Origin of the sequence: Kitasatospora sp. SUK 42, assembly GCF_015776785.2 — a bacterium.
Lineage (GTDB): Bacteria > Actinomycetota > Actinomycetes > Streptomycetales > Streptomycetaceae > Kitasatospora.
The window spans coordinates 2,026,701-2,083,963 of sequence record NZ_LFMD02000002.1 but is presented as its reverse complement, the minus strand read 5'-3'; the positions used below and the strand labels follow the sequence as shown (position 1 = coordinate 2,083,963).

The following is a 57,263-nucleotide window of genomic DNA, read 5'->3' as shown; positions in this document are numbered from 1 at the left end:
GGGCGGCCGTACCCGGATCACGGCCGGACGAGCACCCGCCAGTGGGCTGACGTCGCCCCGCGTCCGGTGCGGCTCGACCAGCTGGTGACCACCAAGGGCCAACTCGACCTGGAAACCCTGCTGGCCGAGGACTCGACCTTCTACGGGGACCTCTTCGCCCACGTGGTGAAGTGGCGCGGCGACCTCTACCTGGAGGACGGGCTGCACCGGGCCGTACGGGCCGCGTTGCAGCAGCGCCAGGTGCTGCACGCCCGTGTCCTCGAAATGGACTGACGGCCCCACCGCGGGCCAACCGGACCGCCCCCTCGCCACCCGGCGGAGGGCGGTCCGTGCGTACCCCGGTACCCCCTTTCGGGTACCGGGGTACGCCAGATGATGATCGTTTAGTACCTTCGCTCTCGTACGGCACTACGCTGCTGACTACGGCCGCCACCAGGGGATCCGCCCGCACCCGGGGGACACCCCTGCCCGGCCGCTCCGTCATCCCGACCCCGCCCTGGCACGAGGGGGAGACAAACCGTGAGCATGTTGACTCCCCAAGGCCTCAAGGGGAAGCAGTACCGCGTCACCGGCAACGCCTATCCGCGGCTGGGCCGGCCCCCGAAGAAGAGCCGCAAGGTGATCGCCGCGCTCGCGGGCCTGCTCGCCCTGGCGTTGATCGGCCTCGGCGGAGTGCAGTTGTACGACATCTTCCGCGGCAAGGACAAGAACTCCTCCGCGCAGGCCTGTGCGACCGCGTCCGGCAAGCCGCTGGCCGCCCCGTCGCCGGGCGCCCCCGAGGCCTCCGGCGCACCCGCCGCGGCCGCGGGCGACCCGCACGCGGTCCCGCAGGCCTCCGCCGTCACGGTGAACATCTACAACGCCACCACCAAGGCGGGCCTGGCCGGGCGGACCGCCGAGGAGTTCAAGAAGCGCGGCTTCACCATCGGCAAGGTCGGCAACGCCCCGGCCGAGCTGGACAAGAAGGTGCCCGGCACCGCCCAGGTGATCGCGGGCCCGTCCGGTGCCGGCGCCGGCACCCTGGTCAGCTCGCAGATCGCCGGGGCGACCGTCACCGCCGACGCCCGCACCGACGCCAGCGTGGACTTCGTGATCGGCGACAGCTACAACGCCCTGCTGGACGAGACCCAGGCGGCCGCCGCCCTCGCCCTGGCCACCAAGCCCACCCCCGCCCCGAGCACCACCGGCAGCTGCTGAGGCAGACCGACGACGCGGAGGAGCCCCCCGGCAGACGCAGTGCCGGGGGGCTCCCCTTCGTTCGGTCGTTCGGTTCTTCTCCCGGGAGGCTCAGCCCGCGGTGCCGTACAGCCGGTCGCCCGCGTCGCCGAGGCCGGGGACGATGTAGCCGTTCTCGTTGAGCCGCTCGTCCAGGGCCGCGGTGACCACGGTGACCGGCAGGCCGGCCAGCTCCCGCTGCACCACCTCGACGCCCTCCGGCGCGGCCAGCAGCACCACGGCGGTGACGTCGGTGGCACCGCGCTCGATCAGCATCTTGATCGCGGCGACCAGGGTGCCGCCGGTGGCCAGCATCGGGTCGAGCACGTAGACCTGGCGGCCGGAGAGGTCGTCGGGCATCCGGGTGGCGTAGGTGGAGGCCTCAAGGGTCTCCTCGTTGCGCACCATGCCGAGGAAACCGACCTCGGCGGTCGGCAGCAGGCGGGTCATCCCGTCCAGCATGCCGAGGCCGGCCCGCAGGATCGGGACGACCAGGGGGCGCGGATAGCTGAGCCGGGTACCGAGCGTGACCGCCACGGGCGTGGTGATCTCCACCTCGTCGGTGCGGACGTCCCTGGTGGCCTCGTAGGCGAGGAGGGTCACCAGCTCGTCGGTCAGGCGACGGAAGGTCGGCGAGTCGGTGCGCTCATCGCGCAGGGTGGAGAGCTTGTGGGCGACCAGGGGGTGGTCGACGACGTGGAGACGCATGTATCGAGGTTAGCCCGGTCCTGGACGCCCGTACGACACGCCGTGCCACGACCGCCCGCCGTCCGGGGTGATGTTTCGGTGACACGCCGTGACGCATCGCCGATGTCGGGACGCTAGCGCCTTCTGTGGTATCAATCCGCCCGTTCTGGGAATGTCACGTCTTATGACGAGCAACCCGAACGCCGGGGACGGCTCGGCGGAGGAGCCCGTCGGCGGGGCGCCCCTTCGCGCCGGTCCGCCGCAGGACCCTCCGGAGACCGAGGCGGAGCGCCGCAAGCGGCGGGCCGTCTTCCTCCGCGAACTCGCCGAGGCGCGCGAGCTGAGGGAGCGGGTCCAGCCCCGGCGGACCAAGGAGCGGCGGATGCGCGAAGCGATGCGCATGCGAACCTTCCGGATCTGACACGGATCCGACACGGATCCGGCTCCGCCCCGGCACCGGTCCGACGCCGCTCCGGAGCGACCCCGGAGCGCCCCCTGCGCACCCCCGGACGACCGAGGCGCGGCCCCCACGGGTGTTCGGAGCAAATTTCGACCGGCTTCGGACGGAACCGACGCCGTTCCGCCGTCCGCCGCTCGGGCCTTCCGACACGACCTGCGAAGACGCGCTGCCGAACACCCCCCGCGAGGGCGGGCTTTCTGTCACGATTCCGATGGGACGGTCCGAACAAGCGGACCGCCTCTGGCGCGGGGGCGGCCAGATTTTCGCGTCGCCCAAGCGCGCCGACAGCCGAGACCGATGATCTTGGGAGTGTCCCTGGTGGCGTACTTCGCTGCAGTGCTTGCTCGCACCGAGGACGGGTGGGATGTGAGCGAGACGGAGCTCGACGACGTCGAAACCCTGGCCGATCTGGCCGATCTGGCCCGCGACTCCGCCCAGGACGACGACAGCGTCCTGATCTTCATCGAACAGGAGGACTCCTGGTTCGCCATCGTCCGGGTGGACGGTGAGGACGACCCGCGGATCTTCGTGTCGGACGGTGCCGCGGCCGCCCGCAGCTCCTACGGCTCCGTCCTCACCGACGAGCTGGTAGACCAGGCCGGCGAGAGCGAGTTCGGCGACCTGGACCACCTCCTCGACGAGGACGAGGAGGCCGAGGACCAGGACGACGAGGACGCGGACGCCCGCGGCGGCGTCCCGGTCGGACCGCTGGGCGACGCCCACCTGCTCACCGAGTTCGGCCTGGCCGGCGACGAGCTGCTCGCCCTGAGCGGCGAGGGCGCGGTGCCGGGCGACGCCCTGGAGGAGATCGCCGAGGCGCTGGGCTGCGGAGAGGTCCTGGAGGCAGTCCGGTAGCGGGATCGGTCCGCACCGGTGTCCACCACCGGATGCCCGACACTGGATGCCATGCAACCCGCGTCCACCCCGCTGACCGTCCCGTACGTCCCGCCACTGCCCGCCCCCGTCCGCCCCGACCCGGTCCGCGACCGCTGGGCGGCGCCGATGCGCCTCGCCATCGCCGAGGCCGCCCTGGCGCCGGCCACCGGGGACGTACCGGTCGGGGCGCTCGTCCTGGGCCCGGACGGCGAGGTGCTCGGGCGCGGCCACAACGAGCGCGAGGCGGTCGGCGACCCGACCGCACACGCCGAGGTGGTCGCGATCCGGCAGGCGGCGGGAAAGCTCGGAGAGTGGCGGCTCAGCGGCTGCACGCTGGTCGTCACGCTGGAGCCCTGCACGATGTGCGCCGGCGCCATCGTGCTGTCCCGGATCGACCGGGTGGTCTACGGCGCCCTCGACGAGAAGGCCGGTGCGGCCGGCTCGCTCTTCGACGTGATGCGCGACCGCCGGCTCAACCACCGCCCCGAGGTGATCTGGGGCGTCCTCGCCGAGGAGTGCGGCGAGCAGCTGCGCGACTTCTTCGGGACCCACCGCTGAGGCCCCTCACCGGCCCCTCCGGGATACGGATTTCGTGACTGCGCCACCCGTCCGGTAGAGTTCCCCTCGGTAGCGTGTCCGAGCGGCCAAAGGAGCACGCCTCGAAAGCGTGTGTGGGGGCAACTCCACCGTGGGTTCGAATCCCACCGCTACCGCTCGAAAGCCCGAAGGCCCGTCCGATCCGGACGGGCCTTCGGCGTTTCCACGCACCCTCGAACGCGACACGCCCTCGAACACGACGCGCCCCGGAACGCGGAAAGGCTCCGCACTCCGGGCTGATGACCACCACTGCCCGGCTCGTACGGAGCCTGGAGGGGGGAGCGGTTCGGGGGGACTGACCGCTCCCCCTGCGGAGTCCCACAACCGGGGCCGCGTCGGGGGGATGCCGCGGCGCCCGGTCCCACAGCGGGGGCTCCGGATCCACGTACCGGGGATTCCTGCCAGATCCTCGGTACGTCATCCATCCTGCCGCCCCGGCCTCATCCGGGCACCCGGAGAAAGGCCCCACTCGCGGGGACCTTCGTCCCGCCGGACGAACGCGTCGCACACTTGATAGCCCGTCCGGTGGATAAGCTGCCCTTACCGGACCGCTCGGGGACCCTGATGACGGCGGCCCACAGCTGGGAGGAAGGTCACGATGGCGCAGGCGAAGAAGATCGGCATGGTCCTCCTGCTCATCTTCGTGCTCTATTCGATCGTCACGTCACCGTCCCGGTCCGCCCAGCTCGTCCAGCTGGGCTTCGAGGGCATCTCGAACGCGGCCAAGGCGGTGGGCACCTTCATGACCGGCCTGATCAAGTAGCGGACGCCCTGAAGGCGGCCCCGGGGCACCCGCTACGGTGGGCGGGACCCTCTACCCCCGTCCGCGAGGAGCGGCAATCGTGATCCGGCACCTGGTCCTGTTCAAGCTCAACGAAGGCGTCGCCAAGGACGAAGAGCGCGTGCTCGCCGGCGCCGAGGCGTTCGCCGGGCTCGGCGAGCAGATCCCCGAACTCCGTGAGTGGGAGTGCGGCTGGAACACCACCGAGCGGGACATCGCGTACGACTACGCGATCAACAGCCTGGTCGAGGACCGCGAGGCCCTGCAGGCCTACCTGACCCACCCGGCCCACCAGGCCGCGGCGGGCCACTGGCGCGAGTTCGCCACCTGGGTGATCGCCGACATCGAGGTCTGACACCCCGCGGCCCGTCCCCCGGACGGACCGTCCCGCCCCGCCCGGCCAGCCGGGCGGGGCTTCCTGGTCCGTCCCGGAACGACCCTTGCGGCGCCCCGCCGACACGGCCGGTGGAGATCGAACACTCCACCAACACACCTCCATCGGGTGCTTGCCCGACCTGCGCCCACCTTGTGATGCTATGACCGGTTTTGCCGGACATGGCCAGCAGGCCACGACACCCGATCCGCAGGGCCCGCCGTTGTCGACATTGGGAGGGGTGACGTGTCCGTGGACGAGGTGCTGGCTGCGATCATCAGCCCGGCCGGCGAGCTCCGCCCGGACGGGCTGCGCGGCCCCGGCGGCCGGCCCGTCGTGGACGTCCGGACGCTGACCCGGGTGCTGTTCGAGCGACTCGCCGAGCTGCCCCCGAACACTCCCGAGCGGGAGCGGGTCCGGGCCGCCCTGATCGAGGTGAACATCCCGCTGGTCCGCTACGCGGCCACCCGCTTCCGCAGCCGCAGCGAGCCGATGGAGGACGTCGTCCAGGTCGGCACCATCGGCCTGATCAACGCGATCGACCGCTTCGACCCCAGCCGCGGCGTCCAGTTCCCCACCTACGCGCTGCCGACCATCCTGGGCGAGATCAAGCGCTACTTCCGGGACAACGTCCGCACCATGCACGTCCCGCGCCGGCTCCAGGAGCTGTGGGTCCAGGTGAGCGGTGCGATGGAGGAGCTGACGGTGCTGCACGGGCGGGCGCCCAAGGTGCCCGAGATCGCCGCCAGCCTGCGGATCCCCGAGGAGGACGTCCGGGCCTGCCTGGACGCCGGACGGGCCTACAACGCCGCGTCCCTGGAGGCCGCGCAGGAGCACGAGGGCGGGCTCGCCCTGCTGGACCGGCTCGGCTACGAGGACTCCGCGCTGGCCGAGGTCGAACACCGTGACATGGTCCGCCACCTGCTGGTCCAACTCCCCGAGCGGGAGCGGCGGATCGTGATGCTGCGGTTCTTCGCCAACCTCACCCAGTCGCAGATCAGCACCGAGTTGGGGATGTCCCAGATGCACGTCTCCCGGCTGCTCTCACGGATCCTGACGAGGCTTCGGACCGGCAACTCCTGGGAAGAATGAGATTGCAGCGCGTTACCCCGAAGTGACAAGTTGCGACGTTCGGGTTTGCCGTGGACCGTGTTCCGGTATGGAGGGGGTTGGGCCCTCGCCGGGAACCTCCGTGCGTCGGCCCCCGTTCAGCTGTCAGTCACAAGGGGGTGGGTGCATGTCCGGAGAGCTGGGCACTGCGGAGATCCACGCTGGTCAAGCCAAGGGCACGGCGGTCGCCGAGGACCCGGTCCCGCACCAGCGGGCCGAGTCCCCCGAGCAGCCCGGGTCCGGGGCACCACCGGAGACGCCGCCCGGCTCCGGGCTGGACACCCGGACGCTCTCCCGCTCGCTGTTCCTGCGGCTGGCCGTGCTGGAGCCCGGCAGCGAGGAGCACACGTACGTCCGCGACACCCTGATCGAGCTCAACCTGCCGCTGGTCCGGTACGCCTCGGCGCGCTTCCGCAGCCGCAACGAACCGATGGAGGACATCGTCCAGGTCGGCACCATCGGCCTGATCAAGGCGATCGACCGCTTCGACCCTGAGCGCGGGGTGGAGTTCCCCACCTTCGCGATGCCCACCGTGGTCGGCGAGATCAAGCGCTTCTTCCGGGACACCAGCTGGTCGGTCCGGGTGCCGCGGCGGCTCCAGGAGCTGCGGCTGGCGCTCACCAAGGCCGGGGACGACCTGTCCCAGCGGCTGGACCGCTCCCCCACCGTCGCCGAACTGGCCACCTGCCTGGGCGTCAGCGAGGAGGACGTGGTCGAGGGCCTCGCGGTGGGCAACGCGTACACCGCCAGCTCGCTGGACTCCAGCCCCAGCGAGGAGGACAGCGAGGGTCCGCTGGCCGAGCGGCTCGGTTACGAGGACCTCGCCCTGGAGGGCGTGGAGTACCGGGAGTCGCTCAAGCCGCTGCTCGCCAAGCTGCCGCCGCGCGAGCGCCGGATCATCATGCTGCGGTTCTTCGGGAACCTCACCCAGTCGCAGATCGGCGAGGAGATCGGGATCTCCCAGATGCACGTCTCCCGGCTGCTCACCAGGACGCTGACCCAGCTCCGCGAGGGGCTGATCAGCGAGGGCTGAGCACCTGGTCCAGCCGGATCCGGCCAGGTTCGGCCGGGCTCAACCTCAGTCGCCGTCCAGGAGGTTGGCGCGCAGCCCGGTCAGCACGTCCTCGTCCAGCCCGAGCCCCTCCCGCCAGAACGCGTCGAAGCCGCCCCAGCCGGCCCGGACCTCCGCGAAGGCCGCGTCGAGGTAGCCGCGGTCGGCCCGGAACACCGGCAGGAGGAGCTCGGGCTCGCGCATCAGACCGCGGCTGCCGAAGTCGTCCAGCGCCCGGTCGACCACCGGGGCGGAGCGCGCGTTGGTGAGCAGGTAGTCGGCGGTCACGGTCTCGCGGCCGACACCCAGGGCGGTCAGCACGAGTGCGGCGGCCCAGCCGGTGCGGTCCTTGCCGGCCGAGCAGTGGAACAGCAGCGGCACGCCGCCCGGGACGGCCAGCAGGCGCAGCAGGGCGGCGAAGCGCTCGCGGGCCACTTCGTCGGTGACGAACCAGCGGTAGAGCCCGGTCATCATGGCGGCTGCCCGGCCGTCGCCGAGCAGGGCGCGCTGCTTGCGCGGGCTGCGGTCGGCCAGGGCCTGGTGCACCGTCGCGTGGATGTCGAAGTCCGCTGCCAGCAGCGGCAGGTGGTGCATGGCGACGTCGTCGGGCAGGCGGTCCCGGCCTGCTTCGCGGACCTCGTCCTCGCTGCGCAAGTCCACCACCCCGTGCAGGCCGAGCGCACCCAGCGGGCCGAGGTCCTCGGCGGTGACATGGTTCAGGCCATCACTGCGCAGGGCCACACCACCACGAATCACCCGTCCGTCGGCCGTCAGGTAGCCACCCAGATCACGAGCGTTGAGCGCGCCGCGCAGACCAAGACTGCGCCCGACCAGCCCGGTTTCATCCGACTTATCAGTAACAATCCGTACGTCCCCGATCCGATCGCCCCCGGTTCGCCGATCGGCCACCCTCGCACCCCCATTGCATATTCGGACTGTCACATGGCACAGCGGTGCCCGATATTGCATGAACCTGCCCGGTAGCGCGGCGAGATGTGCAAGAGTGTCATGCGCAACGACGACAGTGTAGGTGTCCTGCCCGCCTGCCCGATCGGATGCAGTCGGTAACCAGGTGTAGCACTCGGCTTCCGGTTTTTCATTTTCAATTCACTATTTGCATCGCCGGTCCGGTTACGGTCACAATCAGCGCCTCCATGGCTTCGCCATGAACGTTGGTAACAGGTTCGCTGCACTCTCGCCCTTTTGGTCACTGGCACCGCCGGCCCTCGACCAGGATGGGCCCGGGCAGCCTGCTGCCCGCGAACAGCTACACGGGCAGGCAGGCGCCGCGCAGCGCCGCGTCTGCACCAAGGGGAGGATCACCATGGGTCGAGCGACCCGAAGAGTCGCCGCCTGCGCGGCGGCAGTTCTGCTGGCCAGTGGCCTGCAGACCACCCTGGCCTACGGCGACACCACGCCGCCCAGGATCGACCTCACCGTCCTGGTCATCGACGACGGGGGACCGTCCGTCGCGGCGATCACGGCCGAGCTGAAGAGCCAGGGGACGCCGTACAAGGTCGTCAGCCTCAATGACACCAACCGCCCCGTCATCAACTCCGCTTTCCTGAGCGACACGGTGAACGGGCAGCCCCGGGGGAAGTACCAGGGCATCGTCCTGCCCAATGAAAACCCCTTCCCCAACAGCGCGGCCGAGATGGCCGCGATCGCCGGCTACGAGGCCGCTTTCAACGTCCGGCAGATCGACGCCTACACCTGGGCCAACCCGGCCGTGGGACTGAACTACGCCCAGAATCCGGGATTCGTCGGAACCCTCGACGGAATCCAGGCGGCCACCACCACGGCCGGAACTGCGGGGCCGTTCGGGTACCTCAAGGGAAACGTCCCCTTCGAGGACAACGACCCGACGGTCAGCGAGAGTTACGGCTACCTGGCGACCCCGCTCGCCACCCTGCCGACCGGCGCCTCCTTCGTCCCGATGGTCGACGCGGCGATACCCGGCTCGACCGCGCGCGGTTCGCTGGTCGGCGAGTACACCCACGACGGCCGCAAGGAACTGGTCGTCACCTTCGTCTACAACCAGTACCAGCAGCAGTACCGGCTGCTGGCCCGCGGCATGGTCGACTGGCTCACCCAGGGCGTCCACCTCGGTTACGACCGCAACTACTTCGCCACGCACGTGGACGACGTCTTCCTGGCCGACGACCGCTGGGACACCACCCTCAAGTGCACCCCCGGTGACGTCACCTGCCCGCCCGGCACCCCGGACACCGCCAACCCGATCCGGATGAGCGTCGACGACGCGAACCACCTCAAGCAGTGGCAGACCGCCAACAACTTCACGCTGGACATGGTGTTCAACGGAGGCGGCAGCGAGGACTGGAAGGCCGACCACCAGACCACGGTGGACCCGACGGCCAGCCAGATGATCACCGATCAGAACAGCTACCGCTGGGTCAACCACACCTACACCCACCCGTACCTGGGCTGCGTGCAGGACGTCACCGTGGTGCCGTGGCGCTGCAGCAAGAACGCCTCGGGCGCCACCGTCTGGGTCGACCAGAACACCATCTCCACCCAGATCAAGAACAACTTCGACTGGGCCACCGCCAACGGCCTGAAGGTCGACCCGCAGGTCCTGGTCACCGGCGAGCACTCCGGCCTGCTGACGGCCCCTCAGGAGACCAGCGACAACCCGTACCTGGCGCCCGCCCTGGCCGCCAACGGGATCAGGTTCACCGGCAGCGACGCCTCCCGCGAGCCCGCCCAGCGGGCCGTCGGGTCGTCCACGCTGACCGTGCCGCGGTACCCGATGAACGTCTTCTACAACGCCGGCACGGCGAAGGAGGAGACCGACGAGTACAACTGGATCTACACCAGCAAGGCCAACGGCGGCAGCGGCGTCTGCGAGAACAACGCCAACTCCACGTGCCTGCCGCAGCCGCTGGACGACAACACCGGCTACCAGTCGTACATCGTGCCGCTGGAGGCCCGGATCGACCTCGGCCACGTGCTGAGCAACGACCCCCGGCCGCACTTCGTGCACCAGTCCAACCTGTCCGAGGACCGCATCCTGTACCCGGTGCTGGAGAAGATCCTCGGCACCTACCGGTCGCTGCACGCCGACAACACCCCGATCGTGAACCTCGGCGAGCGCGAGATCGGCCTGGAGTTCCAGCGCCGCGCGGCCTGGAACACGGCCCTCGCCTCCGGCCAGGTCACCGCGTACCGGGTCGGCAACACGGTGACGGTCAACGCGCCGGCCGGTGTTCAGGTCCAGGCCACCATGCCGACCGGAACTGCTCAGAAGCTGGTCATCGGAACGACCGGGTTCGGTTCGTCCTACGCCGGTACGCTCTCCGGTTGGGTGTCCCCGGGCGCCCTGCAGAGCACCGTCACCCTGCAGCTCCCGTCCGCGCCGACCGCTCCCGCCGCCGTCGCGCCGAGCGTCGCGGCCAAGTCCGTCCCGGCGCCCGTCCCGGCGGACAAGAAGGTCGTGCCGCAGGGCGTCGCCACCCCCGTCCCGGTGGGCCCGAGCGACACCACCCGCAAGCCCGCGCAGTCCCTCGTGCCCGGAAGCGGAACCCCGGTGCCCGGTAAGGGCGTCGCCAAGGGCGATGATGCCCGTGGCGGCGACGGCCAGGGCGACCGGACCGGCAAGGCCTCTGGGGGAGCGGCCTCGCACGGAGACACCACCGGACGCTCCGGCAACCGGTAACCCGTACCACCCGATGGCGGGGTCGGGCCGGGCGACCGGTCCGACCCCGCCATGGCTCCCGCTCCGGCCACCCAGTCCGGACAACCGACGCAAGAACAGGAGGGGGGACAGGAGATGCGCGTCACCCTGCTCACCGAGGGGACGTATCCGCACCAGCACGGCGGTGTGAGCGTCTGGTGCGACCAGCTCGTTCAGGGCATGCCGGACGTCGACTTCGACGTCATCGCCGTCACCGGGACCGGTCAGGAACCACTGGCCTGGGAACTGCCCGCCAACGTACGGTCCGTCACCACGGCGCCGCTGTGGGGCCCGGCCTCCGAGGCCAGGCCGCCGCGCGGCAAGGAGATGCGGCGCTTCCTCAACGCCTACGAGCGCTTCCTCCACTCCATCCTCGACCCGGTCTACACCACCCACTTCGGCACCGAGCTGTACGGCTTCGCCGACCTCGCCCGGCACGGACTGCTCAGCCCGGCGCTGCGCAGCGAGCGCGCGCTGCGCACCCTCCAGCACGTCTGGACCCGCGACTACCTGCCGACCGCCGTCTCACGTCCCACCATGCACGACGCGCTGAACGCCACCGACCTGCTGGAGCACGCGCTGCGACCGCTGTCGGTCGAGCCGCCGCAGGACGGCGTCGCCCATGCGGCCAGCGGCGGCCTGGCCACCCTGCCGGGGCTGATCGCCGCCCAGCAGTACGGCGTACCGTTTCTGCTCACCGAGCACGGCATCTACCTGCGCGAGCGCTACCTCGGCTACCGCACCGGACCGTACCGCTGGCCGGTCAAGGCGCTGCTGCTCGGCTTCTACCGGATGCTCGCCGAGGAGAGCTACCGGGTCGCCGCGCTGGTCACCCCCGGCAACCGGTACAACCGGCGGTGGGAGGAGCGCGGCGGCACGCCCTCCGCGCACATCCGCACCGTCTACAACGGGGTGGACCCGGCCGCCTTCCCGCCCGCGGGCCCGGAACCCGACACGCCGACCCTCAGCTGGGCCGGCCGGGTCGACCCGATCAAGGACCTGGAGACGCTGATCCGGGCCTTCGCCATCGTCCAACGCGAGATCCCCGAGGCGCGGCTGCGGCTCTTCGGGGGCACTCCCAAGGGCGGCGAGGCCTACCGGGACGGCTGCATAGCCCTGGCCGCCGAGCTCGGCATAGCCGACTCGGTGGCCTTCGAGGGCCGCGTCGCCGACATCACCGACGCGTACGCGGCGGGCAACGTGGTGATGCTCTCCAGCATCAGCGAGGGCTTCCCGTTCACCCTGATCGAGGCGATGTCCTGCGGCCGCGCGACCGTCTCGACCGACGTCGGCGGGGTGCGCGAGGCCGTCGGCGACACCGGCCTGGTCGTCCCTCCGCGCGAGCCCGAGCCGATGGCGGCCGCCGCGATCGAGCTGCTGCGCGACCCGGAACGGCGCGCCCGGCTCGGCGAGGGGGCCCGGCTGCGGGTCATCGAACAGTTCACGCTCCGCCAGAACATCGACGGCTTCCGGGGGATCTACACCGAACTCCTCGGCACCGCCCGCTGGATGCCCGGCGGCATGGTCGCCGTCACCGACCAGGCCCCCAGCCCCGACTGGGACCAGCAGCTGGCCGCCGCCCAGCCCCAGCCGAGCGAGGTCGGGGCGTGAACGAGCGAACCACCAACAGGCGCGTGTACCGCACAGAGTGCAGCGAGGTGGACGCATGAGCGGTCCCATCCGGCTGATGCCCGGCGAGGGCGGCTCCGAGCGGACGATGCAGCTGCGCACCCTGCCGCTCAAGCGCCGCCGTCCGGCCGCGTCGAACGAAGCCGAGCCCGCCGAGGAGCTCGGCCTCTCCGCCGACCCGCTGGACGAGCTCGCCGAGCGCCTGCACGACGTCTGCGCCGACGCCGTCCACCCGTACGAGATCGCGGCCTTCCTGGAGTCCGACGGCCTCTCCGACGAGCAGGCCGCCCTGCTGTACGGCCGCCCCGACGCGTTCACCGTCGCCGAGGAGCTGTTCGAGAAGGTCGAGCGCCGCTACCCCGGCCAGAGCTCCGAGTTCGCCAACCCCTGGCGGGCCGACCCCTGGCGCTGCGTGGTGCGCGGCCTGGTGTTCGCCCTTCCCGGGCTCGGCTACCTGCTCGGCGCCAACCTGTTCGCGACCGCCCGGATGCGCTTCGGCCTGCCCTCGGGCATGCTCGCGCTGTCCATCGCCACACTGGTCAGCTGGGGCTTCAACCAGGCGCTGGCGCACCGCGCGTACCGCTGGCTCAGCCGGCTGCGCCGCCGGGACGCCGCGGTCTGCCTGGCCGTCGGGGCGCCGGTCGGCGCGCTGCTCGCGGCCACGGCCGCGTACGTGGTCGGCGGGCCGCTCGGCGCGCTCTGGTTCGCCGCCGGGCAGTCCTGCTACCTGGGCGCGGCCACCGTGCTGCTGGTGCTCGGCCGGGAGAAGTTCCTACTGCTGGCCCTGGCTCCGGCCACGGTCGGCGCGGGCGTGGTGCTGGCGGCGGACGTCCCGCAGACCGTACGGACGGTCGTGCTGATCGCCTCGACGGCGCTGGCGGTCGGCCTGGCCGCACGGGAGCTGTTCGGGTGCATCCGCGGCGGCGAACGGGACGACGTGGCACTGCGGCTGCCGATCCGTCAGGAGGTCCCGCACCTGCTGTTCGGCCTGGCCTGCGGCGCGCTCACGCTGATCGCCGGCCTCGGCGAGACCATCCACCAGGCCGTGCAGGCCTCCTCGCACGCCGTGCACACCGCCGCCCAGGCCGTGCACGCCGGCGATCTCCCCGTGCACGAGGTCAGGACCACCCCGACCGGCCCCGCCATGATCGCGCTGACGCTCAGCCTCGGGCTCGCCGAGTGGCTGCTCTTCCGCTACCGGGCGATGGCCGTGGCCGCGCTGCGCACCAGCCACACCACCGGGCAGTTCACCCGCCGCACCGGCGGGATCCTGCTCGGCTGCCTGTTCATCTACCTCACCACCGTGGCCGCGCTGGACGCCGCCGCGACCGTGCTGTGGCCGGGCGCCCCCGCGCTCGGGGTGCCGCAGCTCGGCGCGATGCTGCTCCTCGGCGGCTCGCTCTGGCTGGCGCTGCTGCTGAACGCCTTCGGGTTCAGCTGGAGCACCGCCCTCATCTGTCTGGCAGCCGCGGTCGCCGAGAGCGCCGGGCTGCTGACCGGTGCGGATCCGATCGTCCTGCAGCTGATCGGCTGCGGGGCGGCCGCCCTCGTCCTCACCGCCCTCGCCGGGCCCGCGCTCGGCCGCACCACCCAGCACCGCTGAACACCTCGAAGATCACGCACGCCCGAATTCGCGTGCAGCGCTGTACCCGCTCCACAGAGACACCCATCAGAGACACACCCATCGGACCACCGGCGGCCGACCCCCCAACAGAAGGTCGGGCCGTCCGTACATCGAGAAAGCGAATCCCGCATGAGCAGCGTCGCGGTTACCGGAGCCGAGGGCTTCATCGGCTCCCACCTCGTCGAGACCCTGGTCGCCGACGGGCACCACGTCCGCGCGATGGTCCAGTACAACTCCTTCTCCTCCTTCGGCTGGCTGGAGACCCTGTCGCAGGAGGTGCTGGACTCGGTCGAGATCGTCCTCGGCGACGTCCGGGACCCGGGCTCGGTCAACGGCCTGGTCAAGGGCACCGAGGCCGTCTACCACCTGGCCGCCCTGATCGCGATCCCGTACTCCTACCGCGCCCCCCACTCGTACGTGGACACCAACGTCACCGGCACCCTGAACGTGCTGGAGGCGGTGCGCCACCTGGAGATCCCCCGCCTGGTGCACACCTCGACCAGCGAGACCTACGGCACCGCGCAGACCGTGCCGATCACCGAGGACCACCCGATCAACACCCAGTCCCCGTACGCCGCCTCCAAGGCCGGCGGGGACCGGCTGGCCGACAGCTACCACGCCAGCTTCGAGACCCCGGTCGTCACCCTGCGCCCGTTCAACACCTTCGGCCCGCGCCAGTCGATGCGCGCCGTCATCCCGACCGTGATCGCCCAGGTCGCGGCCGGCCAGACCGAGATCACCCTCGGCGACCTGCGCCCGACCCGCGACTTCACGTTCGTCAAGGACACCGCCAACGCCTTCCGCACCGTCGGCACTGCCCCCGCCGAGGCCGTGGTCGGCCGGACCTTCAACGCCGGTACCGGCGGCGAGATCTCGGTCGGCGACCTGGTCACCCTGGTCGGCAAGCTGATGGGCGTGGACCTGGTGGTGAAGGAGGACGAGCAGCGCATCCGTCCGACCAACTCCGAGGTGATGCGCCTGGTCGCGGACGCCACCCGGCTGCGCGAAGCCACCGGCTGGGCCCCGCGGTTCACCCTGGAGCAGGGCCTGGAGCAGACCATCGAGTTCTTCCGCGACCCCGCCAACCTGGCCCGCTACAAGACCGACATCTACAACGTCTGACCCGCCGTAAAAAGATCATGCTCGTCCTGGTAACCGAGGTTCGTGTCCTACACATCCTTTCCGTGGGGGAAACACCATGCACGCAGTGATCCTGGCCGGCGGCAAGGGCGTCCGTCTCCGCCCGTACACCACCGCGCTTCCCAAGCCTCTCGTCCCGATCGGCGACCAGCACGCGATCCTTGAGATCGTGATGCGCCAGCTCGCCGCCGCGGGCTTCAAGACCGTCACCCTGGCCATCGGCCACCTCGGCCACATCATCCGCGCCTACGTCGGCAACGGCTCCCAGTGGGGCCTGCGGGTCGGCTACGCCGTCGAGGACAGCCCGCTCGGCACCATGGGCCCGCTGCTCACCATGCAGGACCGCCTGCCCGAGCACTTCCTGGTGATGAACGGCGACATCCTCACCGACCTGGACTTCGCCGGGGTGCTCAAGCACCACGAGGCGTCCGGCGCCCCGCTGACCATCGCCACCTACGCCCGCCAGGTCAAGATCGACTTCGGTGTGCTGACCGCCGCCTCCGGCACCATCACCGGCTTCCAGGAGAAGCCCAGCATCGACTACCGCGTCTCGATGGGCGTGTACGGCGTCTCCCGCGCGGCGCTCGCCAAGTACACCCCCGGCCTGCCGCTGGGCTTCGACGAGCTGGTGCTCGACCTGCTGGCCGCCGACACCCCGCCGGCCGCCTACGACTTCGGCGGCTACTGGCTCGACATCGGCCGCCCCGACGACTACGACCGGGCCAACGCCGAGTTCTCGTCCATCCGCCCGGTCCTGATGCCCTTCGAGTCGGCCGTGCCCGGTCCGGTGGAGCTGCCGATCCCGGCCGCCCGCACCGCCCCGGACGACGCGATCGACCAGCCCGCCGCCGCGGGCGCCGACAGCGACGGACGGGCCGCGTGAGAATCCTGCTACTCGGCGGCGACGGCTTCCTGGGCCGTCACGCCTCCACCGTCCTGCGGTCACTGCCCGGTGCCACCGTGCTGACCGCGGGCCGGCGGCCCGCCCACGACCTCCGGCTGGACCTGGCCACCGCCCAGGCCGGCCCGCTCGGCGAGGAACTGGCCGCGCTGGCCCCCGACGTGGTGGTCAACTTCGCCGGCGCGGTGGCCGGCAGCGCGGTCAAACTCGCCGAGGTGAACGCCCGCGGCCCGGCGGTGCTCTGCGAGGCGCTGCGGTTCGGCGCCCCGAAGGCCCGTCTGGTGCACATCGGTTCGGCCGGAGAGTACGGCGTCTGCGCCGAAGGCGAGTCGCTGTCCGAGGAGGCCGACGCCCGCCCGGTCGGCGTGTACGGCGCGACCAAGCTGGCCGGCTCCCTCGCGGTGGCCGGCTCGCCGCTGGACGCGGTGGTGCTGCGGGTGTTCAACCCGGTCGGCCCGGGAGCCCCCGCGGGCTCGCTGCCCGGCCGGCTGGCCGCGGAACTGCGCCGGGTGGCGCCCGAGGGCACCGACGGCGTGATCACGGTCGGGGACCTCTCCGCCTACCGCGACTTCGTCGAAGCCCGGGACGTCGCCCACGCGGTCGGCCTGGCCGTCACCGCCGACCGGCCGCTCCCCCGGGTGCTCAACCTCGCCTCCGGGCGTGCCCGCCAGGTCCGGGCGATCGCCGACGGACTGGTCGCGGCGGCCGGCTTCACCGGCCGGATCGACGAGAGCGGGGCGGGATCCGAGCGCTCGGCCACGGTCTCCTGGCAGCAGGCCGACGTGTCGGCCGCCGCCCGGGAACTCGGCTGGCACCCGGTGACCGACCTCGCCGACACCCTGCGCGACCTGTGGCTCAGCACCGCCGAGCCCGCACCGACCCCGGTGGTCGCATGACCACCGGGATCCACCCCGACGGCCGCCTGCTGGTGCCGCTGTACGTCCACCCCGCGGTGGACCCGGCGGCCTGGCGGGCGGTCGCCGCCGCCGACCCCGCCCGGATCGCCGCCGTGGTGCTCAACCTCGCGGACGGTCCGGGCGAGGCGCCGGACCACGTCTTCGCCGAGGCCGCCGGCGAACTCCGCGCCGCCGGGCTCCCGTTGATCGGCTACGCCGACACCGACTACGGCCGGCGGCCGCACGCCGCCGTGGTGGCGGACATTCTGACGTACCGTCAGAGGCACGGCATCACCGGCGTCTACCTCGACCAGGTCACCACCCACCCGGGCGCGTTGGCGCACTACCGACGGCTGGCCACCGCCGCCCGGGCGGCCGGCTGCGGCACCGTGGTGTTCGGCCACGGCGAGCACCCGGACCCCGGGTACGCCGAGGTCGGCCTGGCCGACCTGCTGGTCACCTTCGAGGGCGACTGGGACGCCTACCGCGCCATGACGCTGCCGCTGTGGACCGGCCGCCACGCGGCCTCCCGCTTCTGCCACCTGGTCTACGACGTCCCGGCCGAAGCCGCCCAGGACGCCTCCGCACTGATCGCCGCCCGCCGAGCCGGTGTCGGCTGCGCCGTGCCGGGTGCCGGGGACAACCCCTGGCGCACCCTGCCGTACGGCCTGGCCGCCGCCGAACTGACCTGACCCGATCCGGAGTTCGACTACCGTGAACCGCCGTACCCGGCTCCTGCCGGCCGCCCTGGCCCTCGCCACCGCCACCGCCCTGCTGGTCAGCTCGTGCAGCAGCTCGGGCTCGGAGGACGACCAGGACTCGGCCGACGGCACCCCGAGCAGCCCGCCCGCGGCCACCGCGCCGAGCACTCCCGGCGCCTCCGGCACCCCCGGCACCACCTCGGCCCCGGCCACCCCCGGCTCGCCCAGCGCCCCCGCCGCGGCCACGCCCCCGGGCACCCCGGCCGGCACCACGCCTCCGGGCACCCCGCCGGGCTCCGCCACCCCGCCCGGCAGCCCCACCCCGCCGCCGGCCGGCGCCCGCTGGCAGCCCACCCCGGGGCTGACCTGGCAGTGGCAACTCGGCGGCTCCGTCGACCAGTCGGTGGACGTACCGGTCTACGACATCGACGGCTTCGAGAACGACGCCTCGGTGGTGGCCGCGCTGCACGCCAAGGGCCGCAAGGTGATCTGCTACATCAACGCCGGCTCCTGGGAGGACTTCCGTCCCGACTCCGCCGCCTTCGCCAAGTCCCTCCAGGGCTCGGACACCGGCTGGAAGGGCGAGAAGTGGTTCGACATCCGCAAGCTCGACCAGCTGAAGCCGCTGATGGCCGCCCGCTTCGACATGTGCAGGAGCAAGGGCTTCGACGCCATCGAGCCGGACACCATCGAGGCCTACAACCAGAACAGCGGCTTCCCGCTGACCCCCGACGACCAGCTCAAGTACAACCGGATGCTGGCGCAGCTCGCGCACGAACGCGGCCTGGCCATCGGCCTGAAGAACGACCTGGACCAGATCCCCGCGCTGCTGCCGGACTTCGACTTCGCGGTCAACGAGGAGTGCTCGCAGTTCGACGAGTGCGACCGGGTGTCGCCCTTCGTCAAGGCGGGCAAGGCGGTCTTCCACGTCGAGTACAAGCTCGACACGGACCAGTTCTGCGCCAAGACCAAGGCGCTGGGCTTCAGTTCGATGCAGAAGAAGCTCGACCTCAACGCCTGGCGCAAGCCCTGCTGAGGCCGGTGCTTCCCGTCGCGCGGGTGACCCGGACCGGGGCCACCCGCGCGAGGGTCACTTGACCGCCAGCCAGACGACGGCACCCAGGACGGCCAGGGCGACGACGGCGATCACCGCGATCACGCCGGTGCGACTGCCGCTGTTGCCGCCGCTGCTGTAGGTGGAGACGGATCCCGGTGCCTGGGGCGCCGGGCTCTCGTCGACGAACGCCCGGAACATCTGGGTGCTACCGGCGGGGTCGTACTCGTTGTCAGCCATGGCAGGGACTCTAACGAATCGGCGCACCTCAGGCACACCCCGGACCCCTCGTCCGGCGGCCGCACCACTCCGACGTGCGACGCCGGTACGACGGGCGCGTGAAAACGACGCCGATCCCGGAATGGGCTGCCGCACAATGAGGTTGACTTCCTCCATGACCGGAATGCACCGCCGGGTGAGCCTCGGCACCTCCGACCTGTCCGTCTTCCCGCTCTCCCTCGGGGGCAACGTCTTCGGCTGGACGGCCGACGAACAGCAGTCCTTCGCCGTCCTGGACGCCTACGCGGCGGCCGGCGGCAACTTCATCGACACCGCCGACGTCTACTCCTCCTGGGCCCCGGGCAACATCGGCGGAGAGTCGGAGACCGTCATCGGCAACTGGCTGCGCAGCCGCGGCAACCGCGACGACATCGTGATCGCCACCAAGGTGGGCATGCACCCCGAGGCGAGCGGCCTGGGCGCGGCCACCATCAAGTCCGCGGCCGAGGCCTCGCTGCGCCGCCTGGGCGTCGACCGGATCGACCTGTACTACACCCACCGCGACGACGAGACCCCGGTCGAGGAGTTCGTCACCGCGCTGGACTCGCTGGTCCGCGAGGGCAAGGTCCGGGCGGTGGCCGCCTCCAACATCTCCGCCGAGCGGCTGTCCGAGGCGCTGGCCTTCGCCGAGCGCGAGGGCCTGGCCAGGTACGTCGCGGTCCAGCCGCACTACAACCTGGTCTCCCGCGGCACCTTCGAGGGCCCGCTGGCCGACGTGGTCGCCGAGCACGGCCTCGCCACCGTCCCGTACTACGCGCTTGCCTCCGGCTTCCTGACCGGCAAGTACCGCCCGGGCGGTGCGGAGGTGGACAGCGCCCGCGCCGAGGGCGCCGCCCGCTACCTGGCCGACCCGCGCGGCCCCCGGGTGCTGGAGGCGCTGGACAAGGTGGCCGCCGAGCACGGGGTCGAGCCCGCCACGGTGGCGCTGGCCTGGCTGACCGCCCGTCCGACGGTCGCCGCCCCGATCGCGAGCGCCCGCACCGTCGAGCAGCTGCCCCCGCTGCTGGCCGGCGCCACGCTGGAGCTCACCGCGGAGCAGACCGCCCTGCTGGACGAAGCCTCCGCCTGAGCACGCGACCGGGCCCCGACGGCGATCCAGCCGTCGGGGCCCGGTGCGTTCCGCCGGCCCTACGGCCGTCCGAAGTGGGTCGGGTAGTAGCCCGAGCTGAGCGTCGATATCCGGACGGTCGTGCCCGGCCGGGGTGCCTCCACGAACTTTCCGCCGCCCAGGTAGATCCCCACGTGGTGGATCCCCGAGGCCCGGCCGCTGTCCGACCAGAACACCAGGTCACCGCGGCGCAGCTGGCCCGAGCTGATCGGCGTGGTCGCCGCGTACTGGTCGTCCGCCACCCGCGGCAGGCTGATGCCCGCGCGCCGGTAGGCCTGCTGGACCAGCCCCGAGCAGTCGTAGCCCGACGGGCCGTTGCCGCCCCAGACGTACGGCTTGCCGAGCTGGGCGAGCGCGTAGTCGATGGCCGCCTCCATGCTCCCGGAGGCCGGCGTGCTGTTCGAGGAGGGGCGGGTGCTCGGCTCGCTGGGGGCCGGGGCGGAGCCGCCGCCGGACTGGCCGGTGCGGCTCGCGTAGACGTCGTAGTGGCTGGTCCAGCGCCACTCGCCACTGCTGTTCTTGAACCAGTACTTCGAGCCGTCCCAGCCCTGGCCCGGCACGGAGCCGGAGGCCGAGCCGTTCGAGACGGACTGGCCGCCGGAGCTCCCGGAGCCGCCGGTGCGGTCGGTGTAGACGTTGTAGTGGCTGGTCCAGCGCCACTCGCCGCCGTCGTTCTTGAACCAGTACTTCGAACCGTCCCAGCCCTGCTGGCCGGCCGCGGCCTGCGCGGACCCGGCACCGGCCGTCAGGCCGACCACGCCGGCGCCCGCCAGCACGGTGGTGGCCAGGCAGGTACTTCGCACCGCCCGGTGTATTCGGCCGCCGCCCACCGCCGCGGCCTGGGCGGTGCGCGGCCGGGCCGCGCAGTTCGGGCAGCCGCAGCCGGTGATCGCGGGGATGCTGCCGAGGCGCTCCTCGAAGCCCATCAGGCCTGAATCCGCGCCGGCTCCGGTACCGGGTTCGGCGTAGGCGCCGGTGGCTATCCTCATGCGGGTCGTCCTTCCTTCCGCCCGGCTCGGGCGGCCGGGGGCGGTACCGAGGCGGCCACTCCGGCCGGCGCGACGAAGGCGACGAGCAGCTGCTCCATCAGCGCGCTGCGGGCGGCCTCGTCCAGTTCGTGCGCGGTCGCCCGCTCCAGCCGGCGCACGGCCAGCGCCGCCGCCTCCACCGCGTCGTCGACCAGCACGGTCCGCAGGCCCGCGTCCAGGTCGGCCAGCCGACGGCGCCGCATCGACTCGGCGACCTCGGGGGCGTAGTCCAGCGCCAGCGGTTGCACCGAGTAGACCTCCAGGCCCGCGGGGGCGGCCTCGGCGGCCAGCGCCCGGGTCATCTCGTCGGCGAACCACTGCCCGTCGCGCAGCGCGGGCCCGGGCGCGGCGTTGCTGTCGCACGGCAGGGTGGACGCGGTGCGGGTGAGCACCGCCTGCACCTGCTCGCGCAGGTAGCTCTCGTGGTCCTCGATCGCGAGCAGCGCCCGGGCGGTGTCCTTGACCCGCCAGACGATCAGCAGCCGGACCACGATCGGGGTGCCGGTGCGGTCGACCACCTTGACCGACTCGCTGCGCCAGTGCCGCAGCCGCACGTCCACCCGGCGGCGGCGCAGCAGCGGGTTGACCCAGACCAGACCGGTTCTGCGGACGGTGCCCCGGTAGCGGCCCCAGCGGGTCAGCACCCGGGTCTCACCGCCCGCGTTGGCCAGCAGGCCGGCGAGGGCGAGCACCACCAGCAGCCCGGCCGCGCCGGCCGCGGCGACGGACCGGACCTCCACCTCGGCCTGGCCGCTCTCCTTGGCGGCGGAGCCGCGCAGATCGGGCATCCAGTCCCAGTGCGGGATCACGCCGGTGCGCAGCAGGACGAACAGCACCCCGGCCAGTCCGATCAGCACGGCCAGCACGGGGATCCAGCCGGGCAGGGCGGTGGCGGACTGCTCGCGCAGCGCCTGGTCGGCGCGCGGGGGGCGGCGGGAGGTGGCGGCGGCGGGGGCGCCGACCGGGGCGAGGTCGGGGAGTTCGACGGTCTCCGGGGCGACGGTCTCCAGCGGGTCCCGCAGGTCGGTCGGGCTGGCCTGGGAGGGGGCGGGAACGACGGCCAGCGGGGTGGTCACCGGGCCGCCGTCGGCCGGGCCGACCGGCCTGGCGACCTTGGCCACGTTGACGGTCACTCCGGCGGGCGCGGTGACGGTCGCGGTCTTGGCCATCGGGCTGGCGCCGGAACGTTCCGGCAGTGCCGGTGGGAACGACTTGGGCAGGTTGTCGGGTCGCTGCGACGAATCGCGGGTGACGTCCATGCACGGATCCTCTGGGTCGGTGTGTCGCGCAACGGGCGGCCCGGATCTGACGGGCAGTGCCAGAGTCAGGCTAAGTTCATACGTCATCAAATGCGACATTTGAGCTAGGTGTGTCGACATTTCCTGACGAATCGTCCAAGACTGACTCATCTGACGCGCAGGCACATGAGCGGATGGTCGGGATGGTTCGGCGCGGGTCAGCGCCACCGGGAGCCGGGCCGGCGCTGGAGGCGGGAGCGGCGCTCGGGGTCGGCAGGGCAGGGACGGCGGGGGCGGTCGGTGAGGACGGCCAAGGCGGCAGCCGTACGGGAAACCTGTCGGCTCATCCGGCTCTCCTTCGCGGTCGGCTGCCGGGGCGGCGGGCGGTCTGGAGCAAGATCGGACAAAAAGGAATCACGATCCTGGGCCGGTCATACCGCGACACCTGGGCTTTTGGCCGCGTCCCACCCGTTTGGCGGTCATCCGTGCGGCAGGACGGGATGTACCCGAAACAGCTGCATTTCATCCACTAGGAGGCAATAGATCCCACCCGAACGGCCCAGCGGAGCGCCCGGGAGAGGGGAGGCTCCGGCCAATCCGGCGGGCACCAGCGTCCAGTACCTGACCATTCATCGGAGAACTCTGTTCGAATAACCCGCCCGCTCAGTAGAGTCGGGCTCCGTGACTATGGACCCCGTACTCGGCAAGCGCGGTCACGCGGCCGTGGAGCCCCACGACCCCGCCGTCGCCGAATACTTCCGCCGGCACCTGTTCGAGCACGATCCCGGTGTCCGCGGCCCGGTCGGCGACACCGCGGGCGCGGCACTCACCGAAGCCCGGCCGGCTTAGCAGGAGGCGGCGCGGTGCCCTTCGACCCCGCGGTCATCCGCGCCAGCTTCGCCATCGTCGAACGCCGCGCCGACCACCTGACCACCTTCTTCTACGCCCACCTGTTCAACCACAACCCCGGGCTGCGGTCGCTCTTCCCCGCCTCCCTGCACGAGCAGCGGGACCGGATGTTCGCCGCGCTCACCCGGATCGTGCTGCGGCTGGACGATCCCGAGCGGCTCACCGAGTACCTGCGGGCGCTCGGACGCGACCACCGCAAGTTCCAGGTCGCACCCGAGCACTACCCGGCCTTCGGGGCCAGCCTGATCGCCGCGCTGCGGCAGTGCTCCGGGCACTACTGGACGCCGGAGACGGAGAAGGCCTGGACCGAGGCCTACACCGTGATCGCCCAGGTGATGACCGGATCCGCCGCCGGCCTCCCGGAGGACGACCCCGCCTGGTGGGAGGCCGAGGTCGCCTCCCGGCGCCGGGCCGCGCCGGACCTGGTCGTGCTCACCATCGCCCCGATGCGCCCGTACCCCTTCACCGCCGGCCAGTACGTCACGATCAGCAGCCCCCGGGCGCCCCGGGTCTGGCGGCCGTACTCGATCGCCAACGCGCCGCGCTCCGACGGCGGCCTGGAGGTGCACGTGCGGCGGGTGCCCGGCGGGCTGCTGAGCACCCTCCTGGTGCAGGACGTGATGCCCGGCGAACTGCTGCGGCTCGGACCGCCGCTCGGCGACGCGGTGCTCGCCCCCGCCTCGCGGCGGCCGCTGCTGCTGGTGGCCGCCGGCAGCGGCTGGGGGCAGACCAAGGCTCTGCTGGAGCAGCTCACCGCCGAACAGCCGGAGCGCGAGGCCACCGTGCTGCTGGCGGCCCGCTCGGCGGCCGGACAGTACGACCTGGACACCGTCCGCCGGATGCTCGTCCGCAATCCCCGGCTACGGGTGCTCACGGCCGTCCCCGGCCCGACCGCGGGACCGGACGGGGTCACCGCGCTGCTCCGGGAGACGCTGCGGCGGCACGGCGACTTCGCCGGCTGGGACGTCCACCTCAGCGGCCCGCCCGAGCTGGTCGCCGAGCTCGCCGAACTGCTCCGCGCCCTGCCCTCCGCACCCGGGCTGATCAGGCACGACCCGGCTCCGCTGACCTTCAACCGGGACCGGCCGCTGACCAGCTCGGACTGGTTCCTGGACCACCGGGACGTGCCGTGGATCAACCGGACCGATCTGGGGTGATCCGGGACACATGACCGGGACGGGCAGCCGGGGCAGGTGACCGGCGCCACAACGGGAGAAGCCCCCGGCCGGTGGCCGGGGGCTTCTCACTGGTGCGCTCAGCAGGATTCGAACCTGCAACCTCTTGATCCGTAGTCAAGTGCTCTATCCGTTGAGCTATGAGCGCAAGGAACGGGCGAACCCGATCTTGCGGAGGTTGTGGTGCGCTCAGCAGGATTCGAACCTGCAACCTCTTGATCCGTAGTCAAGTGCTCTATCCGTTGAGCTATGAGCGCTCGCCCTGGTGACCGTGGCCCCCGGGGCGTTGCGGGGACAACATTACATGACCTGCGACGCGGGGCGAAATCGATAAGCCCGGGGCCACCGGCGGGCCCTCGTCGGACCGACCGGAGGGCGGCCCCGGAGGGGGCGGGCGGCGAGCCCTGGAGTGGGCGGAGGGCTGCCCCGGCGCGGGCGGGCGGCCGCCCCCGGGCATGCGAAGAGCCCCGCCGACAAGATCGTCGACGGGGCTCCCGGTTGGCGGAGGCTGAGGGATTTGAACCCTCGATCAGGAATAACCCCGAAACCGCATTAGCAGTGCGGCGCCATAGACCGGACTAGGCGAAGCCTCCCCACATGGACCACGCCCGCGTGCAGCGGACCCGTTCCGTGTGTCAGTGATGATGCCACAACCGTGGGGCTCGGCACCAACCACCGCCCACGTTACTAGGCGGGTCGTCCCCGCCGCAAAGAAGAATGAGATACTGCCGACTCCGGAGGAGCTGCCCTGAGCCGAGGAGACCTGTCGACGTGAGCAGCAGGCCGATCCGAGGCGCTGCTCGCCTCGCCGCCATACTCGACGCCCTGCCCGACGCGTTGTTGCTGGTGAACAGCAACGGCACCGTCGTCGACGCCAACAGCGCGGCGGTCCAGGCGCTGCAGGCGCCGGGCACCTCACTGGTCGGCATGGGCGTGCTGGGCCTGCTGCCCGAGTTCGATCCCAGCCGGATCCCCGGCTCGATGCGCCCGGCCACCCGGGACGGCGACGCCCCCGACCGCCCGGTCCGGATGACCGCCCACCGCACCGACGGCACCACCTTCCCGGTCGAGGTCTGCGGCAACGACTTCGTCGACGAGAGCGGGGACTCCTACGCGCGCTCCCCGCTCGCGCCGTACGACCCGTACCGGGAGGGCTCGCGCTCTCCCTCCTCCTCCGACCTGCTCCTGCTGCTGGTCCGCGACCTCTCCGGCCGGCTCGGCGTCGAGGCCGAGCTGCGCCGCCAGCACAAGCAGACCGAGATGATCCTGCGGGCCGCCGCCGAGGGCGTGCTCGGGGTGGACCTGGAGGGGCGCTGCGTGCTGGTCAACCCGGCCGCCGCGCACATCCTGGAGTACCGGGCGAGCGAGCTGGGCGGGCGCGAGCTGCACCCGCTGATCCAGCACTCCCGGGCCGACGGCACCCCGCTGGCGCTGGAGGAGTCCGCGCTGCTGGACACCCTGACCTCCGGGCGCAAGCACCGGGTGCGCGGCACCGTGCTGTGGCGCAAGGACGGCCGCCCGGTCACCGTCGACCTCACCACCGCCCCGGTCCGGGACGGCGACCAGCTGGTCGGCGCGGTGATGACCTTCACCGACCGCAGCCGCGAACTCGCCCTGATCGCCCGCAACACGCAGCTCACCGCCGTCCTGGAGGGCGAGCTGGGCGGTGCGCTGAGCGCGCTGAACCAGCGGCTGGACGCGCTCGCCGCCGACCCGGCCGGGCAGCTCTGGCCGGAGGCCAACTGGACGCTGCGCCGGCTCGCCGACGAGTGCCGCCGGTTCGGCAAGCTGATCGACGACGTCCTCGAACACCAGCGTTCCGAGACCGGGGAGAGCGGCCCCGCGGAGGTCCGCGGCTCCGTGGAGGGCCGCAGCCCCAAGGACGACAAGGACGCCGGGGCCGACAAGACCGCCAAGGACGGCAAGGACCCCAAGGACGGCCGGGACGCCGAGGACGGACGGAAGGCCGCGAAGCGGGTGCCGGTCGGCCTCGACAAGGTGGTCCGCCGGGCCGTCGAGGAGGCCGGTGCGCTGGTCGGCCCGGGCCGGGTGCGCTTCTCGGTGCACGCCGCCGCGGTCGAGGTGATCGCCGACGAGCGGCGGCTCGCCCGGGCGCTGGCCCACCTGGTCGCCGACGTCAGCGGCACCGGCCTCGCCCTGGACGACCCGGGCGTCCCCTCCCCCGGACTGGCCGTCCCCGGCCTGTCCGCTCCCGGGCTGGGCGCCCCGCCCGCACCGCCCGCGGCCGCCGAGCCCCCGACCGTCGTCCTGGCCGCCGCCCAGCGCGGCGAGGTCGCCCGGGTCGAGATCCGCGGCCCCGGCGTCGGCGGCAGCCCCGTCCACCTGCCGATAGCCCGCGCGGTGGTCGAGCGCCACGGTGGCGTGCTCCAGCCGCACGAGCTGCCCGGCAAGGCCGGGACCACGTACGTGGTCGAGCTGCCTCTGGACCCGGCCGCCGCGAAGGCCGCCGCCGAGCGTGCGGCCGCCGAGGGCCGTTCGGACCGGCCGAAGGAGGGCGACAGCGCCGTCCTGCCCGAGCTGCCGGGAATCCCGCAGCTGCCCAGCAGCGGCGAGGCCGCCGAACCCGCCGCGGACGCCGAGCGGCCCGCCGCCGAGACCCCGGAGCCCGAGCCGGCGCCCGCCGAGGAACCCCCGGCCGAGCGCCGTGGGCGGCGCGGCCGTCCCGCCGCCGAGGAACCCCCGGCCCCCGCCGCCCCCGCCGGCCCGGCCGACCAGTGGCCCGACGCCCCCGCCCGGGTCGAACGGGCCGTCCCCGAGCAGTGGAACGGCACCGGGAACGACCCGGCGTACGGCCGCCGGGGCCCGGCCGGCCCGGAGGCCGAGCGGACCGACCCCTGGGGCAAGGACGACGGCCGCTCCGGCCCCGCGTACGCCGTACCCGTCGAGGGCGGGCGCCCGCCGCAGGAGCGCCCCGCCGGGCGGGAGCCGCTCGCGCTCGGCCCGGCCCCCGCCGACGCCGCCGGCGACGCCCCCGCGCAGTCGGGCGACGCCCCTGTCGGGGAGGCGGGCGAGGCCAAGCCGCGCCGACGTCGCGCCCTGCCCTCCGCCGAGGACTCCTCGGGCGGCTTCGCGCTGCCCGGGATGCCCGAGGCCCCGGCGTACCCCGGCCTGGAGCACGCCCTGCCCGCTCACGCTGCTGGAGTTCCCGACCCTGTTGGAGGCCCCGGCCCCCGCGCAGCAGGGCGGCCCCGCCGCGCTGGAACCCGCCCGCCCGGCCCTGCCCACCGCCGAGGAACAGGCCGCTCCCCGGCCGGTCGGCAGCGGCCTGGCCGAGCTCGCCCCGCCGCGCCCGCTCGGGACCGCGCTCGACACCGCGCCCGGTGCGGCTCCGGTGCCCGCCCTCCCGCCGGTACCGGCCGAGGCCAGGACCGCCCCGCGCCCGATGGCCGAGCTGCCCGCCGCCGAGGCGCCGCTCCCGGCCGAGCGGCCGTCGGCCCCGACCGGCGAACTGGCCAACACCCGTCGGCTGCTGGTCTGGCCCGAGCCCGACCCGGCCACCAACCAGGCCCTCCAGGCGCGCGGCTACCTGCCGGTGATCGTCCGCTCCCGCGAGGAGGTGGACGCCCAGGTCGGCGGCTTCCCCGCGGCGCTCTTCGTCGACCCGCTGACCAGCCCGATCACCCGTACCGCACTGCAGTCGCTGCGCACCGCGGCGCTCAACCGCCGCGTTCCGGTGCTGGTCACCGCCGGTCTCGGCCAGGCCACCCGGGACGCCGCGTACGGCGCCGACCCGGCCGTGCTGCTGCGCGCCCTCGCGCCGCGCGACGGCGAGCACCACGCCCCGCGGGTGCTGCTGGTCGAGGGGGATCCGGACATCGCCGCCGCGATGATCAGCAGCCTGGAGCGGCGCGGCATGCACGTCGAGCACGCGGTGGACGAGAACGACGCGGTCGCCCGGGCCAGCAGCGTGCAGCCCAACCTGGTGGTGATGGACCTGTTCCAGATCCGCCGCCGAAGGGTCGGCCTGCTGGACTGGCTGCGCGCCAACGACCGGCTGCACCGCACCCCGCTGGTGGTCTACACCTCGGTCGACCTCGACCCGCGCGAACTGCCCCGGCTGCGCACCGGCGAGACGGTGCTGTTCCTCGCCGAGCGCTCGACCAGCGAGGACGTCCAGTCCCGCATCGTCGACCTGCTCGGGCGGATCGGCGCGATGGGCGAGGCGGGCGTCGCCGCCGCGGGCTGATCCCGGACGCACGCAGGAGGGCCGGCCCCGTTCCGTACGGGACCGGCCCCCCTGCTCGTCCGCCACTCCTCAGTCCGCTACTCCTTGCCGAGCACCGTGACGTCCAGCTCGTCGGCCGCGTAGCCGGCCCGGATCACCTTCTTGTCGAACTTGCCGACCGAGGTCTTCGGCACCGACTCGACGATCGCCCAGCGCTCCGGCAGCTGCCAGGAGGCGACCCGCTCGGCCAGGAAGGCCCGCAGCTCCTTCAGCCCGACGGTCGCGCCCGGGCGCAGCACCACGGTGGCCAGCGGGCGCTCGCCCCACTTCTCGTCCGGTACGGCGACCACGGCGGCCTCGGCCACCTCGGGGTGGGCCATCAGCTGGTTCTCCAGGTCGACGGAGGAGATCCACTCGCCGCCGGACTTGATCACGTCCTTGGCCCGGTCGGTGAGCGTCAGGTAGCCGTCGGCGGTGATGGTGCCCACGTCGCCGGTGCGCAGCCAGCCGTCCTCGGAGAACTTGTCGTCCGGGCGGACCGGGTCCTGCCCGGCGCCGCCGTAGTACGCCCCGGCGATCCAGGGGCCGCGCACCTCCAGCTCGCCCGCGGCGACGCCGTCGTGCGGCATCCGCTCGCCGCCCGGGCCGATCAGCCGGGCCTCGACGGAGGCCGGGAAGATGCCCTGGGTTATCCGGTACGGCCACTCCTCCTCGGGGGTGAGGCCACCCGGCGGCTGGGCGAAGCAACCGAGCGGGGAGGTCTCGGTCATGCCCCAGGCGTGCAGCACGCGGATGCCGTGGCGCTCCTCGTAGCCCTTCATCAGCGAGGGCGGGCAGGCGCTGCCGCCGATGACCACCATGCGCAGGCTGGAGGTGTCGTAGTCGCCCGCGTCCAGCTCGTCCAGCAGGCCGCTCCAGATGGTCGGGACGGCGGCGCTGACGGTCGGGCGGACGGCGGCGATCATCTCGGCCATCGGCTTGGGCTGGAGGAAACGATCCGGCATGAGCAGGTTGGCGCCGGACATGAAGGCGGCGTGCGGGATGCCCCAGGCGTTCACGTGGAACATCGGGACCACCGGCAGCGCGGTGTCGCGCGGGGTGAAGGCGAAGTTGTCGCCGGTGTTGACCTGCATGCAGTGCAGGTAGACCGAGCGGTGGCTGTAGAGCACGCCCTTCGGGTCCCCGGTGGTGCCGGAGGTGTAACAGAGCACGGCGGCCTGGCGCTCGTCGATGTCGTGCTGCCACGGGTAGTCGGTCGGCCGGCCCGCGATCAGTTCCTCGTAGTCGTGCACCCCGCCCGCGAAGCCGGCCAGCAGCGAGCGGTCGCCGGGGCCGGCCACCACGATGTGCCTGAGGGTGGGCGCCAGCTCCGGCAGCACGGCGGCGAGCAGCGGCAGGACGCTGCCGTTGACGATGATCACGTGGTCGGCGGCGTGGTCGATGATGAACGACAGCTGCCGCGCGGGCAGCCTCAGGTTCAGCGTGTGCAGCACCGCGCCCATCGAGGGGACGGCGAGGTACGCCTCCAGGTGCTCGGTGTTGTTCCACATCAACGTGCCGATAACACTCGACTCGGTGCAGCCGAGTTCGTCGCGCAGCGCCCAGGCGAGCTGGGCGGCGCGGGCGCCGACCTCGGCGTACGTCCGGACGACGGGTCCGGTGCCGTCCCAGGTGGTGACGGTCGAGCGGGCGTGGATCGTGGACCCGTGCTCCAGGATTCGGGCGACGGTGAGCGGTACGTCCTGCATCGTGCTGAACACGGGTCCTCCTTGACCTGGTGGCACTGACGGCTCCAGCGGCACACCTACCGGGCGGTAATGCGCGCGGACGTGCCCGATTGTGCCGCCCCGCCGGTCCGCTGTCAGTACCTCGATCCCGTTGCACGGATCACGGATTCGCCCCGATTTCTCCCTCCGCCCTCCTCCTGCCCGTTTTCTCCCGCTTCCGTGTGCCCTTTGTCTCCCTCGTCTCCCTCGTCGCCCTCGCCTCCCGCCGGCGCGGCCCTCAGGAGGCGGTGGGGCCGTCGACCTGGTCGCGGTCGATGGCGAGGGTGGCGCCGGCGTAGGTCTCCTCGACGTTGCCGTGGTACTGGTGGACGCGCTGGTGGGCCACCCAGAGGTCGGCGGCGAGGGCGCCGGAGCCGGAGGTGTCGGCCCGGTCGTCCCAGCGGGCGTACCAGAGGCCGTCGGGGAGCGGGGAGCTGCCGGCCCGGGCGGCGGCGGCGAGGTCGGCGACGCCGGAGCCGAGGCTGGAGTAGAAGCCGGAGCGGTACCCGCCCGAGTGCAGGGCCTGGGTCCAGCCGAGGGTGAAGTCGACCACGGCCTGGCCGCAGGCGGGGTCGCTCATCGGGTAGGCCTCGATGTCCAGGTAGACCGGGCTGCCGTTGCCGAAGCCGAGCGCCCTCATCGCGCCCACGGCCTCGCCGGCCTCGGCGCGGCCCTGCTGGACGGCGTTGGCCGGGTCGATCCGCTTGGGCTTGTGGCTCAGCTCGGCGCACGGCGCCTGGAGGCCGACGTGCACGGGCAGGAACCGCCAGCCCATCGCCCGCGCCTGACGGACCCACTCGGCGGTGAGCCTGGCCTGGCCGCAGGCGCGCTGGGAGCCGCTGACGTAGATGCCGATCGCCTCGTACGGAGAGGCGGAGCGCCAGGCCAGCAGGGTGCCGAGCGCGGGTGCGTCGCAGGCGTCGAAGGCGGGGCCGGACCAGTCGTCACGGATCCGGGGCGGGCCGTGCCGGTCGGGCAGCGTGACGGTCCGGATACGGGGGAGGGTGACGGCCCGGGTGGCGGCCTGGGCGCTCGCGCCCGTTCCACCGGTGGCCAGCAGGAGCACGAGGGTGGCGGCGAGCAGGGCCGCGGAGCGGAGATGGCGCACCCGGCCTTGATACTGACGGACCATCGGACGATTGCGTCAACCACGCCGCGGGGCCCGCGCGAGTCCACCCTTTCGGACGCACCCGTCCGTATCCGTCCCGTTTCCCGCCCGGCCACTGTAACGAGCTTGCTGGTTTATCACTCCTTACGGCAAACTCATCAGTATGCCCACCTCCCATACCAGCGAAACCGCTGCGCCCACCTCGGCCGCCTCGGTCGCCGAGGCCCTTGCCATGCCGCCCGCCCCCAAGGGCGAGCCTGCCGGCGAGCGGGGCAGCTGGCGACGAGGTGGGGAGCCCGGCTCCGCGGCGCCCCCGGGGGTGCACCCCGGCCGATCCAGCGGCCGGTTCGGCAAGGTCCTGCGGCGCCCGGAGAGGATCCCGGCGCCGCTTCTCTGTGTCGTCGCGATGTTCCTGGTGCAGACCGGCATCGCGCTGTCCAAGCCGCTGTTCGGCCCGCTCGGGGTCAGCGGCACGACCTTCCTGCGGCTGGGCTTCGCCGCGGTCGTCCTGCTCGCCGTCACCCGGCCGAAGCTGCGCGACAAGCGCCCGCGCGACCTCGCCGCGGCCGCGCTGCTCGGCGTGGCCTCGGCCGGAATGACCTTCCTGTTCGCCGGGGCGATCGACCGGCTGCCGATGGGCACCGCCGCGACCATCGAGTTCCTCGGCCCGCTCGCCGTCGCCCTTGTCTTCGCCCGGCGCGCCAGCCACCTGGTCTGGGCACTGCTCGCGGCGGCCGGCGTGGTGCTGCTGACCCTGCTCGGCGAGGGCGAGGGCGGTAGCTCGCTCGACCCGGTCGGCCTGCTGTACGCCTTCGGCGCGGCCGCCTGCTACTCGGTGTACATCCTGTTCACCGACAAGGTCGGCGCCACCTTCCAGGGATTCCAGGGCCTCGCGGTGTCGATGACGGTCGGCGCGCTGGCCCTGGCGCCGTTCGGGCTGGGCGAGGCCTGGAACGGGCTGACCGCGCCCGGCGCCTCACCGGTGCTGCTGCTCGCCGCGGTGGCCGGCGTCTCACTGCTGCTGCCGGTGATCCCGTACGCGCTGGAGATGACCGCGCTGCGCCGGATGCCGCAGCGGGTGTTCAGCGTGCTGGTCAGCCTGGAGCCGGCGGTCAGCGCGCTGGTCGGGCTGGTGGTCCTCGGCCAGCTGCTGGGGGCGGCGCAGCTGGCCGGGATCGGCTGCGTGGTGGCGGCCAGCGTGGGGGCCACGCTGACCGGGCGGCGCTGACGGGGCGGTGCTGACGGACCGTCGGGCTCCGACGGCCCTTCGGCTTGACCGCCTTGCGGCTCTGCGGCCCTACGGCCCTACGGCCCTACGGCCAGAGCAGGGTGCGCGACCACTCCGGGCTGCGGACCGGGCCGCTGCGGGTGTAGCGCAGCCGGACGTGCCGGCGCTGGGCGTCGCCCTGCCAGAACTCCACCTCGTGCGCCCACAGGGTGTAGACCGCGTGCCAGGGCGCGACCGCGTCCGGAGTGACCTCCAGCCGGCGACGGGCGACCGCCACCGCCTCGTCGTACTCGGCCAGCGAGGCCAGCGGCTCGCTCTGCCGCCCGACCAGCGCACCGACCCGGGCGGCGGGCGAGCGGGTGGCGAACTCGGCGGCGGCGACCAGGTCGGCGGCCCGCTCGACGGTGCCACGGACCCGCACCTGGCGGCCGAGCTGCGGCCAGTAGACGGTCAGCGCGGCGGCCGGATGGTTGGCGAGCTGGCGGCCCTTGGGGCTGTCGGCGGCGGCCGAGAAGTTCCAGCCGGTGCCGGCCGCGTCCATGTCGCGCAGCACCAGCACCCGGGCGTCCGGCACGCCGTCCGCGTCGACGGTGGAGAGGGTGAAGGCCTGCGGGTCCAGCACCCCGGCGTCCAGCGCGGTGGCGAGCCACTCCACGAACAGCGGGCCGGGCTCGGCGGGGGCCGCCTCGTGGTCGAAGGACGGCAGCGGGCGGGCCATCGGCGGACGGCCGAGCAGCAGCTCGGGGACGGACCTGGTCCCGGGCCGGCGCTCGTCCAGTGGCACCGGACCAGCCTCCGGTACAGGCCTGGCTCCGTCCGAGCCGGTCAGGCCCTCGTCCTCCGCCGCCATCGCACGCCCTTCCTTCCGGTTGCCGCGGTCGTCCGCCCCGGCCGGGCCATCCCTTCCGGGCCCAGGCACATGGTGCGTTGTCGGAGCGCAACCGTACCGCCGTGGGCCGACGGCTCCGGGCGCGGGCCCTCGGTGGACGGATCCGGGCCGGTCGGACGGGATGCGGGCGGGCGCGGACGGGGTGCGGAGGGGGGCTCGGACGGGCGGGGCGGCTCCGTCGATCCGGCGCCGGACGCACCCGTGGGCGGTGCCGATGGCGGCACCGCCCACGGGGCCGGCTTCACGGCGACCCTTTCCGCTGGCCGGTCAAGCTCTGTTCTTCGGTCCCTTTGATCCGTTCGATGCGTGCGGCGCGTTCGCTCCGCTGGTCCGCGACCGGGCGGAGTTCCGCCCGGTGACCGCTTCGGGCCCTGCCCGGGTGCTCAGCTCACCCGCGGCCGTCCACCTCCGGCGCCCCCGCCTTCGGTGGTGCCCGGGGCGGTCAGCGGAAGGTCGGGGCGAGGACGACGTTGCCGTCGTCGGCGGCGGCACCAGCACCCGCCAGCAGCGATCCGGCCACCCCTCGGGGGTGGAAGCAAGCCATATGAGCCTCCAAGAAGCTGTTCATCGTGCCATGGTCAAGCAGGAAGGTGCGGGAGTTCGCCGGCCGGACGAACACTCGCTGGCTGCGACGCCGGGAGACAGACTTCCGCAACAAATCGACAAAGCACTAGCCGACAGGGCCGTTTTCGCCCGTTAGCGTGATATCCAGCGCAGCCGCGCATAACGGCGAAAAACCCGGACAGCACATCGGCGACACGCCTCTGACCTGCGGATTTCATCCTCCAGCGCCCGCTCGCCCACCTCCCGGACCAGGCGCTTCGCCGCCGCGCGAACCACCGAGCGCACCACCCCGGCGCAGTTCACTGACGCACGCGCCCCCTGGAAAGTTCGATCACCCTCCCATGTCGACTTTCCCAGCCATTCATAGACCATCGGAAAGTCGTACGGAAAATGCGCCACATCGGAGACCGCGGCGATGTGACGTGAATCCGACTGGTGAAAAATCAGACCATCTTGCCCGGATTGAGAATGCCCAGCGGGTCGAAGACCGCCTTCAGCTGCCGTTGCAGGTCCAGCGCCACCGGCCCCACCTCACGGGCCAGCCAGTCCCGCTTGAGCAGCCCCACCCCGTGCTCCCCGGTGATCGTGCCGCCCAGCTCCAGCCCGAGCGCCATGATCTCGTCGAAGGAGCGCTGCGCCCGTGCCGTCTCGTCCTGGTCCGCGGCGTCGAAGATCACGATCGGATGGGTGTTGCCGTCCCCGGCGTGGCTGACCACCCCGATGGTCAGCGCGTTGCGCTCGGCGATCCCCGCGACGCCGTTCAGCATCTCGGCCAGCCGGGAGCGCGGCACCGCCACGTCGTCGATCATCGTGGTGCCCAGCCGATCCAGCGCGGGCAGCGCCAGCCGCCGGGCGGCCAGCAGCAGATCGGACTCCGCCTGGTCCTCGGCCGGCACCACCTCGGTCGCCCCGGCCTCCCGGCACAGCTGCGCGACCCGGGCCAGCTCGGCCTCCCGGTCCGGCCCGTCGAAGGCCACCAGCAGCAGCGCCTGGGTCGACTCCGGCAGCCCCATCCGCCCCAGCTCGTTGACGGCCCGCACCGAGACCGCGTCCATCAACTCCATCAGCGACGGGGTCAGGCCGCGCGCCATCACCTCGCAGACCGCCGCCCCGGCCGTGTCCGCGCTCGGAAACTCCGCCGCCAGCGCCAGCTGCGGGGCCGGCGCGGGCCGCAGCGCCAGCACCGCCCGGACCACCACGCCGAGCGTGCCCTCCGAGCCGACCAGCAGCCTGGTCAGGTCGTACCCGGCCACGCCCTTGGCCGTCCGGCGCCCGGTGGTCAGCAGCCGCCCGTCGGCCAGCACCACGTCCAGCCCGAGCACGTACTCGCTGGTGACGCCGTACTTCACGCAGCACAGCCCGCCCGCGCCGGTACCGATGTTGCCGCCGATCGTGCAGGACTCCCAGCTGGACGGGTCCGGCGGGTAGGAGAGCCCCGACTCGGCCACCGCGCGCGAGAGTTCGGCGTTCACCACGCCCGGCTCCACGACCGCGACGCGGTTCACCGGATCGATCTCCAGGATCCGGTCCAGCTTCACCATGGACAGCACGATGCACCCGTCCACGGCGTTCGCCGCCCCCGACAGCCCGGTCCGCGCCCCCTGCGGCACCACCGGCACCCGCAGCTCCGTCGCGGTGCGCAGCACGTGCTGCACCTGCTCGACCGTCTCCGGGAACACCACGACGGCGGGCGTACCGGCGGCGCAGAACCCCGCCATGTCCCTGCTGTAGCCGGCGGTCACGTCCGGATCCACCACCACGGCCTCCGCCGGGAGGCCCCGCACCAGCCGGTCCGTCAGATCACTCATCGCCGCCTCCACTCGCCCCCGAGCCGCCTCCACCTCCGCACTCTGCCCGCCGGGAGGTGCCCGGGCAAGTGGGCCCCGCGGCCGGACGGCGGGCCGGTCCACCGCGACGGAAGGCGGGGACGGCGAGGGCGGTCAGGCCTGCCGCGCCGGTGGCGAGGGCGCAGAGGACGGTCGGCAGGGCGGCGCCCGCGGTGTCCGCGAGCAGACCGAGCAGGCCGTTGGACAGCACCAGGGCGGCGCTCTGCACCAGCGTCAACAGCGCCTGCACCCGGGAGAGATGGGAGGGCGGCGCACCGCCGAGCACCAGCGGGCCGAGGTGGCAGGCGAACAGCCCCGAGCCGACCCCGACCACCGTGCCGCCGCCCACCGCCACCGCCGGGTCGGCGGCCAGCGCCAGCAGCGCGATGCCCACCGAGGCCGTACCGAGCCCGGCGGCCGCCCCGACACCCGCCCTGGCCAGTCCGCCGCGCCAGGCGACCAGCACCGCCACCGCGAGCACCCCGGCCGCCTGACCGCCCGTCACCAGGCCTGCCGCCCCCGCCGTCCAGCCGCGCTCCCGGACGAGCAGCGGACCGAGCAGGGACACCACCGGCAGCAGCGCCCCGGCGGCGGCGCCGGTGAGCAGCAGCGCCACCCGCAACAGCGGATCGCCCAGGGCCAGCCGGACTCCGGACGCCGCCTCGCGCAGCAGCCCCGTCCGCGCGACGGGCGCGGGCTCCCCCTCCCCCGGCCGGATCCGCAGCAGGACCAGCAGGACGACCCCGAAGCTCACCGCGTCCACCGCCGCCGCGCCGGACAGCCCGCCGGCGGTGACCAACAGGCCGCCCACCGGCGCCCCGAGCAGCACGGCGACCTGCCCGCCGGCCTGCCGCAGCGCGAGCGCCCGAGGCAGCCGGTCGGCGGGCACCAGCCGGCGCGGCATCGAACCGCTCGCCGGGAGGTGGAAGGCGTCGACCGTCCCGATCACGGCGGCCGCCGCGACCAGCAGCCACAGCGGCGCGCTGCGGCCGGCCGCCACGAGCGCCAGTACGGCGGTCGCGCCCAGCATCACCGTGTCCCCGACGAGCAGCACCCGACGGGCGCCGAACCGGTCCGCCACCGCGCCGCCCAGCAGGACCAGCGCCGTACGCGGCACGGTGATCGCCGTCAGCACCAGCCCGGCCGCCCCGCCGCCGTGTGCGGAGGCGGCCCAGCCGAGGGCGAAGTACAGCGCGGCGTCGCCCAGCAGCCCGGCCTGGACGCCGGCCAGCCAGCACAGGTACGAGCGGGGCAGCGCGCCGGCGGCGGTGGCGGTGGCAGTGGTCATGCCGGGCGACGCTAGGACCCTCGACCAGGTCGAGGGCAAACAGCGGACGGCCGCGAGCGGGAACTCCGGCGCCGCGCGGGCCGGTTGGGCCACCCCGGCCGGGGGGAATCCGCGCCGGAACGCACCGAGGGCGGGTGCCGAACGATCTCGGCACCCGCCCTGAGCAGGTGTGGTTCTCCTACCGGCGGAGAGCGTGGGATTCGAACCCACGGTGACGGGTCACGCCACGACAGTTTTCAAGATTATTTGGCGCGCCGCCTTTGGCATGTCGCTTGGCCTGCGACGGAGCATAGCGGCCCGCAGCCTTCTAGGCCCAGCGTTCCACGGCCGTTCCGTGGCCTGCATCACAGCCGACGTCACAGGTCGTGCCCACCGGCTGGCTCGGCTCCCACCTACCAGTTGGCAGCAGCGCATCTCCGCAGGTCTCGCGATGCGACAACCAGCACTGTCTCTCATTCGGATGTCTAGATTGGACATGGGATCATCTTGAACATGTCGGCACCCATCACCCCCCTTGACCCACCACTCTCTGTAGCCGGGCTCTTCGCCGGCATCGGAGGCGTGGAACGGGGCCTTGCTGCGGCGGGGATGCGAACCGAGCTGCTGTGCGAGATCTGGCCCGCAGCGCAAGCCGTCCTCCGCCAGCACTTCCCCGAAGTGGAGCTCCACGACGACATCTCAACGCTGAAGAGCTTGCCGCCCGTGGACGTGGTCACTGCCGGATTCCCCTGCACCGACCTCTCGCAAGCAGGGCGTACCGCCGGCATCCACGGTGCCGCCAGCGGTCTTGTGAAGCACCTCTTCGAGCTGCTTGAGAAGGCGTCGCCAACGTGGGTCGTCGTCGAGAACGTGCGCAACATGCTGGCACTCGACCGCGGCCAAGCCATGAACTACCTCGTCGAGGAGTTCGAGCGCCTCGACTACTGCTGGGCGTACCGTCTTGTCGACTCGCGCTTTACCGGCGTGCCTCAGCGCCGCCAACGGGTGATCCTCGTCGCTTCCAAGAAGGGGGCTAACTACAAGGACCCGCGCCAGGTCCTGTTCGCCGACGAGGCCTTTGAGTGGGACCCCACTCAGTACCACCAGGACGCGTACGGTTTTTACTGGACGGAAGGCAACACCGGACTGGGGTGGGCTCAAGACGCGCTGCCCACGCTGAAGGGCGGATCAGGCCTGGGTATCCCGTCCTCGCCCGCGCTCTGGATCCCGAACGCTCCAGTTGGCAGGGCGATTGTCACACCCACTATCGAGGATGCCGAGGCCCTGCAAGGCTTCCCGAGAGGGTGGACTGAGGCGGCGCAGCAGCATGGTCGCGCCGGGAACCGCTGGAAGCTCGTGGGGAACGCTGTGACTGTCGGTGTTGCCCGCTGGGTCGGCCGTCGGCTCGTCGATCCGGGCGAGCCCCTCGACGTGCCAGAGCTTCTTCTCCCGACAGGGTCGCGCTGGCCCACAGCTGCCTGGGGTGATGGCCAGCATCGCTGGGCTGTAGACATCGGCCTGTGGCCGGAACGCCACCCCTATCAGCATCTGCTTGACGTCGTAGCCGCTGATGGCGTGTCGCCGCTCAGCTATCGGGCGACTACTGGCTTCTACAACCGGCTCCTCAAGAGTCGGTTGCGGTACGACGAGGCCTTCGCTATCGCGCTCAAGTCACACTCAGAGCACATGGCACCCATCGCAGCATAGTGCGACGAGCTGCCACGGCAGCGCCGGATGCTGTGAACTCGACGCGCCCCTCGACTGTCGCACGGCCAAGTAGGCTACCAGTGTGACAGTCGAGGAGAACCTGGCGGGCCTGAGCGAGATCCTGAACGACGTTCCCAATCACTCGGCGCCTAGCGTGAAGAAGTATCGTGCTCTTGAGCATTTTCTTGCGCCTCTCCTAAATTTGGAACCCGCAGCAACCTACGCAGCCCATGCCAATAAGGATGGGAATCTGTATACGCGCGTAACGCAGTCAGCCCGCGCGATAGCTGCAAAGTTCGCAATCCCGGTCATCCTTCGCACAGACCAGGACCCGTCGATGATGCATGCCTGCAAGCGTGCAACCTGGAATATGAAGCGGCCTACGCTACTCATCCAACAGGGAGCAGACGGGACAACCTGGGGCCTTCGATACGGCTGCACGAGACTCGACGACAGCTTCGGCCTCGCACTCCTGGACCTTGTCGAAGAACAATTCGGATCGTTCGAGCGCGATACGCTAACCACCGATCCACAAAGTATCCCTGGCACCAGCAGGGAGGACGCCCTCCCTGGTGCCCTGCAGCCCCAAAGCGGCCTACTCCTCTTGCGGCTTGATGGCTCGACGATCGACCTATCAGCAGTCGACCCGACCGTGATCAGCCAAGCGGTCGCGCCCATTATTGCTGATCCAGAGATCCTTGAGGCCTTGGCCGGCGGACTGAACGGCGCCGAGATTCTGCGGGGAATCCAAACCAGCCTCCGCCTAGCCGATCTTGAGAGAGCAACCGACGAGCTCAGGACCATGCTCTCCGATCCCAGCCTGCGCGAGCAGCGCTACCAGGAATGGTGCCAACGCTACGGATGGGCATTTGGCAATATTTATGTCATCCAAGATTCAGTCCGCAACATTACTCGCGGCGATTCCGTAGATGGCCTGCTGAGCCAAACGGCAAATGGCCTAAGAGACATCTACGAGCTCAAGCGCCCAGACATGGATGCCATAAAGTATGACGAGACCCATAAGTCTTACTACTGGTCCGCCGATACGTCGAAGGCGATCGGGCAATGCCATCGATACCTAGATCGCTTGCATGAGGCAGCTGCTACAGGCCTACTGGACCACCCAGAGATCATTGCCTATCACCCTCGTGCAGTCATTGTGATCGGACGCTCGACAGAGTGGTCTATTGCACAACTTCGGGCTCTTCATGGGCTCAATGCAAGGCTTCACAGCATTACCGTCATCACGTACGATCAACTGCTTGCTCAGGCAGATCAACTGGTTCGAACTCTCCGAGGGTGAAGTACGGATGCCCTGTAACTAACCCCATGACCGCAGCATCCCTTCGATGGAACACCAGCGGGGGCGGGCAGATCGGCAACATCGACAGCCCGCCCCTACCAATCGCCAAATGAGCTTGTGCTTGTCGCGGTGCAGGCCTCAAGAAGGAAGCATCCCGCGCCGACCAGCCGGAGATCATGTACCTCTGCTGCGGGTAGGCCATGGACCCTTACACGGCCCCGGCCGGCATGTCGGCTCCGAGCCTGACGTTCTCGATGGACTCAACGTCTTTCAAGAGCATCAAGATTCGCGACCGCGCGGCGCCGAGCGGGAGGCCGACCGGGCCGACACCGCCTGAAGGAGGCCCGAATGACCACCGAGGACGACGACCCGTACGACACCTGGGACGACTGCAGCGACATCGACGGGCCGACCCGCGCCGAGGAGAAGGCGTACGAGATCGCCCTCGACGTCGCCGACGAACAGCGCCGCGCCGAGGAGGAGCGGGCCGCAGGCCCGAAGCCCGGTCACACCGAGACGTGCGAGGGCTGCCACGGCACCGGAGGCGGCTACGAGGACGAGGTCTGGGACGACGACGCCTGCGACGTCGTCACCGTTAACCACGACCGCTGCCCCGAGTGCGGCGGCTGCGGCTTCTACGACTGCGACGGCACCTGCGAGACCGACCAGGACTGACCCGGCCCGCCCGGTCGGCCGTGCCGTCCGCACCCCCGCCGCAGCCGACGGCCCGGGGGCGCGGGCGGCGCGGGGACCGGACAGACCGGATCCGTACCTCCCTGAAGGGACCAGCACATGGCCGACCCTCACGCCCTGTATTTCAAGGACGTCCTGACCGCGCTCGGCGCCAGCGCCGACCGTCCCGAGTCGTTCGCCCAATACTGCAACGACGACGGCGAGCAGATGCTCGCCGAGATCTTCATCCAGCTCGACAACGACCGCGCCAAGGCCGCTGGCCACCCGCACGGCCTGGGCTTGTTCTGGAACCAGGTCACCGGCTGGCTGTGGATGCGCGGCACCAGCGACGGCCGTCTCTCCAACGAGCAGCCCCTGGTCCTCGCCTTGGTCGCCACTCCCACCAGCATCGCCGCCGCCGTCGACGCCCTCCTGACCGATCGGGCCACCGAGCCTCCCCTGCTCGGCGAGGACGCCTCGGCGACCGCCTACCCTGCGGTTGAGGACCTGGCCGCCGCGGCCCGGTCCACCGAGGACGACGACCAGGTCCCGCTCGACATCTGACCTCCCACAACCGTTGGGCGGTCTGCGCCCGACGTCTTCCGTGGCTCGGGCCGCCCTGCTCCGCACGAAAGGAGCTTCGTTGAGCACCGAGCCCGCGCACCCGAACGTGATCCCGTTCCGGCCCGAACCCGCCGAGGTCAAGGCCGCCGAACAGGCCGTCATCGGCGCCGCCCTGCTCGACCCCGTCCAGATCCCCGCGCTGGCCGCCCAGCTCGGCGGCCCCGGCGCGTTCTACCACCCTGCGCACGAGACCATCTGGCGCGCCATCACCCTCATGGCCGACGGCGAGCGCCCGGTGGACCCGCTGTTGCTGACCGGTGTCCTGCGCGCGCAGGGCGACCTCGTGCGCATCGGCGGGCCCAGCTACCTGCACGCCTGCGTAGAGGCCACTCCGACCGCGGCGAACGGCGACTACTACGCCGAGATCGTGCGCGTCGCCGCCGAGCGCCGCCGGATCAACACCGCGACCAGCCGCCTGGCCCACATGGCCGGCGACGGTGGGGCCGACCTGGACGACGTGCGCGCCGCCGCCCTAGCCGCGCTCGCCGACCTCGCCACCGGCGAGAGCTGGCTCGACCCTGTTCCGCTCGGCTCCCACGGGACGCTGCCGACCTTCCCCGTCCGCGCCCTGCCGAAGTGGGTCGGCGGGTACGTCGAGGCTGTGGCGGAGTTCACCCAGACCCCGCCCGACATGGCCGCCACCATGGCCCTCGCCGCCTTGTCGACGGCCGCCGGCGGGCGGGTCGGGGTGGAGATCCGGCCCGGCTAGCGCGAGCAGTCAAACCTCTACCTGGTGTGCGCGATGCCGCCGGCCAGCCGCAAGTCCGACGTCTCCGCGACCATGACCGCACCGATCTACCGCGTCGAGGACGAACTGCGCACCAATGCCCGGGCCCGGATCATCGAGGCCGAGACCGCCAAGGAGACCGCGCTCGCCGAGGTCGACGCCCTCATGGCCAAGGCCCGCAAGAACCCCGACCTCGACCGCGCGCACCTGGTCGCCGAGATCGCCGGCGCCCGGATGCTCGCCGACGAGATCGTCGTCCCGCCAAGCCCGCGCCTCACCCTGTCCGGGGACATCACCCCCGAGACCGTCACCCACCAGCTCGGCGTCCACCGCTGCCTGGCCGCGCTCTCCCCCGAGGGCGACGTTCGACAGCATCGTCGGCCGCTACAGCAGCAAGCCCAACCTCGGCGTGTTCCTCCAGGCCCACAAGGGCGAGCGCCTGCAGGCCGACCGGATCACCCGCGAGCAGCCCACCGTCGACAAGCCCGCGCTGACGATCGGTGTCACCCCGCAGCCCGCCGTCCTGCAGGAGCTCGGCGCAGCCCCCGGTGCCCGGGACCGGGGCCTGCTCGCCCGCTTCCTGTACTCCCTGCCGCCGTCCAACCTCGGCTACCGCAAGATCCGCACCACGCCCGTCCCGGAACAGGTCGCCTCCGCCTACGACCTGCGCCTCACCACGCTCCTGCACACGCTCACCGCCCTCGACGAGCCGGTCACCGTCAAGATGACCGAGGCCGCCGACCTCGCCGTGGAGAAGCTGCAGGAGAAGTTCGAGGTCCAGCTCCGCCCGGACGAGCCGCTCGCCCACATCAAGGACTGGGCCGGCAAGCTGGTCGGCCACATCGCCCGCGTCGCTGTCCTGCTCCGCCTTGCCGACCACGTCAACGGCGACTGGCGCGCACCCGTCGAGGCCGCCACCGTCGACCGGGCCGCCGAGTACTACACCGCCCACACCCTCGCCGTCTTCGACCTCATCGCCGCCGACCCCGCCACCGAGGACGCCCACGCCCTCCTCCAGTGGCTCCGGCGCCCGAAGAAGGACGACACCCACCGCACCCACATCAAGGCCCACGACGCCGTCGCCAGCAGCCGCCGTTTCAAGAAGGTCGCCGACGTCGAACCGGCCCTCGCTCTGCTCGAACAGCACGGCTGGCTCCGCACCGACCAGCCGCCCGCCGGCGGTCAGCGTGGCCGAGCCCCGGCCATCACGTTCCGTGTCCACCCGGCCGTGAACACCCCCACGGACGGGGTCGAGGCCCCATAGCCGTCAGGGATGTCAGGGAAAAGCCGAATTTCCCTGACATCCCTGACAATCCCTGACGCCCTGCCAGGAGTCAAAGCCGCAGGTCAGCGATTTTCCCTGACATCCCTGACGATTTCCGCCCTCCGCCTCCGTACGCGAGAGGGCCGGTAACACTCCGCAACCACCATTCGCACCCGCCGATGGAGTCGCCGCTATGCCCACGCAGGACCCGAAGCTCAAGCTCGCCGCCGTCCTCGAAGAGCTGGAGATGTCCCGCTCCGCCTTCTACCGCATGGTCGCCCGCGGGAAGGCCCCGAAGCTCATCAAGCTCCCCAACCAGCAGATCCGCGTGCGCCGCAGCGACCTCGACGCCTGGTGGGCCGCGCAGGAGCAGAACGCCGCCGCCTGACCCGCGCCCGCCCTTCCCTCGCAGCCCCCGGCCGATCGGCCGGGGGCTGCTCTCTTTCTGGCGCCCGATTGCTCACCTACGACGTCCAGATCCACGCCATCCGCGATCTCGGACGCGGTCGACGGCCGCACCAACTCCGCTGGCGCGTGGGGAAGAACCCCCACTCCGCGACCTTCGCCACCTTCCCGCTCGCCGACGGCCGGCGGGCGGAACTGCTGACCGCCATGCGCAAGGGCGAGCAGTTCGAGACCGAGACCGGACTGCCCGCGTCCGAGTTCCGGAAGCTGAACCAGGTGTCGTGGTTCGCCCACGCCAAGGAGTACGCCGAGGCGAAGTGGACGCGCTCGTCCGCGAAGAACCGCGCCACCCGGGCGGATGCCCTGGCCACGCTCACCGAGGCGCTGGTGACGGATCGTCGCGGGAAGCCGGACCGAAAGGTTCTCCGCCGTGCGCTCTCCTGCTGGGCGTTCAACTTCTCCGAGCACCTGGCCGAGCCGCCCGAGGAGATCACTTCAGCCTTGGCCTGGGTGACCAAGAAATCCATCCCTCTGGGCCAGTTGGAGGACGCCGAGAACGTTCGCCGCAGACTGGAGGCCATCGCCCGGCTGCTGGACGGGAGCGTCGCCGCAGACACCACGCTCACCCGGAAGCGGATGGTCTTCAACAACGCCCTGCGGTATGCGGTCGAGCGCCGACGGCTTCCCAGCAACCCCCTCCAGTTCGTCGACTGGACACCGCCGGCCACGAGCGACGAGATCGACTTCCGATGGGTGCCCAGCCCGGCGCAGGGCCGCGCGCTGCTGGACGCCGCCGGGCAGGTCTCGGCCCGGGGGCGGCACCTGCGGGCGTTCTACGGGTGCATCCTGTACGCCGCCACGCGGCCGGCCGAGGCGACGAACCTGCGGCTGGTCGACTGCACCCTGCCGGAGAGCGGGTGGGGCGAGCTGGTGCTCGGCAGCAGCTCGCCCCGGGTCGGCTCGCGCTGGACGGATGACGGCCAGTCGCACGAGGAGCGCGGCCTCAAGCGGCGGGCCCGGAATGCCACCCGGGAGGTGCCGATCCCGCCCGTGCTGGTCCAGTTGATCCGCGAGCACGTCGACGCGTACGGGGTGGCACCGGACGGCCGGCTGTTCCGGGCGGCGCGGGGCGGGCGGCTGCTGACCAAGGAGACCGCGGCCGTCTGGAAGCGGGCCCGGGAAATCGCCCTCACCCCAAAGGAGCTGAAGACCAAGCTCGCCGAGGTGCCGTACTCATGCCGCCACACCGCCGTCTCCGGGTGGCTGGCGGCCGGTGTCGACCAGACCGAGGTGGCCCGGCGGGCGGGGCACAGCGTGGCGGTCCTGCTCCGGTTCTACGCAAAGGTCATCAACGGGCGGCAGGAGCGCGCGAATGGCCTGATCAAGCGGTTCCTCGACGGCGAGGAGCCTGCCGCGTAGGGCCCGAATCCGTTCCACGGGCGTTCCACACAGGGTGGTCTGGAGGGGTATCCGGGTGGGACAGCCCGGGACGGAATCGAAAAGAGCGGGTATCGGCATATAGCCGATACCCGCTCTGATCAGAGCTTTCCCCACCAGCGGAGAGCGTGGGATTCGAACCCACGGTGACGGGTCACGCCACGACAGTTTTCAAGACTGTTCCCTTAGGCCGCTCGGGCAGCTCTCCAGGCGGAGGTCAGCCTAACGGGTCCGGCGGGGTTCGGCGCACACGATTCCGTGTGCGCCAGGGTCACTGGTCGCCGTCGCGCTGGCCGAGGGTGACCTTGGTGTTGAACGTCTGGCCGTTGCGGGTGTACTCGACGTCCACGGTCTCGCCCGGCTTGTGCGTCCAGATCCGGCTGACCAGGGCGGGGCCGTTCTCGATCGGGGCACCGCCGAGCTTGGTGATGACGTCGCCCGGCTTGAGGCCGGCCTTGTCCGCCGCGCCGCCGGGGGTGACGGCCGGCTGGCCCTGGATGTCGCGGGTCTGGATCTGCGCGCCGTCGCCCTTGTAGTCGTCGTTGCGCAGCACGTCGAGCTTGGCGTAGACCGGCTTGCCGGTCTTGATCAGGGTGTCCGCGACCCACTTGGCCTGGTTGATCGGGATGGCGAAGCCCAGGCCGATGCTGCCGGCCCGGCCGTTGGCGGAGGCGTTGGACTGGATCGCCGAGTTGATGCCGATCACCGAACCGCTGGAGTCGAGCAGCGGGCCACCGGAGTTGCCGGGGTTGATCGAGGCGTCGGTCTGGAGGGCGTTCATGTACGAGGCCTGCGAGCCGGTCTCGTCCCCGGAGGCGACCGGGCGGTCCTTGGCGCTGACGATGCCGCTGGTGACGGTGGACTCCAGGCCGTACGGCGCACCGATCGCGACGGTCGCGTCCCCGACGTTGACCTTGTCGGAGTCGGCCAGCGGCAGTGGCGCCAGCTTGCTCTTCGGCGGGTTGTCGATCTTGACCACGGCGACGTCGTAGCCCTCGGCGTGGCCCAGCACCGAGGCGCTGTAGGACGTGCCGTCGGAGAACTTGACGGTCAGTTTGCCGCCGTTGAGGGTCGGCGCGACCACGTGGTTGTTGGTGAGGATGTGGCCCTCGGTGTCGAAGACGAAACCGGTGCCGGTGCCCGACTCGGTGCTGCCCTGCGCCTTGATGGTGACGACGCTGGGCAGCGCCTTCTGCGCGATGGCGGCGATCGAACCGGGGACGGGCTCGTTCTTCTGGGTGTTGCTGGCCTGGACGGTGGTGCTGCGGTGGTCGTCCGCCGCACTGCTGCTGTTGGTGTGGTTCGTGGCGACCACGCCGAGCGCGCCGCCGGCCACACCGGCGACCAGGGCCACGGCCGCGAGCAGGGCGACCAGGCCGCCGCGCTTGCGGCGCGGGCCACCGGGGCCGGTCGGACCGCCGGGGTAGTCGGCCGGGTAGCCGAGCGGGCCGTTCGGGCCGCCGGGGTAGCCCGCGCCGCCGGAGGTGGCGTCATGGGCGGGGCCCCAGCCGCCGAGCGGCTGGCCGGCGCCGAACGGGTGGTGCCCGTGCGCGGCGGGGGCGGCAACGGCCGGAGCGCCGTAGGGCTCCTGGGCGCCGTAGGACTCCTGCGCACCGGTGGCCGGGACGCCGTGGGTCGGGGTCGCGTACGGGTTGGCACCCGACGGCAGGGCCGCGGCGGGGGCGGCCGCCGGGGCAGCAGGCGGGGCGGCGGGCGGCGCGGGCGGCAGAACCGGCGGCGGGGCGTCGATGTAGCCGGTGGCCGGGTCGACGGCGGGCTCCTCCGCGGCGGGCGCGGCCGGAGCCTCCGGCGCGGGGACCTTGGTGAAGGCCACGGTGGGCCGGTGCCCACCCTCCGCCGAAGCGGCCTCGGCGACCGGGGCCGCGTCAACGACCGGGGCCGGAGCGGCCTCGGCGGACGGGGCGGCATCGGCGACCGGGGCCGGAGCGGCCTCGGCCGTCTCGGGCTCCGGGACCCGGCTGAACGCCATCGTCGGCGTGTGGCCGCCCTGAGCGGTGCCCTCGGAAGCGGTGCCGGCCGCCTCCCGGGCCCCCGCGGGCTGCTCCCCCTGCGGCCCGGTGGGCCCAACCTCGCGCTCGGTGCTCACGGACGACCTCCATAGCTGACTGAACCAAGGACCATAGTTTTTCGCACTGCCGATTCGATTGCCGTAAGGACCCCTCTGAATAACTCATAAGAATCCTTAACCGGCGCCGACGACCGGACACGACCGGACAAGACCGGGCACGACCGAGGGCTCCCCAACCCCCCACCGGGCGTCCGCGAGGCGGACCGCGGCCTCCCGCCCTTTGGCGTTCGTCCCCGTGCCGGTTAGCCTGACGCTCCTAACTGACACGCGGGAGCTTGGACCGACCAGGCTGAGAGTGCGCATGTCGACCGTACCGCCAGGCGAGCCGCCGGCGGACCGTCGAGGGGGCGCTGACCGCCGGAACCTGTCCGGGTAATGCCGGCGTAGGGAGTATCGGCCATGCCGCCTGCTTCGCCATCCTCTTCTCCGGGCGCGCCCGCGTCCAAGGATTTCCCCGAACCGAACGCGGCCACGGCCACCGACACGGCCACCGCCACCGCGGTGCTCGACGAGCGCGTCGAGGCGCCGCTGGTGCTGGACACCGAGCCGCCCCGCACCCTGCGCTTCCGGGACCACTTCGCGCTCTGGATGAACCTCGGCGTCAGCCTGATCGGCTTCTCCACCGCCGCCACCGTGCTCGGCGCCCGGGGCAGCGAGCTGTCGCTGGCCGCCGCGGTGACCGCGATCGTGACCGGTACGGCGGTCGGCACCGCGATGCTCGGCGTGGCCGCGCTGATCGGCGCCCGCACCGGTGCCCCCGCGATGGCCAACCTGCGCGGGCTGTTCGGCACCCGGCTGTCGTACCTGCCGACCGTACTGAACATCGTCCAGTGCATCGGCTGGGGCGTGTTCGAGCTGCTGACCATCTCGGCGGGCGCGCAGACCGTCGCCCACACCACCGGCTACCGCTGGCTGTTCGTGCTGCTCGCGGGCGCGCTGACCACCGCACTGACCATCTGGCCGCTGGGCGCGATCGCGGTGCTGCGCCGCTTCGTGGCCGGGGCGGTCGCGGTCGCGATGGTGTACTTCACCGTCCAGCTGGGCCGCCAGGGCGTGCCCGACCCTGGCGCGGGCAACTGGCACGGCTTCCTGGGCGCCACCGACGCGATGATCGCGGTGTCGATCTCCTTCGTGCCGATGGCCGCCGACTACACCCGGCACTCGCGCACCGCGCGCTCGGCCTTCTGGGGCAGCTTCTCCGGCTACACCGTCGCCCAGGTCTGGTGCTACGTGCTGGGCCTGATGGCGCTGCTGCAGTCCGACGGCGACCCGAGCCGGATCTTCGACTCCTTCCTCGGCGTCTGGGCGGGCTGGCTGTTCCTGCTGGTGCTGGTGCTGCGCGAGACCGACCAGTCCTTCGCCAACGTGTACTCGACCGCGATGTCGATCCAGAACCTGCTGCCGAAGGTGGACCGCCGGGTGCTGAGCGGCGGGATCGGCGTGCTGACCACCGTGCTGGCGCTGCAGATCGACAAGTTCACCGACACCTACAGCAACTTCCTCGGCCTGATCGGCTCGGTGTTCGTGCCGCTGCTGGCGGTGCTGGCGGTGGACTACTTCTTCGGCGCCGGCCGGCACGGCTGGGACCTCTCCGAGCGGGCGCCGTCCCGCTGGCTGATGCTGCTGCCGTGGCTGCTGGGCTTCGTGGTCTACCAGGTCATCGCGCCGACGCCGGTCGCGGGCTGGTGGACGGACGCCTGGACCTCCGTCCAGGAGGCGCTGCACTTCACCCCGCAGGAGTGGACCTCCGCCTCGCTGTTCGCCTTCCTGGTGCCGGCTCTGGCCACCTGGGCGCTCACCCCGCTGACCCGGCGCACCGCGCACGCCTGAGCAGCACCCCCGAGCGGCACCCCTGAGCAGCACCCCTGAGCAACGCTCGGGGCGACGCTCGGGGCGGCGCCGCCGAGGCCGGGGAGGCGAAGACGGTCCCGCAGGTTGGGACCGTCTTCGCCTCCGCGTCACCTCCGCCACCTATCGTTGGGGCCGTGACCAGCCCAGACCTGTCCTCGGCGGCGGCGCGCACCGCGCCGCCCGTCCAGGTGATCGCCCACCGCGGTTCCTCCCACGCGCTGCCCGAGCACACCCTCGCGGCCTACCGGCGCGCGCTCGACGAGGGCGCCGACGCGGTCGAGTGCGACGTCCGGGTCACGGCCGACGGCCAGCTGGTCTGCGTGCACGACCGCCGGATCCGCCGGGTGTCGAACGGCCAGGGCACCGTCTCCGCGATGACGCTCGCCGAGCTGGAGGCGTACGACTTCGGCGCCTGGAAGACCGGCCGCCCCAGCACCGACCCCGAACTGCGCGGCGTGCTGCGGCTGGAGCGCCTGCTGGAGCTGGTGGTGGAGTGCGGCCGCCCGGTGGACCTCGCGATCGAGACCAAGCACCCGGTGCGCTACCGCGGCCGGGTGGAGGCCGAGTTGCTGCGGATGCTGGAGCGGTTCAGGATCGGCGCGGCCCAGGAGGGCGACCGCCCGTCCGCCCGGATCATGAGCTTCTCCTCGATCGCGCTGAACCGGGTCGCCGCCACCTCGCCGCAGTACCGCCGGGTGTTCCTGTTCGAGCGGATGCTGCCGCTGCTGGGCCGGCTGCGCGAGGGCTCCCCGCTACCGGGCGGGGCGCGGATCGCGGGGCCGGGCATCGAGTTGGTCCGGGCCCGGCCGCAGCTGGTGACCAGGCTGCGCGAGCTGGGGCACCAGGTGCACGTGTGGACGGTGGACGAGCCGGCCGACGTCGAGCTCTGCCTGGAGCTCGGGGTGTCCGCGATCATCACCAACCGGCCCGCGGAGGTCCTGGCACAGCTCGGCCGGTGATCCGTCACCGGGTCGGCGGCCGTACCGGTTCAGCCTGATCGCTCTCGTCGGCAGTCAAACCTTCCGCGCACGTTATTGCCGGAATTATTGCACTCGGGCGACAGAGGGTGAGCACGGAATGACCTCTTGTCGACCCTGGGTCGCGCTGCCGGAAATGGACTCGCGGGATCCCCGGATGGTCGTTTCCGACGCATTACCAAGGGGCATCCATCCCTCGGCATACGCTGAAGGAGGTCCGGGGGTGGCGTTGATGGTGGCGCGTGAAGTGCCGACTTCATCGACCATGGCAGTGCCGCACGGCCCAGCGAGTGTCGGGGTCGCACGGCGCCGACTGCGTCGAGATCTGGGTGACCGGCAGATACCGGAACCGGTCATCGATGATGCTGTTCTGATCCTTTCCGAACTGTTGAGCAACGCCTGTCGATACGCCCGTCCGCTCGGCCCGCTGCCGGCCCTCGTCCGGGGCTCCCGGACCGGGCTGGTGGACCAGCTGCTGGTCGGCGTCCCCTCCGGGACGCACTCCCCGACCGGCGGCCGGGAGCACGAGGAGGACGCGGCCGAGCCGGACGGCGGGGTGCTGGTCCGCTGGCAGATGCACGCCGACGGCGTGCTCACCCTGGAGGTCACCGACGGCGGCGCGACCACCCGGCCGCTGCCCGCCAGCCCCTCGCTGACCTCGCGCGGCGGCCGCGGCCTGGACATCGTCGACCAGTTGGCCAGCGACTGGGGCGTGCGCGACGCGCCCGGCGAGGTGACGGTCTGGGCGGCGCTGCCCGCGCGCGCCCGGCACGCCCGGCGCACGGGCGGTGACGCGCGCAGCGCGTAGGACGCGCGGCGACGCGCGCAGGACGGGCCCCGCGGCACGTCCGTACGAGGCCCGCCCCGGCGCGTTCCCGCGCGCCCGGGCAATCTCAGTAGGCTTCCCCGGAGCAAAGACCACCGTTCCCCGGGAGAGCCGCACCATGGGCAAGAAGGCCGCCAAGAAGGCGCCGCAGCGCCAGTCCACCACCGCCGTCACGGGCGAGATCCCCGTGGTCGGGGCCCGCGAGGACTGCCCCTGCGGCTCGGGCCGCCGGTACAAGGCCTGCCACGGCCGGGAGGCCTCGCACGCGGTGCAGGAGCTGGTGCACCGCCCGTTCGAGGGCCTGCCGGGCGAGGCCGACTGGGTGGCGCTGCGCGAGCTGGTGCCGGCCGCCACCGTGCCGCTGACGCTGGCCGCCGGGGTCGCCGGGACCGCGAACGGCGAGGTCCCGTCGGTGACCCTGGCCACCGTGCTGCCGCTGGCCTGGCCGGCCCTGCGCCGCCAGGACGGCTCGATCCTGCTCGGCCTCCAGACCCAGTCCTCCTCCGGCGACCTCAGCCGCGACCTCGCGGACGCCCTGGAGCTGGCCCTGGCCACCGAGCCGGGCAACCCGGTGCCCGCCCGCCGGACCGTCCCGGGCGGCCGCCGCCTGCAGGACCTGCTGGACACCGCCGCCGACTTCACGCCCGCCGTGCACACCGGCTTCGAGTTCTGGCTGGAGGACGCCGAGACCGCCACCGGCGAGGTCGCCGCCTCCCTGGAGCGCGCCAACGCCTCGGCCATCCCGACCGAGAAGCTCGACAGCGTCGACTCCGCCTACTGGTGCGGCACCCCGGACAAGAACCACCTGCGCTGGGTGATGACCGTGTCCGAGGAGAAGCTGCTGGACGCGCTGGCCCGGCTGGACACCGCCGGTGAGGCCTCGCTCGGCCCGGACACCCGCCTGGTCGGCTCCTTCCGCGCGCACGGCCTGACCGTCCCGGTGTGGGACCTCCCGCTCGCCATGACCGCCGCCGACTGCGAGAAGCCGGCCGCCGAGTTCGGCGCCCGGCTCGCCGCGGTGCTCGCCGACGCGACCCCGCTGACCGCCGATGAGCGGCGCGCCCGCGCGAACCTGGTGAACCGTCAGGTCACCTTGAACTAAAGCGAGCGGGATCCGGGTGATACGCGTCACATTGTCGCCGTGAAGGCGCAATTTCCGGGCCTGGAGGGCGTCTTGGAAATTGGCGCGGGCGCGGATCCTTGTTACTGTCTAAAGAGTCCGGCCGCTGGTGCATCCCCCGTCGCCAGCGGCCGGATCTTTTGTTTTCCGGAAGAGCGCAGGACCGGGCGCCGAAGTTCGACGCGAACCGCCGCCCCGTCAGTACGCCGAGCGTCCGCTGTCCAGCCGGACCGTCGCCTCCACCAACTCGCCCAGCAGCGGCCCGACCTGCGGCAGCCAGACCCCGCCGCCCACGCTCGGTCGCGGCGGCAGCACCCAGCGCACCCGCCCGGCCGCACCGCCGGGCGGCAGCGGCAGGAATCCGCCCGGCCCGTGGTAGCGCAACGACCCGGGCACCCAGGGGAGTTGGGCGAGCATCTCGCCCAGTGCGTCGAGCGAGTACGGGGCCACCAGCAGCGCGTAGCGGCCCGGCATCGCGAGCACCGGGCCGAGCGGCAGCCGCAGCGCGCTCAGGTAGACCAGCGCCCGCGCCCCGGCCACCGCGGGCAGGCTGACCGCCGAGACCGCCGAGCCGGTGGCGGCCAGCAGCGGCGCGTCCGGGCTCTGCCGCTCCCACCACCAGCGCACCATCCGGGCGTCCGTGGTGGCGGCGAGCAGCGAGGGGTCGTGCGGGTGCGCGCCGGGCACCACGCAGTCCGGGTCGCCGCAGGAGCAGCGCCCGCCGCACAGCACGGCGCCCGGCACCACGGGCCAGCGGTGGTCGACGGCGGCCGTCAGGGCCGCGGCCAGCCGGGCGGACGACTCCTGCGACCGGCTCTTCGGGTTCTCACGCATGGCGCTCGTTCCTTTCCCTGACCGCTCGGTTCGCTCCGCCCCGCCGGCAACGCCGGGGCCCACCGTTCGGGCCCGCGGCGACACGGCCCCGGCTGGGAAGGAGCGGGGCGGGCGGTACGACGGACGGCGCGGCTACGGCGTGGAGCACGGTGTGGAGCACGACATGAGAAGGGCCGCGCACTGGAAACAGCCCTTGGAACGAGAATCCCGTACGCGACCGGATGGACGCCGCCCGGGCGCGCTTGGTTCCACCGTACGAGTGAGAGACTTCCGGCCAGCCCGGTGCGCGGGCGGCGTGGGCATACGATCCGGACGCCGCCTGGCCCGACCTCTCGGTTCTGCCCGTTCCCGGACCGCTCCATGCCTCCGGACCCGACCGGCGCGCGGCCGAACCCCGCACGCCGCCCGACCGGGTCGCGATGGATGTGGAACCGGCCACCGCGTTGTCCTGGATCTGGACATGCCCCGAATGGCCTGTGTAGAAGTGGTGGCATTGCTGTCGATCAATGACGAGTAGTAGCGAATCGAGGCGAAACACGCCCTTTGGCCGTGCTCGCTCCACACTGGGCCGCATCTGGGGGTTTCGCATGGCACGTAGCACCGCGTCAGGAGTGGCGGCATGACCGAGTCCCACCCGTCGACGTCCCACCCGTCGCCGATGACCGCCGAGCTGGGCGAACCCGGCTGCGCAGGCGGGCTCACCGTCCTCGACCCGCCGGGCCTCCCCGGCCCCGCCGACACCCCGGCCACCCCGGGCGGCACGGCGGGCGACGCACCGGGCGGCGCGGCCGACGACCGCACGGCGCCGTCCGCCACCGTGCAGGACCGTTTGGCCGGACGTCTGTCCGATATCACCAGCCTCCACGAGCACACCGAACGGCTCGCCCGTGCCCGCGGCCTCACCGCCACCCTGGACGCCGTCCTCGCCTCCGGCGCCGCCCTGCTCGGCGCCAGCCGCGGCGTGCTGGTCACCCTGATGCCGGGCGGCGGCCCCGGCCAGCCCGTCGGCTTCGGCCTGGACCGTGCCAGCCTCGGCGCGCTGGAGACCGTCCCGACCGAGCAGAGCCTGCTCGCCCGGCTGCTGAGCGAGCAGGACCGGCCCGAACAGCTCCAGTCCACCGACCTCGCCGAGGACCCCGCCATCGGCGGCCGGCTGCGCGAACTCGCCGTCCACCTCGGCCTCGGCGGCGCCTTCGGCCTGCCGCTCGCCACCGCGGAGGACGGCCCGCTCGCCTCCGCCCTCTGGTTCTACGACCGGCCCGCCTCCCCCAGCGAGTGCCAGCGCGAACTGGCCCGCCACTACTGCGAGATCGCCTCCCCGCTGCTCGCCAAGCAGCTGGAGGCGGAGCGGGTCCGGCGCACCACCGACGCGCTGCGGCGCGGCCTGCTGCCGGACCGGCTCCACCAGCCCGCCGGGCTGCGGCTGGCCGCCCGTCTCCTCCCGGCCGGCCTGGACCGCTCCGGCGGCAGCGACTGGTACGACGCCATCCCGCTGCCGGACGGCACCGCCGGCCTCACCGTCGGCTCCGTCTCCGGCGACGGCCCCGGCGCGGGCCCCGGCTCCGCCGCGGGCGCGGCCGCCGCGATGGGCCGGATCCGGGCCGCGCTGCGGGCGTACGCGGTGCTGGAGGGCGAGGACCCGGTCTCCGTCCTGGGCGACCTGGAGCTGCTGCTCAAGACCACCGAGCCGACCCGCACCGCCACCGCCGTCTACGCCTGGGTCGACCCCGAGGAGCGCCGGATCACCCTGGCCGGGGCCGGGCACTGCCCGCCGATCCTGGTCGGCCGGCACGGCGCCGAGTTCGTGGAGACCTCGCTCTCCGCCCCGCTGGGCATGCTGACCTGCTGGGAGGCGCCCGGGGTCGAGTTCACCGCCGAGCGCGGCGACACCCTGCTGCTCTACACCGAGGGTCTGGCCCGCCGCTGCGGCCCGACCCTGCACGCGGGGCAGGCGTACCTGCGCCGGGCCGCCGCCGACGCCCCGCGCGACGTGCGGATCGACCCGGACCGCCTCTGCGCCCACCTGCTGGCCGTCTGCCCGGGCCCGGACGCCGCCACGGCGACCGACGACCTGCTGCTGCTGGCGGCCCGCTTCGAGTAACGGTTCGAACCCGGAACAGACGGGCGGCCGGGCGTCCGTACCATGGACGCACGGCCGCCCGCGCGTGTCGCGATCCGACACCTCCCCCCGAGGGCGGCGGTACCACCCCCCTAGGAGGCGTTGCACGTGACCGAGGACCGTACCCCCGCGGTGGCCGAGAACCCCGAGGCCGAGGGCGGCGAGGAGCCGCAGGAGTTCAAGGGCCGCAAGAACGGGCTCTACGGCGAGATCTCCGACGAGCTGGCCGCCTCGATGAAGTCCGGCTGGGCCGACACCGAGCTGCACGGCCTCTCCCCCCTCGCCCAGGCCCCGTACGCGGCCGAGCGGCGCGCCGAGCTGTCCGCCGCCCACCCGGGCGTGCGCCTGGTCGTCCCGGCCGGCAACCTGCGGGTGCGCTCCAACGACACCGACTACGCCTTCCGCGCCTCCAGCGAGTACGTGCACCTCACCGGTGACCAGACCGAGGACGCGGTGCTGGTCGGCGAGCCGACCGGCGCGGCGGGCCACGAGTTCACGCTCTACCTGCTGCCCCGCTCCGACCGCGAGAACGGCGAGTTCTGGCTGGACGGCTACGGCGAGCTGTGGGTCGGCCGCCGCCACAGCCTGAGCGAGCAGGAGCAGCTGCTCGGCCTGCCGGCCCGCGACGTCCGCAAGGCCGCCGAGGAGCTGGCCGCGAAGGCCAAGGACTCCGCCGTGCCGACCCGGATCGTCCGCGGCTACGACGCCGGTCTGGAGGCCGCCCTGGCCGACGTGCTGGACGCCGACGGGGACGCCGAGTTCAAGGAGTTCCTGAGCGGCCTGCGGCTGGTCAAGGACGAGTGGGAGATCGGCGAGCTGCGTGCCGCCTGCGACGCCACCGTCAAGGGCTTCACCGACGTGGTCCGCGAGCTGGGCCAGGCCGTCGCCACCTCGGAGCGCTGGATCGAGGGCACCTTCTGGCGCCGCGCCCGGGTCGAGGGCAACGACGTCGGCTACGGCACCATCGCCGCGGCCGGCCCGCACGCCACCACCCTGCACTGGGTCCGCAACGACGGCGACGTGCGCCCCGGCGAGCTGCTGCTGCTCGACGCCGGCGTGGAGACCAACACCCTCTACACCGCCGACGTCACCCGCAGCCTGCCGATCGACGGCCGCTTCACCGAGCTGCAGCGCAGGATCTACGACGCCGTGTACGACGCCCAGGAGGCCGGCATCGCCGCGGTGAAGCCGGGCGCCCGCTTCCGCGACTTCCACGAGGCCTCGCAGCGCGTCCTCGCCGAGCGGCTGCTCGCCTGGGGCCTGCTGGACGCCTCGGTGTACGACGTCGAGAAGGTCCTGGAGCTCGGCCTGCAGCGCCGCTGGACCCTGCACGGCACCGGCCACATGCTCGGCCTGGACGTCCACGACTGCGCCCACTCCCGCCGCGAGGAGCACGTCGACGCCCTGCTGGTGCCCGGCATGGTGCTCACCGTCGAGCCCGGCCTGTACTTCCAGCAGGACGACCTGACCGTGCCGGAGGAGTACCGCGGCATCGGCGTCCGGATCGAGGACGACATCCTGGTCACCGCCGACGGCAACGAGAACCTCTCGGCCGGCCTGCCCCGCCGCTCCGACGAGGTCGAGGCCTGGATGGCCTCGCTCGCCTGAGCCGCACCACGCTGAAGGGCCCGGCCTCCCGAGGCGGTTTCTAACGGTCGTCGCAACACGTGGTCGGTTGTTTAGGCCGCGAGGAGTTTAGCCAGACGCTCGGCTGGGGTTTCCCAGCCGAGCGTTTTGCGTGGGCGGCGGTTGAGCTGGTCGGCGACGGCCGCCAGGTGCTCCGGGGTGTGGACCGACAGGTCGGTGCCCTTGGGGAAGTACTGCCGCAGCAGGCCGTTGGTGTTCTCGTTGGAGCCGCGCTGCCAGGGGCTGGCGGGGTCGCAGAAGTAGACCGGGATGTCGGTGGCAAGGGTGAACTCGCGGTGGCGGCCCATCTCGCTGCCCTGGT

General features: G+C 72.4%; 49 protein-coding genes, 5 tRNA genes, 3 pseudogenes and 1 riboswitch (1 of these 58 only partly in view). Of the genes and pseudogenes, 38 read left to right on the top strand and 19 right to left on the bottom strand.

Annotated features, from left to right (window positions below; genetic code table 11):
• Together RZ50_RS09090 and RZ50_RS09085 are read left to right on the top strand one after the other, a co-directional pair.
• Positions 1-273 carry the 3' portion of a type II toxin-antitoxin system VapB family antitoxin gene (locus RZ50_RS09090; RefSeq protein ID WP_014136828.1) on the top strand. The gene continues 24 nt to the left of window position 1, outside the view, so the window shows 273 of its 297 coding nt (coding positions 25-297); its start codon lies off the left edge, out of view; its stop codon occupies positions 271-273.
• A 252-nt stretch (positions 274-525) separates the two neighbouring features.
• Positions 526-1,197, top strand: coding sequence for a LytR C-terminal domain-containing protein (locus tag RZ50_RS09085; protein ID WP_254802413.1), 672 nt, complete (start codon positions 526-528; stop codon positions 1,195-1,197).
• A gap of 90 nt (positions 1,198-1,287) precedes the next feature.
• Here RZ50_RS09085 and upp read toward each other — a convergent pair whose 3' ends face one another.
• A complete protein-coding gene (gene upp / locus RZ50_RS09080; RefSeq protein ID WP_196951378.1) occupies positions 1,288-1,923 on the bottom strand; it encodes a uracil phosphoribosyltransferase in 636 nt (211 codons plus the stop codon).
• 163 nt (positions 1,924-2,086) lie between these two features.
• On the opposite strand from upp, the gene RZ50_RS09075 reads away from it, so the two are divergent.
• The 8 genes from RZ50_RS09075 (at position 2,087) to RZ50_RS09040 (ending at position 7,132) form a co-directional block, all read left to right on the top strand.
• Positions 2,087-2,323, top strand: a complete 237-nt coding sequence (locus RZ50_RS09075) for a hypothetical protein (RefSeq protein WP_196951394.1) — start codon at positions 2,087-2,089, stop codon at positions 2,321-2,323.
• A gap of 336 nt (positions 2,324-2,659) precedes the next feature.
• Positions 2,660-3,217: a tRNA adenosine deaminase-associated protein gene (locus RZ50_RS09070; RefSeq protein WP_196951377.1), complete on the top strand. Its 558-nt coding sequence runs from the start codon at positions 2,660-2,662 to the stop codon at positions 3,215-3,217.
• A gap of 51 nt (positions 3,218-3,268) precedes the next feature.
• Complete coding sequence (gene tadA, locus RZ50_RS09065) at positions 3,269-3,796, top strand: tRNA adenosine(34) deaminase TadA (RefSeq protein WP_196951376.1); 528 nt, start codon at positions 3,269-3,271, stop codon at positions 3,794-3,796.
• Positions 3,797-3,864: 68 nt separating this feature from the next.
• Positions 3,865-3,951, top strand: a tRNA-Ser gene (locus tag RZ50_RS09060).
• A 482-nt stretch (positions 3,952-4,433) separates the two neighbouring features.
• The gene (locus RZ50_RS09055; protein ID WP_196951375.1) at positions 4,434-4,598 is read left to right on the top strand and encodes a hypothetical protein; all 165 of its coding nucleotides are present in this window, start codon (positions 4,434-4,436) and stop codon (positions 4,596-4,598) included.
• A gap of 79 nt (positions 4,599-4,677) precedes the next feature.
• A complete protein-coding gene (locus RZ50_RS09050; protein WP_196951374.1) occupies positions 4,678-4,971 on the top strand; it encodes a Dabb family protein in 294 nt (97 codons plus the stop codon).
• A 270-nt stretch (positions 4,972-5,241) separates the two neighbouring features.
• Positions 5,242-6,081 carry an RNA polymerase sigma factor SigF gene (locus RZ50_RS09045; RefSeq protein ID WP_374199904.1) on the top strand — a complete coding sequence of 280 codons (840 nt, stop codon included), beginning with the start codon at positions 5,242-5,244 and terminating at the stop codon, positions 6,079-6,081.
• 145 nt (positions 6,082-6,226) lie between these two features.
• Entirely contained in the window at positions 6,227-7,132 is a 906-nt protein-coding gene (locus RZ50_RS09040) for an RNA polymerase sigma factor SigF (RefSeq protein ID WP_196951373.1), read from the top strand.
• 45 nt (positions 7,133-7,177) lie between these two features.
• Here the strand turns inward: RZ50_RS09040 and RZ50_RS09035 are convergent, their stop codons facing one another.
• On the bottom strand, positions 7,178-8,119 hold the full coding sequence (locus RZ50_RS09035) for a tyrosine-protein phosphatase (RefSeq protein ID WP_254802042.1): 942 nt from the start codon (positions 8,117-8,119) through the stop codon (positions 7,178-7,180).
• 355 nt (positions 8,120-8,474) lie between these two features.
• Between RZ50_RS09035 and RZ50_RS09030 the strand changes: the two genes are divergently transcribed.
• From RZ50_RS09030 to RZ50_RS08995, 8 genes and pseudogenes are all read left to right on the top strand, one after another.
• The gene (locus tag RZ50_RS09030) at positions 8,475-10,826 is read left to right on the top strand and encodes a hypothetical protein (protein WP_196951371.1); all 2,352 of its coding nucleotides are present in this window, start codon (positions 8,475-8,477) and stop codon (positions 10,824-10,826) included.
• Between the two features lie 114 nt (positions 10,827-10,940).
• Positions 10,941-12,455, top strand: a complete 1,515-nt coding sequence (gene pelF, locus RZ50_RS09025) for a GT4 family glycosyltransferase PelF (RefSeq protein ID WP_196951370.1) — start codon at positions 10,941-10,943, stop codon at positions 12,453-12,455.
• A 55-nt stretch (positions 12,456-12,510) separates the two neighbouring features.
• A complete protein-coding gene (locus RZ50_RS09020; protein WP_196951369.1) occupies positions 12,511-14,076 on the top strand; it encodes a hypothetical protein in 1,566 nt (521 codons plus the stop codon).
• Positions 14,077-14,226: 150 nt separating this feature from the next.
• A complete protein-coding gene (locus RZ50_RS09015; RefSeq protein ID WP_196951368.1) occupies positions 14,227-15,219 on the top strand; it encodes an SDR family NAD(P)-dependent oxidoreductase in 993 nt (330 codons plus the stop codon).
• A gap of 76 nt (positions 15,220-15,295) precedes the next feature.
• A pseudogene (locus RZ50_RS09010) lies at positions 15,296-15,997 on the top strand (NDP-sugar synthase); the annotation flags it as partial.
• Positions 15,998-16,116: 119 nt separating this feature from the next.
• On the top strand, positions 16,117-17,034 hold the full coding sequence (locus RZ50_RS09005; RefSeq protein ID WP_196951366.1) for an NAD(P)-dependent oxidoreductase: 918 nt from the start codon (positions 16,117-16,119) through the stop codon (positions 17,032-17,034).
• On the top strand, positions 17,031-17,726 hold the full coding sequence (locus RZ50_RS09000; RefSeq protein WP_196951365.1) for a spherulation-specific family 4 protein: 696 nt from the start codon (positions 17,031-17,033) through the stop codon (positions 17,724-17,726). Before RZ50_RS09005 ends, RZ50_RS09000 begins: the two co-directional genes overlap by 4 nt.
• 22 nt (positions 17,727-17,748) lie before the next feature.
• On the top strand, positions 17,749-18,771 hold the full coding sequence (locus RZ50_RS08995; protein ID WP_308271541.1) for an endo alpha-1,4 polygalactosaminidase: 1,023 nt from the start codon (positions 17,749-17,751) through the stop codon (positions 18,769-18,771).
• A 54-nt stretch (positions 18,772-18,825) separates the two neighbouring features.
• Here the strand turns inward: RZ50_RS08995 and RZ50_RS08990 are convergent, their stop codons facing one another.
• Positions 18,826-19,029, bottom strand: coding sequence for a hypothetical protein (locus tag RZ50_RS08990; protein WP_196951364.1), 204 nt, complete (start codon positions 19,027-19,029; stop codon positions 18,826-18,828).
• Between the two features lie 163 nt (positions 19,030-19,192).
• Between RZ50_RS08990 and RZ50_RS08985 the strand changes: the two genes are divergently transcribed.
• Positions 19,193-20,137, top strand: coding sequence for an aldo/keto reductase (locus tag RZ50_RS08985; protein WP_374199903.1), 945 nt, complete (start codon positions 19,193-19,195; stop codon positions 20,135-20,137).
• 59 nt (positions 20,138-20,196) lie between these two features.
• Here RZ50_RS08985 and RZ50_RS08980 read toward each other — a convergent pair whose 3' ends face one another.
• The 3 genes from RZ50_RS08980 to RZ50_RS29695 form a co-directional block, all read right to left on the bottom strand.
• A complete protein-coding gene (locus RZ50_RS08980; protein ID WP_196951362.1) occupies positions 20,197-21,165 on the bottom strand; it encodes a C40 family peptidase in 969 nt (322 codons plus the stop codon).
• Positions 21,162-22,463: an SPFH domain-containing protein gene (locus RZ50_RS08975; protein WP_196951361.1), complete on the bottom strand. Its 1,302-nt coding sequence runs from the start codon at positions 22,461-22,463 to the stop codon at positions 21,162-21,164. The genes RZ50_RS08980 and RZ50_RS08975 overlap by 4 nt, the downstream gene beginning before the upstream one ends.
• A gap of 197 nt (positions 22,464-22,660) precedes the next feature.
• Positions 22,661-22,789, bottom strand: coding sequence for a hypothetical protein (locus RZ50_RS29695; RefSeq protein WP_256463667.1), 129 nt, complete (start codon positions 22,787-22,789; stop codon positions 22,661-22,663).
• Between the two features lie 334 nt (positions 22,790-23,123).
• Between RZ50_RS29695 and RZ50_RS08970 the strand changes: the two genes are divergently transcribed.
• On the top strand, positions 23,124-23,291 hold the full coding sequence (locus RZ50_RS08970; protein WP_196951360.1) for a hypothetical protein: 168 nt from the start codon (positions 23,124-23,126) through the stop codon (positions 23,289-23,291).
• A 14-nt stretch (positions 23,292-23,305) separates the two neighbouring features.
• Positions 23,306-24,508 (top strand): globin domain-containing protein, encoded by a 1,203-nt coding sequence (locus RZ50_RS30095; RefSeq protein WP_308271540.1) that lies wholly within the window; start codon positions 23,306-23,308, stop codon positions 24,506-24,508.
• 90 nt (positions 24,509-24,598) lie between these two features.
• Here RZ50_RS30095 and RZ50_RS08960 read toward each other — a convergent pair.
• From RZ50_RS08960 to RZ50_RS08950, 3 genes are all read right to left on the bottom strand, one after another.
• Positions 24,599-24,674: transfer RNA gene (locus RZ50_RS08960), tRNA-Arg, on the bottom strand.
• A 33-nt stretch (positions 24,675-24,707) separates the two neighbouring features.
• Positions 24,708-24,783 (bottom strand) — tRNA-Arg (locus RZ50_RS08955).
• Between the two features lie 242 nt (positions 24,784-25,025).
• Positions 25,026-25,119 (bottom strand) — tRNA-Ser (locus RZ50_RS08950).
• Between the two features lie 178 nt (positions 25,120-25,297).
• Between RZ50_RS08950 and RZ50_RS30090 the strand changes: the two are divergent.
• Both RZ50_RS30090 and RZ50_RS30085 read left to right on the top strand, forming a co-directional pair.
• Positions 25,298-26,356: pseudogene (locus RZ50_RS30090) on the top strand (PAS domain-containing protein); the annotation flags it as partial.
• A 1,345-nt stretch (positions 26,357-27,701) separates the two neighbouring features.
• Entirely contained in the window at positions 27,702-28,733 is a 1,032-nt protein-coding gene (locus RZ50_RS30085) for a response regulator (RefSeq protein ID WP_308271539.1), read from the top strand.
• Between the two features lie 77 nt (positions 28,734-28,810).
• Here RZ50_RS30085 and RZ50_RS08940 read toward each other — a convergent pair whose 3' ends face one another.
• Complete coding sequence (locus RZ50_RS08940; protein ID WP_196947345.1) at positions 28,811-30,472, bottom strand: long-chain fatty acid--CoA ligase; 1,662 nt, start codon at positions 30,470-30,472, stop codon at positions 28,811-28,813.
• 244 nt (positions 30,473-30,716) lie between these two features.
• Positions 30,717-31,586, bottom strand: coding sequence for a DUF1906 domain-containing protein (locus tag RZ50_RS08935; RefSeq protein WP_196947344.1), 870 nt, complete (start codon positions 31,584-31,586; stop codon positions 30,717-30,719).
• Positions 31,587-31,749: 163 nt separating this feature from the next.
• Between RZ50_RS08935 and RZ50_RS08930 the strand changes: the two genes are divergently transcribed.
• Positions 31,750-32,814 (top strand): DMT family transporter, encoded by a 1,065-nt coding sequence (locus tag RZ50_RS08930; protein WP_196947343.1) that lies wholly within the window; start codon positions 31,750-31,752, stop codon positions 32,812-32,814.
• An 85-nt stretch (positions 32,815-32,899) separates the two neighbouring features.
• Here RZ50_RS08930 and RZ50_RS08925 read toward each other — a convergent pair whose 3' ends face one another.
• From RZ50_RS08925 to RZ50_RS08915, 4 genes are all read right to left on the bottom strand, one after another.
• Positions 32,900-33,664 (bottom strand): pyridoxal 5'-phosphate synthase, encoded by a 765-nt coding sequence (locus RZ50_RS08925; RefSeq protein ID WP_196947342.1) that lies wholly within the window; start codon positions 33,662-33,664, stop codon positions 32,900-32,902.
• A gap of 481 nt (positions 33,665-34,145) precedes the next feature.
• Positions 34,146-34,271, bottom strand: a complete 126-nt coding sequence (locus tag RZ50_RS29680) for a hypothetical protein (protein WP_256463666.1) — start codon at positions 34,269-34,271, stop codon at positions 34,146-34,148.
• 439 nt (positions 34,272-34,710) lie between these two features.
• Complete coding sequence (locus RZ50_RS08920) at positions 34,711-36,075, bottom strand: FAD-binding oxidoreductase (protein ID WP_196947341.1); 1,365 nt, start codon at positions 36,073-36,075, stop codon at positions 34,711-34,713.
• Positions 36,068-37,381, bottom strand: a complete 1,314-nt coding sequence (locus RZ50_RS08915; RefSeq protein ID WP_196947340.1) for an MFS transporter — start codon at positions 37,379-37,381, stop codon at positions 36,068-36,070. Before RZ50_RS08915 ends, RZ50_RS08920 begins: the two co-directional genes overlap by 8 nt.
• Before the next feature lie 492 nt (positions 37,382-37,873).
• Between RZ50_RS08915 and RZ50_RS08910 the strand changes: the two genes are divergently transcribed.
• The 8 genes and pseudogenes from RZ50_RS08910 to RZ50_RS08870 all read left to right on the top strand — a co-directional run bounded on the left by RZ50_RS08910 (position 37,874) and on the right by RZ50_RS08870 (position 45,481).
• A complete protein-coding gene (locus tag RZ50_RS08910) occupies positions 37,874-39,067 on the top strand; it encodes a DNA cytosine methyltransferase (RefSeq protein WP_196947339.1) in 1,194 nt (397 codons plus the stop codon).
• 82 nt (positions 39,068-39,149) lie between these two features.
• Positions 39,150-40,370, top strand: a complete 1,221-nt coding sequence (locus RZ50_RS30080; protein ID WP_196947338.1) for a Shedu anti-phage system protein SduA domain-containing protein — start codon at positions 39,150-39,152, stop codon at positions 40,368-40,370.
• Positions 40,371-40,718: 348 nt separating this feature from the next.
• A complete protein-coding gene (locus RZ50_RS08900; protein WP_196947337.1) occupies positions 40,719-41,045 on the top strand; it encodes a hypothetical protein in 327 nt (108 codons plus the stop codon).
• A 117-nt stretch (positions 41,046-41,162) separates the two neighbouring features.
• Entirely contained in the window at positions 41,163-41,606 is a 444-nt protein-coding gene (locus RZ50_RS08895) for a hypothetical protein (protein ID WP_196947336.1), read from the top strand.
• 79 nt (positions 41,607-41,685) lie between these two features.
• Entirely contained in the window at positions 41,686-42,375 is a 690-nt protein-coding gene (locus RZ50_RS08890) for a DnaB-like helicase N-terminal domain-containing protein (RefSeq protein WP_196947335.1), read from the top strand.
• Positions 42,376-42,408: 33 nt separating this feature from the next.
• Positions 42,409-43,657: pseudogene (locus tag RZ50_RS08880) on the top strand (YfjI family protein).
• Between the two features lie 193 nt (positions 43,658-43,850).
• Positions 43,851-44,045 (top strand): AlpA family transcriptional regulator, encoded by a 195-nt coding sequence (locus tag RZ50_RS08875; protein WP_196947334.1) that lies wholly within the window; start codon positions 43,851-43,853, stop codon positions 44,043-44,045.
• A 146-nt stretch (positions 44,046-44,191) separates the two neighbouring features.
• Positions 44,192-45,481, top strand: coding sequence for a site-specific integrase (locus RZ50_RS08870; protein WP_308271538.1), 1,290 nt, complete (start codon positions 44,192-44,194; stop codon positions 45,479-45,481).
• A 138-nt stretch (positions 45,482-45,619) separates the two neighbouring features.
• Here the strand turns inward: RZ50_RS08870 and RZ50_RS08865 are convergent.
• Both RZ50_RS08865 and RZ50_RS08860 read right to left on the bottom strand, forming a co-directional pair.
• A tRNA-Ser gene (locus tag RZ50_RS08865) sits at positions 45,620-45,707 on the bottom strand.
• Positions 45,708-45,770: 63 nt separating this feature from the next.
• Entirely contained in the window at positions 45,771-47,606 is a 1,836-nt protein-coding gene (locus RZ50_RS08860) for a trypsin-like peptidase domain-containing protein (protein ID WP_308271537.1), read from the bottom strand.
• Between the two features lie 239 nt (positions 47,607-47,845).
• Positions 47,846-47,995: riboswitch (TPP riboswitch) on the top strand.
• Between RZ50_RS08860 and RZ50_RS08855 the strand changes: the two genes are divergently transcribed.
• The 4 genes from RZ50_RS08855 (at position 47,988) to RZ50_RS08840 (ending at position 52,344) form a co-directional block, all read left to right on the top strand.
• Positions 47,988-49,418: a cytosine permease gene (locus RZ50_RS08855; RefSeq protein WP_196949743.1), complete on the top strand. Its 1,431-nt coding sequence runs from the start codon at positions 47,988-47,990 to the stop codon at positions 49,416-49,418. Its footprint overlaps the riboswitch before it by 8 nt.
• 155 nt (positions 49,419-49,573) lie before the next feature.
• Positions 49,574-50,398, top strand: coding sequence for a glycerophosphodiester phosphodiesterase family protein (locus RZ50_RS08850; protein ID WP_196949742.1), 825 nt, complete (start codon positions 49,574-49,576; stop codon positions 50,396-50,398).
• A 406-nt stretch (positions 50,399-50,804) separates the two neighbouring features.
• Positions 50,805-51,224, top strand: a complete 420-nt coding sequence (locus tag RZ50_RS30320; protein ID WP_374199889.1) for an ATP-binding protein — start codon at positions 50,805-50,807, stop codon at positions 51,222-51,224.
• A 136-nt stretch (positions 51,225-51,360) separates the two neighbouring features.
• On the top strand, positions 51,361-52,344 hold the full coding sequence (locus RZ50_RS08840) for a DUF5926 family protein (protein WP_196949740.1): 984 nt from the start codon (positions 51,361-51,363) through the stop codon (positions 52,342-52,344).
• Between the two features lie 216 nt (positions 52,345-52,560).
• On the opposite strand, the gene RZ50_RS08835 is transcribed toward RZ50_RS08840, so the two are convergent.
• Positions 52,561-53,196 carry a bifunctional DNA primase/polymerase gene (locus RZ50_RS08835; RefSeq protein ID WP_196949739.1) on the bottom strand — a complete coding sequence of 212 codons (636 nt, stop codon included), beginning with the start codon at positions 53,194-53,196 and terminating at the stop codon, positions 52,561-52,563.
• Between the two features lie 619 nt (positions 53,197-53,815).
• Here RZ50_RS08835 and RZ50_RS08830 point away from each other — a divergent pair.
• Together RZ50_RS08830 and RZ50_RS08825 are read left to right on the top strand one after the other, a co-directional pair.
• On the top strand, positions 53,816-55,297 hold the full coding sequence (locus tag RZ50_RS08830; protein ID WP_254802039.1) for a PP2C family protein-serine/threonine phosphatase: 1,482 nt from the start codon (positions 53,816-53,818) through the stop codon (positions 55,295-55,297).
• Between the two features lie 126 nt (positions 55,298-55,423).
• On the top strand, positions 55,424-56,923 hold the full coding sequence (locus RZ50_RS08825; protein ID WP_196950600.1) for an aminopeptidase P family protein: 1,500 nt from the start codon (positions 55,424-55,426) through the stop codon (positions 56,921-56,923).
• A gap of 71 nt (positions 56,924-56,994) precedes the next feature.
• On the opposite strand, the gene RZ50_RS08820 is transcribed toward RZ50_RS08825, so the two are convergent.
• Positions 56,995-57,263, bottom strand: a 269-nt coding sequence (locus RZ50_RS08820) for an IS30 family transposase (protein ID WP_217680320.1), incomplete at its 5' end; no start/stop codon positions are given.

Coding starts and splice junctions, on each gene's coding strand:
- RZ50_RS09085 (WP_254802413.1), top strand. CDS start 526: ATGTTGACTCCCCAAGGCCTCAAGGGGAAGCAGTACCGCGTCACCGGC.
- upp (WP_196951378.1), bottom strand. CDS start 1,923: ATGCGTCTCCACGTCGTCGACCACCCCCTGGTCGCCCACAAGCTCTCC.
- RZ50_RS09075 (WP_196951394.1), top strand. CDS start 2,087: ATGACGAGCAACCCGAACGCCGGGGACGGCTCGGCGGAGGAGCCCGTC.
- RZ50_RS09070 (WP_196951377.1), top strand. CDS start 2,660: ATGATCTTGGGAGTGTCCCTGGTGGCGTACTTCGCTGCAGTGCTTGCT.
- tadA (WP_196951376.1), top strand. CDS start 3,269: ATGCAACCCGCGTCCACCCCGCTGACCGTCCCGTACGTCCCGCCACTG.
- RZ50_RS09055 (WP_196951375.1), top strand. CDS start 4,434: ATGGCGCAGGCGAAGAAGATCGGCATGGTCCTCCTGCTCATCTTCGTG.
- RZ50_RS09040 (WP_196951373.1), top strand. CDS start 6,227: ATGTCCGGAGAGCTGGGCACTGCGGAGATCCACGCTGGTCAAGCCAAG.
- RZ50_RS09035 (WP_254802042.1), bottom strand. CDS start 8,119: ATGCAATATCGGGCACCGCTGTGCCATGTGACAGTCCGAATATGCAAT.
- RZ50_RS09030 (WP_196951371.1), top strand. CDS start 8,475: ATGGGTCGAGCGACCCGAAGAGTCGCCGCCTGCGCGGCGGCAGTTCTG.
- pelF (WP_196951370.1), top strand. CDS start 10,941: ATGCGCGTCACCCTGCTCACCGAGGGGACGTATCCGCACCAGCACGGC.
- RZ50_RS09020 (WP_196951369.1), top strand. CDS start 12,511: ATGAGCGGTCCCATCCGGCTGATGCCCGGCGAGGGCGGCTCCGAGCGG.
- RZ50_RS09015 (WP_196951368.1), top strand. CDS start 14,227: ATGAGCAGCGTCGCGGTTACCGGAGCCGAGGGCTTCATCGGCTCCCAC.
- RZ50_RS09000 (WP_196951365.1), top strand. CDS start 17,031: ATGACCACCGGGATCCACCCCGACGGCCGCCTGCTGGTGCCGCTGTAC.
- RZ50_RS08990 (WP_196951364.1), bottom strand. CDS start 19,029: ATGGCTGACAACGAGTACGACCCCGCCGGTAGCACCCAGATGTTCCGG.
- RZ50_RS08985 (WP_374199903.1), top strand. CDS start 19,193: ATGCACCGCCGGGTGAGCCTCGGCACCTCCGACCTGTCCGTCTTCCCG.
- RZ50_RS08980 (WP_196951362.1), bottom strand. CDS start 21,165: ATGAGGATAGCCACCGGCGCCTACGCCGAACCCGGTACCGGAGCCGGC.
- RZ50_RS08975 (WP_196951361.1), bottom strand. CDS start 22,463: ATGGACGTCACCCGCGATTCGTCGCAGCGACCCGACAACCTGCCCAAG.
- RZ50_RS29695 (WP_256463667.1), bottom strand. CDS start 22,789: ATGAGCCGACAGGTTTCCCGTACGGCTGCCGCCTTGGCCGTCCTCACC.
- RZ50_RS08930 (WP_196947343.1), top strand. CDS start 31,750: ATGCCCACCTCCCATACCAGCGAAACCGCTGCGCCCACCTCGGCCGCC.
- RZ50_RS08925 (WP_196947342.1), bottom strand. CDS start 33,664: ATGGCGGCGGAGGACGAGGGCCTGACCGGCTCGGACGGAGCCAGGCCT.
- RZ50_RS29680 (WP_256463666.1), bottom strand. CDS start 34,271: ATGAACAGCTTCTTGGAGGCTCATATGGCTTGCTTCCACCCCCGAGGG.
- RZ50_RS08920 (WP_196947341.1), bottom strand. CDS start 36,075: ATGAGTGATCTGACGGACCGGCTGGTGCGGGGCCTCCCGGCGGAGGCC.
- RZ50_RS08915 (WP_196947340.1), bottom strand. CDS start 37,381: ATGACCACTGCCACCGCCACCGCCGCCGGCGCGCTGCCCCGCTCGTAC.
- RZ50_RS08910 (WP_196947339.1), top strand. CDS start 37,874: ATGTCGGCACCCATCACCCCCCTTGACCCACCACTCTCTGTAGCCGGG.
- RZ50_RS08900 (WP_196947337.1), top strand. CDS start 40,719: ATGACCACCGAGGACGACGACCCGTACGACACCTGGGACGACTGCAGC.
- RZ50_RS08895 (WP_196947336.1), top strand. CDS start 41,163: ATGGCCGACCCTCACGCCCTGTATTTCAAGGACGTCCTGACCGCGCTC.
- RZ50_RS08875 (WP_196947334.1), top strand. CDS start 43,851: ATGCCCACGCAGGACCCGAAGCTCAAGCTCGCCGCCGTCCTCGAAGAG.
- RZ50_RS08855 (WP_196949743.1), top strand. CDS start 47,988: ATGCCGCCTGCTTCGCCATCCTCTTCTCCGGGCGCGCCCGCGTCCAAG.
- RZ50_RS08840 (WP_196949740.1), top strand. CDS start 51,361: ATGGGCAAGAAGGCCGCCAAGAAGGCGCCGCAGCGCCAGTCCACCACC.
- RZ50_RS08835 (WP_196949739.1), bottom strand. CDS start 53,196: ATGCGTGAGAACCCGAAGAGCCGGTCGCAGGAGTCGTCCGCCCGGCTG.
- RZ50_RS08830 (WP_254802039.1), top strand. CDS start 53,816: ATGACCGAGTCCCACCCGTCGACGTCCCACCCGTCGCCGATGACCGCC.